This is a genomic window from Paenibacillus sp. CR_12 (assembly GCF_041953985.1).
In the GTDB taxonomy this organism is placed as follows: domain Bacteria; phylum Bacillota; class Bacilli; order Paenibacillales; family Paenibacillaceae; genus Paenibacillus_AQ; species Paenibacillus_AQ lautus_A.
On record NZ_JAVFHO010000005.1, the window covers coordinates 634,387 to 681,651 of the forward strand.

Annotated in this window: 49 protein-coding genes and 8 tRNA genes (1 of these 57 only partly in view); 6 read left to right on the forward strand and 51 right to left on the reverse strand. The window is 52.4% G+C overall.

Annotation, left to right across the window (positions count from 1 at the left end; all coding sequences use genetic code 11):
- The 8 genes from RB297_RS21450 to RB297_RS21485 form a co-directional block, all read right to left on the reverse strand.
- Positions 1-842: the 5' portion of a sensor histidine kinase gene (locus RB297_RS21450; RefSeq protein ID WP_375121387.1), read on the reverse strand. Its footprint begins 238 nt before the window's first position; the window shows 842 of its 1,080 coding nt (coding positions 1-842); it begins with the start codon at positions 840-842; its stop codon lies off the left edge, out of view.
- Complete coding sequence (locus tag RB297_RS21455) at positions 842-1,522, reverse strand: response regulator transcription factor (protein WP_213579910.1); 681 nt, start codon at positions 1,520-1,522, stop codon at positions 842-844. Before RB297_RS21455 ends, RB297_RS21450 begins: the two co-directional genes overlap by 1 nt.
- 39 nt (positions 1,523-1,561) lie before the next feature.
- The gene (locus RB297_RS21460; RefSeq protein ID WP_375121388.1) at positions 1,562-3,358 is read right to left on the reverse strand and encodes an ABC transporter ATP-binding protein; all 1,797 of its coding nucleotides are present in this window, start codon (positions 3,356-3,358) and stop codon (positions 1,562-1,564) included.
- Positions 3,359-3,681: 323 nt separating this feature from the next.
- Entirely contained in the window at positions 3,682-3,951 is a 270-nt protein-coding gene (locus tag RB297_RS21465; protein WP_006207570.1) for an HPr family phosphocarrier protein, read from the reverse strand.
- Between the two features lie 101 nt (positions 3,952-4,052).
- Positions 4,053-4,982: a DNA-binding protein WhiA gene (gene whiA / locus RB297_RS21470; RefSeq protein WP_375121389.1), complete on the reverse strand. Its 930-nt coding sequence runs from the start codon at positions 4,980-4,982 to the stop codon at positions 4,053-4,055.
- A gap of 5 nt (positions 4,983-4,987) precedes the next feature.
- Positions 4,988-5,929: a gluconeogenesis factor YvcK family protein gene (locus RB297_RS21475; protein ID WP_175320789.1), complete on the reverse strand. Its 942-nt coding sequence runs from the start codon at positions 5,927-5,929 to the stop codon at positions 4,988-4,990.
- 57 nt (positions 5,930-5,986) lie between these two features.
- A complete protein-coding gene (gene rapZ, locus RB297_RS21480; RefSeq protein ID WP_009593644.1) occupies positions 5,987-6,895 on the reverse strand; it encodes an RNase adapter RapZ in 909 nt (302 codons plus the stop codon).
- 51 nt (positions 6,896-6,946) lie between these two features.
- Entirely contained in the window at positions 6,947-7,897 is a 951-nt protein-coding gene (locus RB297_RS21485) for an ROK family glucokinase (protein WP_009593637.1), read from the reverse strand.
- 312 nt (positions 7,898-8,209) lie between these two features.
- Between RB297_RS21485 and RB297_RS21490 the strand changes: the two genes are divergently transcribed.
- The 4 genes from RB297_RS21490 to RB297_RS21505 are packed head-to-tail and all read left to right on the forward strand — an operon-like array spanning position 8,210 to position 11,673.
- A complete protein-coding gene (locus tag RB297_RS21490) occupies positions 8,210-9,133 on the forward strand; it encodes an ABC transporter ATP-binding protein (protein WP_192570100.1) in 924 nt (307 codons plus the stop codon).
- Between the two features lie 2 nt (positions 9,134-9,135).
- Positions 9,136-9,882, forward strand: coding sequence for an ABC transporter permease (locus RB297_RS21495; protein ID WP_012818425.1), 747 nt, complete (start codon positions 9,136-9,138; stop codon positions 9,880-9,882).
- Between the two features lie 20 nt (positions 9,883-9,902).
- Positions 9,903-11,129, forward strand: coding sequence for a sensor histidine kinase (locus RB297_RS21500; RefSeq protein WP_375121390.1), 1,227 nt, complete (start codon positions 9,903-9,905; stop codon positions 11,127-11,129).
- Entirely contained in the window at positions 11,062-11,673 is a 612-nt protein-coding gene (locus RB297_RS21505) for a response regulator transcription factor (protein WP_051425405.1), read from the forward strand. The genes RB297_RS21500 and RB297_RS21505 overlap by 68 nt, the downstream gene beginning before the upstream one ends.
- A gap of 125 nt (positions 11,674-11,798) precedes the next feature.
- On the opposite strand, the gene RB297_RS21510 is transcribed toward RB297_RS21505, so the two are convergent.
- The 16 genes from RB297_RS21510 to RB297_RS21585 all read right to left on the reverse strand — a co-directional run bounded on the left by RB297_RS21510 (position 11,799) and on the right by RB297_RS21585 (position 24,980).
- Positions 11,799-12,812 carry a serine hydrolase domain-containing protein gene (locus tag RB297_RS21510; protein WP_096777136.1) on the reverse strand — a complete coding sequence of 338 codons (1,014 nt, stop codon included), beginning with the start codon at positions 12,810-12,812 and terminating at the stop codon, positions 11,799-11,801.
- A 120-nt stretch (positions 12,813-12,932) separates the two neighbouring features.
- Positions 12,933-13,301, reverse strand: a complete 369-nt coding sequence (locus tag RB297_RS21515; protein ID WP_213579907.1) for a LytR/AlgR family response regulator transcription factor — start codon at positions 13,299-13,301, stop codon at positions 12,933-12,935.
- Positions 13,302-13,337: 36 nt separating this feature from the next.
- The gene (locus RB297_RS21520; protein WP_375121391.1) at positions 13,338-16,418 is read right to left on the reverse strand and encodes a hybrid sensor histidine kinase/response regulator; all 3,081 of its coding nucleotides are present in this window, start codon (positions 16,416-16,418) and stop codon (positions 13,338-13,340) included.
- A 218-nt stretch (positions 16,419-16,636) separates the two neighbouring features.
- Positions 16,637-16,834 carry a hypothetical protein gene (locus tag RB297_RS21525; protein WP_012818421.1) on the reverse strand — a complete coding sequence of 66 codons (198 nt, stop codon included), beginning with the start codon at positions 16,832-16,834 and terminating at the stop codon, positions 16,637-16,639.
- 318 nt (positions 16,835-17,152) lie between these two features.
- Complete coding sequence (locus RB297_RS21530) at positions 17,153-17,329, reverse strand: hypothetical protein (RefSeq protein WP_009595674.1); 177 nt, start codon at positions 17,327-17,329, stop codon at positions 17,153-17,155.
- 103 nt (positions 17,330-17,432) lie between these two features.
- Positions 17,433-18,182, reverse strand: coding sequence for a DUF3891 family protein (locus RB297_RS21535; RefSeq protein ID WP_332296830.1), 750 nt, complete (start codon positions 18,180-18,182; stop codon positions 17,433-17,435).
- A gap of 25 nt (positions 18,183-18,207) precedes the next feature.
- Positions 18,208-18,411, reverse strand: coding sequence for a DUF4177 domain-containing protein (locus tag RB297_RS21540; protein ID WP_009595662.1), 204 nt, complete (start codon positions 18,409-18,411; stop codon positions 18,208-18,210).
- A gap of 70 nt (positions 18,412-18,481) precedes the next feature.
- Positions 18,482-18,943 carry an NUDIX domain-containing protein gene (locus RB297_RS21545; protein ID WP_012818419.1) on the reverse strand — a complete coding sequence of 154 codons (462 nt, stop codon included), beginning with the start codon at positions 18,941-18,943 and terminating at the stop codon, positions 18,482-18,484.
- Between the two features lie 184 nt (positions 18,944-19,127).
- Complete coding sequence (locus tag RB297_RS21550) at positions 19,128-19,604, reverse strand: hypothetical protein (protein WP_277747484.1); 477 nt, start codon at positions 19,602-19,604, stop codon at positions 19,128-19,130.
- Between the two features lie 48 nt (positions 19,605-19,652).
- The gene (locus RB297_RS21555; RefSeq protein ID WP_375121392.1) at positions 19,653-20,339 is read right to left on the reverse strand and encodes a hypothetical protein; all 687 of its coding nucleotides are present in this window, start codon (positions 20,337-20,339) and stop codon (positions 19,653-19,655) included.
- Positions 20,340-20,384: 45 nt separating this feature from the next.
- The gene (locus tag RB297_RS21560) at positions 20,385-21,482 is read right to left on the reverse strand and encodes a VanZ family protein (RefSeq protein ID WP_375121393.1); all 1,098 of its coding nucleotides are present in this window, start codon (positions 21,480-21,482) and stop codon (positions 20,385-20,387) included.
- 294 nt (positions 21,483-21,776) lie between these two features.
- Positions 21,777-22,190 carry a hypothetical protein gene (locus RB297_RS21565; protein ID WP_192570107.1) on the reverse strand — a complete coding sequence of 138 codons (414 nt, stop codon included), beginning with the start codon at positions 22,188-22,190 and terminating at the stop codon, positions 21,777-21,779.
- A 120-nt stretch (positions 22,191-22,310) separates the two neighbouring features.
- Positions 22,311-22,880: a GNAT family N-acetyltransferase gene (locus RB297_RS21570; protein ID WP_192570108.1), complete on the reverse strand. Its 570-nt coding sequence runs from the start codon at positions 22,878-22,880 to the stop codon at positions 22,311-22,313.
- 44 nt (positions 22,881-22,924) lie between these two features.
- Positions 22,925-23,419: a GNAT family N-acetyltransferase gene (locus RB297_RS21575; RefSeq protein ID WP_036662817.1), complete on the reverse strand. Its 495-nt coding sequence runs from the start codon at positions 23,417-23,419 to the stop codon at positions 22,925-22,927.
- A 277-nt stretch (positions 23,420-23,696) separates the two neighbouring features.
- Positions 23,697-24,038: a DUF2642 domain-containing protein gene (locus RB297_RS21580; protein ID WP_375121394.1), complete on the reverse strand. Its 342-nt coding sequence runs from the start codon at positions 24,036-24,038 to the stop codon at positions 23,697-23,699.
- 123 nt (positions 24,039-24,161) lie between these two features.
- The gene (locus RB297_RS21585; RefSeq protein ID WP_375121395.1) at positions 24,162-24,980 is read right to left on the reverse strand and encodes a methyltransferase domain-containing protein; all 819 of its coding nucleotides are present in this window, start codon (positions 24,978-24,980) and stop codon (positions 24,162-24,164) included.
- A gap of 187 nt (positions 24,981-25,167) precedes the next feature.
- On the opposite strand from RB297_RS21585, the gene RB297_RS21590 reads away from it, so the two are divergent.
- Both RB297_RS21590 and RB297_RS21595 read left to right on the forward strand, forming a co-directional pair.
- Positions 25,168-25,623 carry a GNAT family N-acetyltransferase gene (locus RB297_RS21590; protein ID WP_012818408.1) on the forward strand — a complete coding sequence of 152 codons (456 nt, stop codon included), beginning with the start codon at positions 25,168-25,170 and terminating at the stop codon, positions 25,621-25,623.
- 86 nt (positions 25,624-25,709) lie between these two features.
- Positions 25,710-26,192: a spore coat protein gene (locus RB297_RS21595; RefSeq protein ID WP_375121397.1), complete on the forward strand. Its 483-nt coding sequence runs from the start codon at positions 25,710-25,712 to the stop codon at positions 26,190-26,192.
- A 121-nt stretch (positions 26,193-26,313) separates the two neighbouring features.
- Here the strand turns inward: RB297_RS21595 and trxB are convergent, their stop codons facing one another.
- The 27 genes from trxB to RB297_RS21730 form a co-directional block, all read right to left on the reverse strand.
- Positions 26,314-27,267 carry a thioredoxin-disulfide reductase gene (gene trxB / locus RB297_RS21600; protein ID WP_071219455.1) on the reverse strand — a complete coding sequence of 318 codons (954 nt, stop codon included), beginning with the start codon at positions 27,265-27,267 and terminating at the stop codon, positions 26,314-26,316.
- A gap of 123 nt (positions 27,268-27,390) precedes the next feature.
- Entirely contained in the window at positions 27,391-29,073 is a 1,683-nt protein-coding gene (locus RB297_RS21605; protein WP_251500858.1) for a tetratricopeptide repeat protein, read from the reverse strand.
- 143 nt (positions 29,074-29,216) lie between these two features.
- Positions 29,217-30,167, reverse strand: coding sequence for a ribose-phosphate diphosphokinase (locus RB297_RS21610; RefSeq protein ID WP_012818404.1), 951 nt, complete (start codon positions 30,165-30,167; stop codon positions 29,217-29,219).
- Positions 30,168-30,331: 164 nt separating this feature from the next.
- Positions 30,332-31,171, reverse strand: coding sequence for a histidinol-phosphatase HisJ (gene hisJ, locus RB297_RS21615; protein ID WP_375121398.1), 840 nt, complete (start codon positions 31,169-31,171; stop codon positions 30,332-30,334).
- 12 nt (positions 31,172-31,183) lie between these two features.
- The gene (gene hisIE / locus RB297_RS21620) at positions 31,184-31,885 is read right to left on the reverse strand and encodes a bifunctional phosphoribosyl-AMP cyclohydrolase/phosphoribosyl-ATP diphosphatase HisIE (RefSeq protein WP_375121399.1); all 702 of its coding nucleotides are present in this window, start codon (positions 31,883-31,885) and stop codon (positions 31,184-31,186) included.
- Positions 31,882-32,640 carry an imidazole glycerol phosphate synthase subunit HisF gene (hisF, locus tag RB297_RS21625; RefSeq protein ID WP_096777122.1) on the reverse strand — a complete coding sequence of 253 codons (759 nt, stop codon included), beginning with the start codon at positions 32,638-32,640 and terminating at the stop codon, positions 31,882-31,884. Before hisF ends, hisIE begins: the two co-directional genes overlap by 4 nt.
- Before the next feature lie 70 nt (positions 32,641-32,710).
- The gene (gene hisA / locus RB297_RS21630) at positions 32,711-33,442 is read right to left on the reverse strand and encodes a 1-(5-phosphoribosyl)-5-[(5-phosphoribosylamino)methylideneamino]imidazole-4-carboxamide isomerase (RefSeq protein WP_175320827.1); all 732 of its coding nucleotides are present in this window, start codon (positions 33,440-33,442) and stop codon (positions 32,711-32,713) included.
- A gap of 37 nt (positions 33,443-33,479) precedes the next feature.
- Entirely contained in the window at positions 33,480-34,088 is a 609-nt protein-coding gene (gene hisH, locus RB297_RS21635; protein WP_090910390.1) for an imidazole glycerol phosphate synthase subunit HisH, read from the reverse strand.
- Between the two features lie 3 nt (positions 34,089-34,091).
- Entirely contained in the window at positions 34,092-34,697 is a 606-nt protein-coding gene (gene hisB / locus RB297_RS21640; RefSeq protein WP_375121400.1) for an imidazoleglycerol-phosphate dehydratase HisB, read from the reverse strand.
- Between the two features lie 65 nt (positions 34,698-34,762).
- Positions 34,763-36,046, reverse strand: coding sequence for a histidinol dehydrogenase (gene hisD, locus RB297_RS21645; protein WP_192570115.1), 1,284 nt, complete (start codon positions 36,044-36,046; stop codon positions 34,763-34,765).
- Between the two features lie 113 nt (positions 36,047-36,159).
- Positions 36,160-36,801, reverse strand: a complete 642-nt coding sequence (gene hisG / locus RB297_RS21650; protein WP_012818397.1) for an ATP phosphoribosyltransferase — start codon at positions 36,799-36,801, stop codon at positions 36,160-36,162.
- A gap of 52 nt (positions 36,802-36,853) precedes the next feature.
- On the reverse strand, positions 36,854-38,047 hold the full coding sequence (locus RB297_RS21655; protein ID WP_277747475.1) for an ATP phosphoribosyltransferase regulatory subunit: 1,194 nt from the start codon (positions 38,045-38,047) through the stop codon (positions 36,854-36,856).
- A gap of 347 nt (positions 38,048-38,394) precedes the next feature.
- The gene (locus tag RB297_RS21660; RefSeq protein ID WP_012818395.1) at positions 38,395-39,621 is read right to left on the reverse strand and encodes an acyltransferase; all 1,227 of its coding nucleotides are present in this window, start codon (positions 39,619-39,621) and stop codon (positions 38,395-38,397) included.
- Between the two features lie 180 nt (positions 39,622-39,801).
- The gene (locus tag RB297_RS21665) at positions 39,802-40,308 is read right to left on the reverse strand and encodes an acyltransferase (RefSeq protein WP_096777118.1); all 507 of its coding nucleotides are present in this window, start codon (positions 40,306-40,308) and stop codon (positions 39,802-39,804) included.
- 13 nt (positions 40,309-40,321) lie between these two features.
- Positions 40,322-40,972 carry a pyrophosphatase PpaX gene (gene ppaX / locus RB297_RS21670; RefSeq protein WP_036663929.1) on the reverse strand — a complete coding sequence of 217 codons (651 nt, stop codon included), beginning with the start codon at positions 40,970-40,972 and terminating at the stop codon, positions 40,322-40,324.
- 7 nt (positions 40,973-40,979) lie between these two features.
- Positions 40,980-42,119, reverse strand: a complete 1,140-nt coding sequence (gene lgt / locus RB297_RS21675) for a prolipoprotein diacylglyceryl transferase (protein ID WP_192572724.1) — start codon at positions 42,117-42,119, stop codon at positions 40,980-40,982.
- A 21-nt stretch (positions 42,120-42,140) separates the two neighbouring features.
- Positions 42,141-43,079, reverse strand: a complete 939-nt coding sequence (gene hprK, locus RB297_RS21680; RefSeq protein ID WP_009595669.1) for an HPr(Ser) kinase/phosphatase — start codon at positions 43,077-43,079, stop codon at positions 42,141-42,143.
- Positions 43,080-43,605: 526 nt separating this feature from the next.
- Positions 43,606-44,730: an ABC transporter ATP-binding protein gene (locus tag RB297_RS21685; RefSeq protein ID WP_012818391.1), complete on the reverse strand. Its 1,125-nt coding sequence runs from the start codon at positions 44,728-44,730 to the stop codon at positions 43,606-43,608.
- Between the two features lie 108 nt (positions 44,731-44,838).
- Positions 44,839-46,053 (reverse strand): PucR family transcriptional regulator, encoded by a 1,215-nt coding sequence (locus tag RB297_RS21690; RefSeq protein ID WP_375121401.1) that lies wholly within the window; start codon positions 46,051-46,053, stop codon positions 44,839-44,841.
- Between the two features lie 152 nt (positions 46,054-46,205).
- Positions 46,206-46,278: transfer RNA gene (locus RB297_RS21695), tRNA-Lys, on the reverse strand.
- A gap of 7 nt (positions 46,279-46,285) precedes the next feature.
- Positions 46,286-46,371 (reverse strand) — tRNA-Tyr (locus tag RB297_RS21700).
- 12 nt (positions 46,372-46,383) lie between these two features.
- Positions 46,384-46,456: transfer RNA gene (locus RB297_RS21705), tRNA-Phe, on the reverse strand.
- 206 nt (positions 46,457-46,662) lie between these two features.
- Positions 46,663-46,739, reverse strand: a tRNA-Asp gene (locus tag RB297_RS21710).
- Between the two features lie 13 nt (positions 46,740-46,752).
- Positions 46,753-46,828: transfer RNA gene (locus RB297_RS21715), tRNA-Thr, on the reverse strand.
- 24 nt (positions 46,829-46,852) lie between these two features.
- Positions 46,853-46,928: transfer RNA gene (locus RB297_RS21720), tRNA-Val, on the reverse strand.
- Positions 46,929-46,937: 9 nt separating this feature from the next.
- Positions 46,938-47,014, reverse strand: a tRNA-Met gene (locus tag RB297_RS21725).
- Between the two features lie 32 nt (positions 47,015-47,046).
- Positions 47,047-47,138: transfer RNA gene (locus RB297_RS21730), tRNA-Ser, on the reverse strand.
- Positions 47,139-47,265: the final 127 nt, after the last annotated feature.

Consider the following 47,265-nt stretch of genomic DNA (forward strand, 5'->3'; position numbering starts at 1 on the left):
GTAACCTCGGCTCCGTCTTCCCCTGCTTTCAGCACAATGGTGATCATGCCGTCCTCGGGCGTGAACTTGATGCTGTTGTGCAGCAAGTTGGTCCACACTTGACTCAGCAGATCCTCCGTCGCCTCAATCTCGACCTCGGCGAGATCCAGATCCACCTGAATCCGTTTCGCCAGCCACTGCGGCTCATGCGCCAACACGACGGCGCGCAGCTGCCCGTCGAGCCGGTAACGGGCCCTTTCAAAGGCAGGCTGATCGCCTTCCAGAGACGACAGCTTCAACAGATTGTCACTCAGCTGCGACAAACGGCGGCCCTCTCCCTCGATGATCTCCAGGTAACGGGCTCTCTTCTCCTCGGTGAGACGCGGATTTCGGAGCGCCCTTGCGAACCCCCGAATCGAAGTGAGCGGGGATTGGATTTCATGGGACACGTTGGAGATGAAATCCTGCCGCATCGTCTCCATGCGCCCCAGCTCGCCGGCCATGTCGTTAATGCCGGAGGCAATCATCCTGAACTCCCCGCGCCATTGGTGTTCATCCATCTTCACACTGAAATCCCCCTGGGAGATCCGGCGCATAGCATCCGTAATGGAATTCAGCATGGCCATTTGCCGGTGCTTGAAGAACATCCCCACGACCAGCATGCACAGGAAGAAAATGATGACGCCGACAAACAAGTCGATCAGCTGGACGGCATAATCCCATGGCGGCGTTCCCGTCCAGTTGTAAAGAAACCGCGTCACGTAGGTCGCCGCCGTCCATGACGCTCCCAAGACCGCGAAGATTAGGATGGTCTGAATCGTCTCCCGAACGATTTTCCACAAGATTTTGAGCGGTCTCCTCATCAGCTCTCACCTGCCTCCAGGCGATACCCCAGGCCGCGAACCGTTCGAATCCTGAACCGGTACTTCTCCTCCGGGAACCGTTCCCGCAGGCGATTCACGTGAACGTCCAGCGTGCGTTCGTTCCCTTCAAAGTCATACCCCCATATATCCTCGATCAGCCGGTCGCGCGTCAGCGTGCTCCCCGGATAACTGGCCAGTTTGAAGAGCAGCTCAAACTCCTTTAACGGCAAGGTAAAAACCGCATCGCCGGCTTTGGCCTCATAAGTTTTACGGTTCATCTGCAGGTTACCGATCGTGACCGTCTGCGATGCGGCTACCTGATATCGCTTCAGCAGCGCTTTGACGCGTACGACAAGCTCCGCGGGCTCAAAAGGCTTCACGAGATAATCGTCCGTGCCCAGCTCAAAACCCTTCACGATCTGTCTCGTCTCCCCTTTTGCCGTCAGCATCAACACCGGAATGCCGGTATTCCTCCGAATCTCCCGACAGAGCTCCCATCCGTCCATATTGGGCATCATGATATCCATCACGACCAGATCGACCGAAACTTGCTCCATCACGGACAGGGCCTCGACGCCATCCGAGGCCTCCATCACCTCTTCCATCCCCGCCTCCTCCAGGAACACCTTGATAAGTTCGCGGATGTTCGGATCGTCGTCCACAACCAATATTTTTGCCATGATGGCCCCCCCTTCCTTCTATGGCTCTACAAGCTGCTTTTAAGCCTCGATTGCCTCATTCATCTGCAGCTGCTGAACGGCAAACTCCCTGTACATATCATGCTGCCCGATCAATTCATCATGCGTTCCCCGGCCGGTCACCGTTCCTTTTTCTATAAATATGATCTGATCGGCCCCCACCACCGTGGATAACCGGTGCGCGATAATGATCGTCGTCCGTCCAGCCATGAGGTTCTTGAGCGCCTTCTGCACCTCGATCTCGGAACGGCTGTCCAGACTGGAGGTGGCTTCGTCCAGCATCAGGATCTTGGGATCCCGCAGCAGAGCCCTGGCAATGGCAATCCGCTGCCGCTGTCCGCCCGAGAGCTTCACGCCCCGTTCGCCCACATCCGTATCAAAGCCGCTAGGCAGTTCATCAATGAATCCATCGGCATACGCCATTTCTGCCGCTCTTCGAAGCTCAGCGTCACTCACTTCGCGGTCCATTCCGTAACATAAGTTGTCGCGTATGGTTCCGGCAATCATCGGACTTTCCTGCGATACATAGCCGATCAACCCGCGCCAGGAGCGTAAGGAGAAGGTATCTATGGGCGTCTTGCCCAAGCGGATCCGTCCCTTCTGCGGCAGGTAGAAGCGCTCCAGCATGGAGAACAGCGTCGTTTTCCCTCCGCCGCTCGGCCCGACCACGGCCGTGACCGTCCCCGGCTCCATCTGAAAGCTGATATCATTCAGCACAAGCTCATCGGGCTTATACCCGAACGAAAGGTTCTCGATCGACAACCGCTGGTTGGCATCCGCCACCTCGTCACCGGCCGTAATGGATTCTTCGTCTGCATCCAGGGTTTCCAATATTCGCTCCGTCGCTCCCTTCGCCTTCTGCAGCTGGGTAAAAAACGTCGTTAACTGCGTCATCGGCATGACGATCTGAATCAGGTATAGGATGAACGCAACCAGCTCTCCCGCGGTCAGTGCTCCGGTGGATACCTGCAATCCGCCATACCCGATCACCACCACCAGCAGCATCATCAGCACAAAAGACATCAGCGGTGCGATCCAGGCAGAGACTACGCCTTCCTTGATACCGAAATTCAGCAGGTTGGTGATGCCTTTGTTCCCGTTCTCATACTCTCTATTCTCCGCATTAGAGGCTTTAACCAGCCGAATCTCCGACAGCACCTGGCTGATATTCGCCGTAAACGACGCCGTCTCGTCCTGCATGCCCAACGATATTTTGTACATCTTCCTGCCGAGCGGGACAAGGATCAGCGCCGCTATCGGAATGACGATAAACATCGTCAGCGTCATTTTCCAGTTTAGATAAAGGAGCACCCCAATGGAACCCACAATGGATATGATCCCGCTGAAGAATCCGGCCACATGGTCTGATATGAGGCTTTTGATCACTCCTGTATCATTCGTCATCCGGCTGACCGATTCCCCCGAACGGTTATGATCGAAATAGCGGATGGGCAGCACAAGCAGCTTTTTCCACAGCCGCTCCCTCAGGGCAGCCACCATCTTTTGTCCCGTATAGCTTAACAGAAAAATCGAGACCCCGGCAGCAATCGTCTGCACCACAAACGCGATGCCGAGCCCAATGATATGGGACCGATTCATATCCGTCAGCGAGAAGCCATCCACCAGGCTCTTCGTAAACATGGGTATGACAAGCCCGACCAAGGTTGAGATCACATTCAGCAGGATCGCCCCGATCAGCAGCAGCATCGGCGGTTTCGTTTCCTTCAATAACCGGAAGAACGCCTGAGAACCTGCCTTCTTGCTCCCGGCCCGTTCTTCGCGCTTGATTTCCTGTATAGCAGTACCCGTTGGACTCATTGTACTCCCTTCCCTTCCCATCCCTTTATATTGTCTGTAAGAAGAGAATATATCAGCAAGTTAAACTGAAGTTAAACGATGGCTTACGATTCGGAAAACAACGCAAAATAACCCCACCAAGTGGAGCTTATGCTTCGATGCTTATTCCCAATGCTTTGCGGCGACCCCAAAAACGGATTTAAAAAAGGACGGATGTCTCCGCCCCTTCTCTTCAATCATGTTCTTATGTACGCGACAAGCGAGCGAGAACCCCAAGGCAGCGCCTGATAGCAAAAAAAGCCTTGCTGTAACAAGACTTTTCTTAAACTTGAATCACGGTTACCCTATTGGTTCTCGAGTTCCTCTTTGCTCACCAAGTTCACGAGTGAAGTAACCGCTTGCTCAGCGTCAGCTCCCTCAGCACTAATGTAAACTTCCGTTCCTGAGCTGATCGCAAGGCTCATAATTCCCATGATACTTTTGGCATTTACTTTTTTATCATCTTTTTCAACAAAAATTTCAGATGAGTATTTATTCGCTTCCTGAACGAACAGCGCGGCCGGTCTGGCGTGAAGACCCGTCTTTAACCGAACGACTACCGGGTGCTTTGTCATGAAAATTACCCCCTATCTAATAAATCTGCTGCATTGAAAGCGCGATTGACATTTTATAATATTATACCATTTTACCATACAGGACACTAGAAGAAAAAATCTTAAGCATTCCGAATCTTTTCGGCCAATTCATCGATTTTGCGCAGACGGTGATTGACGCCTGATTTGCTGACGGTTCCTTTGAGCAATTCGCCGACTTCCTTCAGGTTCATATCCGGATGAGCCAGCCGAATCTCTGCCACTTCCCGCAGTTTATCGGGCAAATTCTCAAGACCCACTTCCTTTTGGAGCAGCTTGATGTTCTCAATCTGACGGACGGCCGCGCCGATCGTTTTGTTCAGGTTGGCGGTCTCGCAGTTTACGATCCGGTTCACCGAATTGCGCATGTCCCGCATAATCCGGACATCCTCAAACTTGAACAAGGCCTGATGGGCACCGATCAAATTGAGGAATTCGATGATTTTTTCGCCTTCCTTGATGTAGAAGATGAAGCCCTTCTTCCGCTCGATGCAGCGTGCGTTCAGATGAAATTCATTCGCCAGGTCCACCAGGGACTGGCAATGCTCCTCATACATCGAGGCAATTTCCAGATGGTACGAAGACCCCTCCGGGTTGTTCACGGATCCGCCTGCCATGAAGGCACCTCGCAGATAAGCCCGCTTACAGCAATTTTTGCGAACGATCTGCTCGTCGATGTGCGATTGAAACAGAAAGCCTTCGGAGACGATGCGAAGCTCTTTCAGGATCTCCTGAACTTGGGCGGGAATACGAACGATATATACGTTATTCTTCTTCAAACGCATTTTTTTACGCACCAAAAGTTCGGTATGCGCCTGGAAATGCTTCTTAATTAAGGAATAAATACGTCTTGCAATCGCGGCATTTTCCGTCGAAATATCCAGGATTACCTTTTTGTTCGAAAGCTGAACAGAGCCGTTCATCCGAATGAGCGCGGACAGTTCGGCTTTTTCACAGCAGCTCTGGCTTTCGATCATCGTCAGTTCTTTCTTCGTCTGTGCCGCAAAGGACAAGGTACTCACCCCTTTCGTGTAATCCAATCCTGTACCAGCTGAAAAATATGATTGCTCAGCTTGTCAGCATCATGCCTTAAGTATGTTCTAAATAGCACAAGCTTATCGGCAATAAGTTTATATCCTCGGCTGGTCACCTCATCGCGGTCCAGCAGCACGGGCTTCGCGCCCTTCTGTGCATACTTGTCCTGAACCTGAGGCGGAATCTCACCATCATTAACAATAACATAATCGAACAGATGAAGACCAATATGGTCGTAAACGGCCTGCAAATGATCGCTCACCGTATAATTATCGGTTTCTCCCGGCTGCGTCATCACGTTGCACACAAACATTTTGATCGCTTCGGACGAGACAATGGCTTCGGCAAGCTTGGGAACCAGCAAATTGGGCAAAATACTGGTGTACAGGCTGCCCGGACCGATCAGAATCGCATCGGCCTGTTGAATCGCTTCCAGCGCTTCCGGCAGCGGTTCCACATGTTCCGGCTCCAGGAAGATCCGCTTGATGCGGCGCCCGGCCTCCGGGATTTTGGATTCGCCGGTCACAATCGTGCCGTCCTCCATCTCCGCATGCAGAATGACAGCTTCGCCCGCTGCGGGCAGCACCTGTCCGCGAACAACAAAAACCCGGCTCATCTCCTTGACTGCCGTGACAAAATCACCGTGCAAATCCGTCATGGCAGCCAGGATCAAATTGCCGAGGCTGTGCCCGGCCAGTCCCGAGCCATTCTTGAAACGGTATTTCAATATATCGGATAACAGCGGCTCCACATCCGCGAGTGCTGTCAGTACATTACGAATATCTCCCGGAGGCGGCATCTGCAACTCGCTACGCAGTATGCCGGAGCTACCCCCGTCATCCGCAACGGTGACGATGGCCGTAATATCGAGAGGCTTTTCTTTGAGTCCCCGCAGCATGACGGACAGCCCGGTTCCTCCACCCATCACGACGATGCGGGGGCGCTTTCTAGCTTGCACAGCCACATTTATCACTTCCCTTAATTAATGCCGATCCCGCTCAGAATCGCGGTGGCTCACCGATACCGTCTCCGTTTCGCTGACGCCCAGCATTTTGCCGAGATACTCGGCAATCGCTACGGAACGATGCTTCCCGCCGGTACAGCCAATGCCGATGATCACCTGACTCTTGCCTTCCTTGCGGTACTGCGGGATCAAGAAATGCAGCATATCGAGCAGTTTGGTCAGAAAAGCTTGCGTCTCCGGCCATTTCATGACGTACTCGTATACATCGCTGTTTTGGCCGGTATTGGGCCGCAGATGCTCCACATAATGCGGATTGGGCAGAAAACGCACATCAAACACCAGATCGGCGTCAATCGGAATGCCGTACTTAAATCCAAAAGACGTAATGTTGACCGATAACGTGCTGCTCTCCAAATGCGTGAAGCGTGAGATGATCTTCTCCTTCAACCGCACAGGCTTCATGTTGCTGGTATCGATGACCTGGGTGGCCGAATTTTTCAGTTCATCCAGCATTTTGCGCTCCAATCGGATACCGTCGAGCGGCATGCCTTCCGGAGCGAGCGGATGGCGGCGACGGCTTTCCTTGTAACGCTGAACAAGCACGGAGTCCGTGGCATCCAGGAACAGAATCTCGCAGTGGATGGTGAAGTGGTCCTTGATGTAATTCAGCGACTCCGATAAAGCGGTGAAGAATTCGCGGCCACGCAGGTCGATGACCAATGCAACCTTGCCGATCTTACCCTTCGATTGATCGATCAGCTCCGCGAATTTCGGAATGAGCACCGGGGGCAGGTTATCGACGCAAAAGAATCCAAGATCCTCCAGACTTTGTACGGCCAAGGTCTTACCTGCTCCCGACATCCCGGTGATGATGATCAGGGTGGCCATGGATGATGTGTTGCTGCCGCGGTCGGCTGCTTCCAGCATCAGCTTTCCCTCCCTTATAAGTTTAGATCAGACGATGTATGGTGAATAATACTACGAACGCAAGTGCAAACCGGCTGCGCCAACAACGCCGGCGTCGTTGCCAAGCTCAGCTGGAACGATCCGTACGCCGCGCTGAAGCGGTTCCGGGGTCAGTTTAGCAAATACGGCACGAACTTCATTAAACAGAATGTCCCCGGCTTTGGAAACGCCGCCGCCGATGATAAACGCTTCGGGATTTAACACGGCAGCTACGGCTGCCATGGATTTGCCGAGGTAATAGGCTGCGCGATTCACGATGCGAATAGCGACTTCATCGCCCGCTTTCGCAGCATCAAACACTTCCTTCGCCGCAATGCTCTCCACATGCGCAAGGGAAGTCCGGTCTCCGCGCTCAACGGCATCCTTCGCCATGCGGATAATGCCGGTTGCCGATGAAACCGTCTCCAGACAGCCCATTTCGCCGCATCCGCATTGAATGGCTTCCAGATCAGGCACGACCGAGATGTGCCCAAGCTCGCCGGCCATGCCGCCAAAGCCTTGATAAATTTTGCCGTTTACGATAATGCCGCCGCCCACGCCGGTTCCGAGCGTGTAGCATACGCAGTTCTCCACGCCGCGTCCTGCGCCGCTCCAAGCCTCACCCAGGGCAGCCACATTGGCGTCGTTGTCTATTTTGACGGGCTTGCCGAGACGCTCTTCAAGCAGTGCGCGAATCGGTACATCTTTAAATCCTACATTCGGTGCCAGAATGATGATGCCTTCACGTATATTCGTAAACCCGGCGAAACCAGCTCCCACACCAGCAAGTTGATCCCAGCTGTATGGCGATTCTTCCACAATGTGACGCACATATTTCTCAATGTTGTCGATAACCGTGTCAACGCCTTTGGCTGTTTCCGTCGGCCCTTCGTACTTCTGCAGAAGATGCCCTTCTTCGTTACATATTCCAACTTTAATAGCTGTTCCGCCAAGATCGACACCGACGTAGATGTTCTCAGACATGTTTCAAGCCACCTTTTTCCTTCTATATTATAGATTGCTCCTACTGTACCCACTATAATTGAAGGCACTCCTGCGGTCAAGAGAAGACAACCGGACGTGAAACTCGAACCAGCCCTTTAAATTCGCATGTGTAAACGCATACACGCACATTCGAAATCGCCCCTGTTTGTTCATAATCTTGCTTCCCCAACTCCCCCCGATAAATCCAACATGACAAAAGTCACTCCGAAGTGATGACATCCTTTACTAACGGCAACTCCTTCGCTTTCGTATGATGAGAACAGATCATTTCGATTACGGAGGAGCGATTCCATGACAAACCCAATCCATGAACCTATTGCAGAGCTGCGGCAGGTAACCAAGATGTTCGGGAGCAAAAAAGCCGTCAACCAAGTGTCGTTTACGATAGAAAAAGGATCCATCACAGCCATTCTCGGTCCTAACGGGGCCGGCAAATCAACCGCCATCTCCATGATGCTGGGCCTTAAGGACGCCAGCGAAGGCAAGGTTCTCCTGTTCGGCCAAAGCCCGAAGGACTTGAAGGTCAGAGAGAAGATCGGCGCCATGCTTCAAGAAGTCAGCGTCATGGACGGGCTTCGCACACGCGAGATCATCAACCTCATTCGCGGCTATTATCCGAATCCGCTGTCGCTTGACGACATCGCCCTGCTAAGCGGGCTCACACCCGAAGAGCTTAACAAATGGGCCGTTAAAATGTCCGGCGGCCAGAAACGCAAACTCAGCTTTGCGCTGGCGATTGCAGGCAACCCCGAGCTGTTATTCTTCGACGAGCCGACGGTCGGCCTGGATACCTCGGCACGCCGGTTATTCTGGCAGACGGTGCGCAAGCTGGCCGATCAGGGAAAAACCATCCTGTTCACCACGCACTACCTGCAAGAGGCGGACGATATGGCAGACCGCATACTGCTGTTCCATCAGGGTCAGGTGGCTGCAGACGGCACGCCGGAAGCGATCAAAGCCAAGCTGACCCGAAGGTCGGTCTCCTTTATCGTGGATGCAGACCACCGGCAGGTCAAGGAGCTGCTGCGTGAAGTACCCGGCGTCACCGATGTGTTTGAGAACAATGGCCGTTTGAACGCCGTCACGGATGATACGGACACGGCGCTGGCTGCCTTGTTCCGGGCCGGGCTCGCCGTACGCGACGTTCGCATCGATCAAGGAAGTCTGGATGAAGCATTTGACCTATTAACGATGGATCAAGGGGAGGCCGTATAATCATGACAACCTGGAAACTGATTACCTTACAATGCAGAATGGAATTGCTTCGGATGGTACGCAATCCGTATTATATTTTCTGGTCGCTGGCGATGCCGATCCTGTTCTATTTCATTTTTACCCGCGTCGTGAATACGGGGGCGGACGATGCCGGACAATGGCAGGCGCATTATCTCATGTCGATGGCATCCTTCAGCGTCATGGGGACCGCCATCATGTCCCTCGGCATACGACTCGTTCAGGAACGAGTACAGGGCTGGGCCGTATACATGCGTGTAACGCCGCTTCCCGGCAGCGTGTACTTCTTCGGCAAAATGTTTGTGCAGACGGTTATGCATCTGCTCTGCATCATCGTGATTTTCGTAGCCGGCTACCTGATTAACGGCGTCTCCCTCACCTTCGGACAATGGCTGCTCAGCGGACTGTGGATTCTGATCGCATCCGTTCCGTTTCTTGCCATCGGCACCCTGATCGGCTCCATGAAACGGGTCGATACGGCAAGCGGCGTCAGCAACGGCATCTACTTGGGACTGGCCGTTACGGGCGGGATGTGGTTCCCGATCGAAGCGATGCCTTCCATCATGCAGGCCATCGGCAAGTGGATGCCTTCCTACCATTTCGGCGGAGGCGCCTGGTCGATCGTGCGCGGAGAAGCGCCGGGCCTGGACAATTTCATGGTTTTGGCAGGATATTTGGTCGTATTTATGTTACTATCCACCTATATTCGGAAAAAACAACAAGCCGATTAAGGAGATAGGATGATGGCTTCATGAAAAAATTGAAAGAGGCAAAATCCGCAGGGTTCGAGGTGTTTCCAACGCAGCTGGGGTTTTTCCCCTATTTATGGCTCATTTATATGTCCCTTCCCGTGATCAACATGCTGCGCGAGGAAGGCTGGAAGATGGGGATCGGCTTTGCGCTGATCGGCTTGTTTCTTGTCACCTACCGCCAGCTCTACTTCGCCGCGGGTACCCCTCGTTTCTTTGTGTGGCTGGGCATTCAGATGTCCATCATTTTCATTCTCTGCATGTGGTATCACCCGACCTACATGTACATGGGCTTTTTTACGGCCAATTTCATCGGCTGGTATACCGACCGGCGCAAATTCACGATATCCCTCGTGCTGTTTGGCATCATCGAGACGATTCCTTTAATCAAGAACGCGAGCATGCTGGGAAAGGATCTGCTCTTTATGATTCCTTTCTTTCTCATCATGCTGTTTTCGCCCTTCGGCATCCGCTCGCTGAACCGGCGACAGGAGTTGGAGAGGGAGCTCGCCGAGGCTAACGAGCAAATCCGCAATCTGATTAAAGGCGAAGAGCGGATGCGTATTGCCAGGGATCTTCACGACACCTTGGGTCATACCCTGTCTCTCATCACGTTGAAGAGCCAGCTTGTGGAGAAGCTGGCGGCTAAGGACCCCGTGAAGGCCCAACTGGAGGCCCGGGAGATCCAGAATACCTCGCGGGCCGCGCTTCGCCAAGTGCGTGAACTGGTATCCGACATGCGGACCGCCACCCTGCCCGAGGAATTATTGGAGGCCCAGATCATTCTGGAGAGCGCCGATATCCAGCTGGTCTCCACCGGTGATCCCAAGCTGGAGGGCATATCCGACTTGGCCCACAACATTCTGAGCCTCTGCTTGCGGGAAGCCGTGACCAACGTGGTGAAGCACAGCCAGGCAAGCCAGTGCCGAATCGACATCGAGTCGCTGGATAATGAATGGCGGCTGTTGGTGGCGGACAACGGAATCGGCCTTAAGGGCAAAGATGCTGGGGCATCCAGTACCGACAGCAATGGCTTGAAGGGGATGGCGGAACGACTGTCCCTCATCGGGGGCACCGTTGAGGCCGTCTCCGGGCTGCAAGGCACGAAATTGAGCATTCGCGTTCCGATCATCATCAAGAACCGGAAGGAGGACACCACCCATGAGCATCAAAGTGCTGATAGCCGAGGACCAGCGAATGCTGCGCGGCGCTCTGGCTTCCTTGCTTGATTTTGAAGACGATATCGATGTGATCGGTCAAGCCGGCGACGGCGAGGAAGCCCTATCGCAGATTGCCATCCATCAACCGGATGTTTGCTTGCTGGATATCGAAATGCCTGTGCGCAGCGGCCTCGAGGTGGCGGAGGAAGTAAAGCGGCGCGGGTATGCCAGCCGGGTTATCATCCTGACTACGTTCGCCAGGCCCGGTTATTTCGAGCGGGCCGTACAGGCCGGCGTCCAGGGCTACCTGCTCAAGGACGAGCCCAGCGAACGGCTGGCGGAAGCCATCCGGAGAGTGATGGATGGGCGCCGGGAAGTTTCCCCTGAACTCGTATTCGGGACGTTGTCCGGTGCGGGTGCCAACCCGCTTACCGAACGCGAACGGGAAGTGCTGCGGCTGGCCGCAGACGGAAACAGCTCCAATGATATCGCAGCGAAGCTGCACTTGTCCTACGGAACGGTCCGCAACTATATGTCCGAGATTCTAAGCAAGCTGAATGCCAAGAACCGGATCGAGGCCATCTCGTTGGCGGAAGAGAAGGGATGGATATAGGCCGGCAGCCCCTGGAGGCCTTTACGAGGCGCGGGCGGTATGGCTTAATACGTTTTGTAAACGACCGTCCCATAGAGAAACAGCCCCGGGCGTGTTCATTGCCCGGGCCTGTTTTTATCACGGTATCAATTGAATAAAGCTTCCTCTATGGTTTGCATCATTTCAAAAGCGCCGTCGCTGGCATTGGATGCCACGACCAACGTATGCCCGGTGTCCGGATAATACGCGGATCGGAAATTCACGCCAGGGTCGTAGCCCATGACATGATATTTGTACACATTTCCATTCTTCTCGGTGATCCAGACGCCAAGCCCATATTTCAGGTCACTGTCCGGGTCGTGCGAATGGGCAGCCAGCAGCTGCTCCGTCATCGATGCCGAGAGCAGCGTATTGGACAAGAGCCCTCTCCATAGCTTTGCCATGTCCGGCGCCGTCACATACGCCCCGCCATCGGCATAACCCTGAATCGGAATGGCATACTGATTCGTTCTCCACGTACCGTCCTCCTCATCGATATACCCGTAAGCCGTATTCGCAGGCAGGCGATCCAGCGGGAAATATCCCGAATCGTTCATGCCGCAAGGCTCAAAAACAAACTGCTGGACATAATCCCGAAACGACAGGCCGGCATGCTGTTCAACGATCAGGCCAAGCAACACAAATCCTGCATTGTTATAGTGGAATCTCTCGCCGGGTTGAAATTTCATGGGCTCATTCTGGAACAAAGGGAGAAAGTCCCTTCCACTCCGGAGCGTATACATCGGCACGGCCTTCCACAAATCCTCAAAGTCGTCCATGACCTCTTCATCAAAGTAATCCGGAACGCCTGAGGTGTGGCTTAGTAGATGAAACACCGTAATCTCCGGGCTAACATGCGGCAGGCGAATATCCAGACACTCGCTCAGCTTGCTGTCCAGCGACAGCTTGCCTTGTTCAATAAGCTGACAAACCGCAATCCCGGTGAACAGCTTGCAGCCTGAAGCGATGCCGAACCTGGTGTCCGCTTGATTCGGGATGCGGTCGGCCCGATTGGAATAGCCGAAGGCGGCATTCCATATGATGTTGCGATTTTGATCCGTTAAGAGCACCGTTCCCGAAAAATGGCTGTTGGCAGCCCATTCCTCCATTTTATGTATCATCTGTTGATCCCATCCTTTATCTAGGATAGGCATATTTTAACATGAATGAGTAAAGGGGATCCCGGTACAAGACCAGTTTAACGAAAAAATACCCCGAATTCCGGAATTGCGTTCCGCCCATCAGAGGGAACTCCGCTCATGTCTGCGCTGCTCCAACTGCGTAACCGTGAGGCTGAAACGTTCCGGATCCACCGGCTTCAATAAATAATGGCGGGCATCCCACTCCGGCGAATCCGCGGCTTCGGCCGTCACATAGACGATATGAACGTCAGGCTCAAGCAGTACCAGTCTTTCGCCTGCTTCCAGCCCGGTCATTCCAGGCATATCGATGTCCAAAAATACAACATCCGCCTTGCAGGATCGCCATTGCTCTATTGCATCCTGAGCCCGAGTGAACATGCCTGCCACCTGCAGGCGCCCATCACGTTCAATGAGCCGCTGCATATGCATCAGCGCCGGATTCTCATCATCAATCACGATGGCTTTCATGTCGTCAATCCCTCCCCCTATTCGTTGTTCGTCACATCACGGACGAGAAGAAGGCACCTCAAAGCTTACGGAAGTACCGTTCCCGGGCCGACTCTCGATTTGAAGGCCTTTGCCGTACAGCGTGAGCAATCGGGCGTGTATGTTTCGAAGCCCCACGCCACCACCCGAATCGGACGCGGCGGAGAGCAAGGCGTTAACCTTCTCCTCGCTCATGCCGACGCCGTTATCCGAAACGGAAATGGTAATCTGCCCTTCGCGTTCATGAATGGAAATATGGACCGTTCCCCCGGATATCCGCTTCGTAATCCCATGCCGCACCGCGTTTTCCACGATCGGCTGTATACTGAGCGGCGGTACCAAGGCATCTAATGGCGCATGAACATCATATTCAACGGTTAAACGATCCTCGAACCGCGCCTGTTCCAGGAACAAGTAAGACTGCAATAAGGCCATTTCCTTCTGCAGCGGGCCAAGCTGGTCGCGGTTCTGGAAGTCGAAGCTGCCACGCAGATAATGGCTCAGCTCGATCAGCAGCCGCGTCGCTTTGTCCGGATCCGTATACAGCACGGCCAGAATGGTATTCAACGCGTTCGACATGAAGTGCGGCTTGATCTGGGCTTGGAGGAAAGCCATCTCCGCCGAAATGGTCTGCCGAACGGACCGCCGGAGCTCCAGCAGATTCCGGACCCTCGCTCGCAGCTCATCGGCTTCCACCGGCTTTCTCAGGAAATCGTTCGCCCCCGCCTGCAGGCCTGTTCGAACATCGTCGGGCAAGCTTCGGGCTGTCAGCATGAGCATGGGCAGCTCGAAGAGCGTGAATTGCTGCCGGACCGTCATGCACAGCTGCAATCCGGACATCCCCGGCATCATCCAGTCCGTGATGACCAAATCGATCCCTTGCCCCGACCGGATGTGCTCAAGTGCCCGGGCTCCGTTGCCTGCGGTAATCAAATGGTAATTTTCCGCCGATAGCAGGCTGCGAAGCACCTGCAGATTAACCGGATCATCGTCAACCAGCAGCACGGTAGACCCCTTCGAATGCTGCCTAGGCTCATCCTGCTCGGGAACGCGTTCCTTTGCCGCGGCGACCAGGACTTCCCCCGTTCCTCCGAAGCCGGCCCATGTTGCCTGCGGGGGGATTTGCGTAGACGGCAGCGTAAAGTGAAAGGCTGAACCCGCACCGGGCATAGACTCGGCCCAAATTTCCCCTCCGCCCAGCTCTACCAGTTTCTTCGTAATGCTCAGTCCGATGCCCGTGCCGCTATATTCCCGATCGGATGCATATCCGATCTGATCGTAGGATTTGAACACATCGACCAGCCGCTCCGGTGAGATGCCGATCCCCGTATCCGTCACCGATATCCGCACATGGCCGTTCAGCGCATGCGCGGTGACCTGTACCGTTCCCGTCTCCGTGAATTTCACTGCATTCCCAAGCAGGTTATACAGAATTTGCCGCAATCGATCCTCATCGGTATCCAGCCATGGCAGATTGTCCGGCCATTCCTGCTTCAGGGAAAGCGGTTTGCCCGCGGCAAGGTGCGTCACCACTTCGAGCACGGATTGGGTGACGGCTTTCAGGTCGACCGGCTGCCGTTTAAGCACAATCTCCCCATTTTTCAATTTGCTAAAATCGAGAATATCATTCACGAGCGTGGATAACCGCTTGCCGGTGGACACAATCATGGACAGCTCCCTGGACTGTCGATCGCTCACGGAGCCTGAGCTTCCGTCCATCAGGGACTGGGCAATATTCACGATGCCATGCAGAGGGGTTCGAAGTTCATGCGATGTATTCGCCATAAATTCGTCCTTCAAACCATCCAAGGTCAGCAGTCTTCGGGAAAGCTGGTCTACGTCGGTAAACGCCCTGGAGAAGCGCTGAGCAAGCAGCATCGCCTGCGTTACCACAAACAGCAGCATCTCAAGCGGAACGATGGCCAGGCTGTTGTAAACTCCCATTAAGCTGAGTACATGGACGGCAATCACCACCATAATGCTCAGAATGCCGATCACCATAAATTCCGTATCCGCAGACCTTCGCCAAATTCCCCTTCCCATCACGAACGTGATATATCCAATGATAAATACCGAGAACATATAAATGACCGGCTCCATTTTCGAGAAGACAACCGTGGGCAATGCAAGCCCGATTCCAACGGCTATCATCGTTGCCGCATTGCTTAAACGCAGGGCCCATCGGTGAACAAGGCCCTGAACGGCTTCCGCTATATACCGCAGCAAAAAATAATACACGAAGGCGGAAAAAACCAGCTGAATCCGGATGAACCATTCATATGAAAGATCGGGCCATACCGAAGACAACAGCTTCTGGCCGTGCGTAGCCACGTAGATCATCGAGGACAGACAGAAGAGCCCCAGATACAGGAGCGCTTTCTCGTTCCGCTGCATTCGATACAGCAGCAAAAAGTACATAGCAGGAATCAGGAAGCCCGCGAGGGTCATCAGATCGACAAACACGGCGGTTTCACGGCTCTTCATCACCGCTTTCATATCCCCGAATATCAGCGGTGAATAGATGCCGCCTGAAGAATAGATAAAGTTGGTCACCTGGACCAGGATTTCAACTTCCTTCCCGCTTATCTGGGCATAACCGACGTAGGGAATATTGTTCGGTGTGCTCCCCGCTTCCGACATGCCGGGGGAGCCGCTGGCCCCGATCTCCTGACCGTTCATAAAGATCCGGTTAGCCGTCCGTATGTTGCCGGTATGAAGGCCGTAAATGCCTTCCTCCGCCTTTAATCGAACAACCATCCTAAACGTTCCGACACCCTCAGGCCCGGACTCGCCGTTCTCCGTAACATAGCGGTTCCACTTGCCGGGTATCGATACGACGCTTGTGGGAGACGGCCTCTTCTCATTCGGTGTTCCGGGTCCAAAGCTCTCCGGGGTTAACAGCTGTCCCCGATAGAACTCCCACTCCCCGTTGAGCGGGACCCCGCCTTCCTTCGAAAAGTCCCACGCTGTTAAATCAAGTCTTCCTTGGAAAGCTTCAGGACTTACATTCGGGGTCACGATAAACCGAACGATAAACCATATGGGCAAGAGTATAACCAGTGCCAACCCCGCAAACATCACGCGCCGTTTTTTGTTCATGACTGACCTACTTCTCTATATAAATGTTAGGATTCTGCCAACATAGAGCTGCAAAGCTACCCCAAATATCGGCATTTGGAATCAAGATTGAAGAATCCCCTATAAACTATTCTCTGCAAGCATGAAAAAAACCCTCCTGCCAACCGTGCGAATTCATCATTTATGAATCCGGATCACGGCTTGCTAGAAGGGCTGACTTATACAATTTACATATTGGACTAATATTTCGCCCACATGGTCAGCAGAATTACCGGGACCGCAAAAATAAGCAAACCGACCCCGATCATCGCGGCGACCTGCAGCATAAATGCTTGTTTGGATGGACCGGACGGCTGCGGTATTCCGCATTGAACGCAACGATTGGAGGCAGCATATACCTTACCGCCGCAGCTGACACAAATCCCATGATTCCTCATGATTAACGCTCCTTTGCTTGTTAAAACAACATCGACATCAAGACATTTCTATATCGGTTAACATGCTGTGATGAATCGAAGCCCGGCCGACCGCCATTAAAAAGCAATCATGGATGCCGGATTTTTATTTGTGAATATTATCACATAAATACGATCACAAGTAAAGACATGAATCGTTTATGATCCATGTTATCGGAACCTCCCCCTTCTCCGGAAAAAATCAAACCTGGAACCGGCACAAAACCAGGAAGCCTGCGGCTCCCTGGTGTATGCTACTTTCCTGAAATCTAATCCGGACCACCCTGGAGGGAGGGGGGGTTATTTGTTCTTGGCATGCAATACCAAGTTTCCTACTCCACCAATCGCAAACAACAAGGAAACGATTCCGAATCCCCATTGCCATGAGCTTCGATCCGTTATGAAAACAACCACCAAGAACGCTATCGCGGCCAAAAAATTAAGCAGTGCCACGATCAAAAATTCTTTTTTCTTCATTGTTCATCCTCTACATTCCTACAGAATCAAGTCTGTCCAGTCTACGTGCCGCTGTCGTGATCATATCATATTTTGGGCTGCGAAGTATGATTGCTTATTCAGGCTACCGTATAAAAGTTATCGTCTGCTCGGTCCACGGCGCACCATCAAAAGCCTTCGCCACTCCCTGAGCAACAATCTCCGCCTTCAGCACGTATTTCCACTTCACCGTAGCCGACCATGCTCCTTCGAACAGAAACGGACTCAATCTGATCTCATGTTCGCTGGCCCAGGCCGCCAAGACCCTTTCCCCATCGATCGTCATATCGAAGCCCTCTTTGAACCATGGATGCTCCTGATCCTTGGAAACACCCGGCGCGTTCATGTTCACATAGAGCGAGATGTCGTCGCACAGCTGCAGCAGGCCAAACTGCCTGTGAATCACGGCTTCGCCCGGAAACGAATAATGATCACGCAGCCGTTTTTGCCGATCCAGCTCGTCATGATAGAATTCCACCAGCGGCGCTTCGGTGGCGTTTTTCATAAATGACGCGAAATGAAGGCTGCAGAGATACCCTGCATACGGACTCATCGCTTCGATCTCATCTACGCCCCTGGTATACATCAGCATCTTCGGCATGACCGGATAATCGATAAAAGTGAACGGAGTCCGGCTTGCATCATTCCAGATCGGCGTATCATCCATCCGAAGCCAGGCGCGGTCATGCTCGGTTATAGCCAGCAGCACTTCTTCCCTAACCGTCTCATCCATAAACAGCTCTCTCCGAAAGCCCCGGGCCACATCGCCGGAGAAGCGGCCATGGTCGTCCTGGGTCGTCATAACAAAAGCATCTTCCGTCTCGCGAATGATCATCCGATCATCTCCCTTCGATTCGTCCTTACCCCAGATAAGCCTTTCGTTTCATCACGGCAATGATATCTCTGGACTGGCCTTGATGCACGCTCGTATCGAAACACGAGATCAATTCCCAGCCGTCAATCCCGTAGCTGTTCAGTAAATCTTCGAATTCTTCTTCGTTCACTTTCCCCCCAAGGAATCCTCCGGTTTTGTATTTCAGCGTTTTGTATTCCCATTGATCCATAGTCGGCATCCCCCGTTATCCCATTGATTTTGACAACAAACCTCGAGACCTTCCAACCTGCAGACATCCATCAGTTCGTATCCCCGACATAGCAAACCGCTGAGCGTCCCGCTTTATCCATCAGCGGCTTGACCAGCGAGCGGGGATATATTCGTATCCCATCCAATGAAGACAAATCGATCCATTCCACGCCCACCTGGTATTCATCCGGGTTATGTCCTTGAAACAGATCCCCCTCATCCGCCAAACGGCATTCAAAATAAAACTCCACTTGGTGCACGTCGGAATCCCATTCCGCGAACTCGTGGTTGGACCCTATGTATTCACGGACATGCAGCAGATCTTGAACTTCCACCCTGCGCCCGATTTCCTCCAGGCACTCCCTAACCACGGCTTGCACCAAGGTTTCGCCCTTCTCTTGCCCGCCGCCAGGGAACAGATAGAAGTCCCCCCATTGGTCTACATTCTTCGTTAAAAGGATTTGGTGATCTCGGACAATCATCGCTTTGGCCGAGTTTCGAATCGGTTTCATGGGCAATCTCCTTATCGTAACGTTTCTTTCTATTTTCTATTGTAGCAAAAATAAATCCTCTATAGGCGAACCCACTGTCTGCATATTGGTACAAACCGATAACAAGCCGGTATACCATGAGCATGCTCAAAGAATACCGGCTTGTTTTGCGCTGGAAGCATAACTCTCGGTCCGGCTCTTTTTGCTAGCGCCTGTATGAGCCATCCTTCCGCTTCTTTAATACGATGACCGCCACGCACCCAACGATCAACAGGATCAGCCCTGCGGCAATCCAATCCTTGATGACCATCCACGAAACACGGGCACCCCCATACTCGCCCTCATAATGAGCCATGAGATAGCCGGCCTGCGTCTCAACCGCTATGGCGGTTTCGGGGGCGATTCCCTGGACCGCATAGTATTTCGTACCCTTCGGGTACACATTGGAGAAGTTACCGCTGTAGGTCCCTTCCCGATCCGTATGGTAGGTGACCTTTCCCACCACGTCTCCAAGCGCAGACGCTTCCACGGGATTTTCCGACATGACATAGATCTTCCCGTCATTCACGACAAACGAATAAGCCCATGAGGCAAGCGCAGCGGGCGATGAACACATGACCAACAACAGAAGCGTAATCAGCGATATTTTCATATACCTTTCCGTGCGAAGAAAATTCGGCATGGTCCACCTCGGATATCAGAGTCATGTACCTTCGTTCGTAACGGGAGGCTATTTCACCTGCTTGCTCCTGCCATCGACGATCAGCTCGATGCCCGGCTCGTTCGTTCCGCCGGACATACTGTAGGAAGGGTCCGGCTGATCCAAGAAACCGTCAAAGGTTTCGCGAATCTCTATCCGGCCTCGCGGCCGAACCGTAACCACCTTAGGCTCGAAATCAATCGTCCTTCCGCCAATATCAAGGCTTAGCGGGCGTACCGTTACCTGCCGCTCGGTGCCGTAACTGTAAATTTGAATCTGGCAGTGTGCCAGAATAGCCTCGTTCTCTGTACGATAATCGCATTTGCTGTCTTTTTTGGTATAGGCGACGCTGGATATTCCGCTCGAATTGAAATTCGCCACAAACATGACGGACTCCGATACGAATGGAAAAACGACGAACCATGCGACACAGCCGATCATTACCCGGCTCAAAATCTTCGGATAAAAGGGGCGATAAATGCTCGTTACCCGCAGAATGCCGATCGTCAATAAGATAAGACCTGCAATAACGGGCAGATGAAGACCATAGTTGCCTTGCTTAGTCCATGGGGAGATCCCTGCCCAGCGGAACAGATCATCCCCGAACGAATAGCCCAGATGCTGATTGGAAATGAAGAGCAAACCCAGGATGATGGCAGAAATGGAGAGGATTTTGCCTTTCAGTTGTATCTCCTCCTCGACGAATCCATTTTCCACATTATAACAAATAGGAAGACCCGTGGTAACCTGCTTTAATCCGCTTTATCCACGGGTTTTATTCTCTACGATAGCGAGCCTTGTTCCACTCTTGGCCTCATGCAGCAGCTTCCGGTCGCGATGAATGAGACATAACAGCACGTGAAGGAACACAACTGCGTCCAGCAGCAATATCCCCAGCGCGTACATCGCAAGCAGGACATTAGAACCGGTAACATTAACCGTAATGAACAAGGCATGGAACCCGCCCCATACCACATAGAGCAGGCCGTTGCGGACAATCACTTCCTTCAGCTTCAGATGTTCGCCCGCTCCGCGGATCTGGACCCGGACGACCCATTTCCCCAGCGTCTGCCCCTGCATCATATAAGGCAGCACGATATAATATAAAATCACGGTAAAGAAGTATGCACCCCTCACGTTTATTACGGTCAGCACGCCAATGATCGGCAGTATGACCGCTGCATCAATGCCAAAAGCAATGGCCCGGCGCGTATAACTGACTCGCTTCTGCGACAGATCCACCTTCTCATCCAGACGATCCAGGCGGGGCAGGTGATTTTTCATCCAATCGGCCAGCACGAGGCCCATCATTCCGCCCAGGGTATTCATCAGCAGATCGTCCACGTCAAACAATCGGTACGGGTGATCATAGAAGCCGTAAATGCCGGTCACCTGGGTTACCTCAAAGAACAACGACAAGCCGAACGAGGCCGCCAGACACGCAACCCAGGACGCTCTCGCATAATAACGAAGGAACATGCCGAACGGCACCACGAGTAAGACGTTAAACACGACCTGCAAGAAGGCTCTCTCCTTCAACAAATGCGTGTAAGTCGATGGCACGCCCCATACCACCTTGGTCTCCTTTAAGATGTCCTGTATGAAATTCAGCGGCATCCACTGCATAACCGAGGCCACATCCATCGGAGCATTATGGCGCGAGGCAGGCAAAGGAAGGAGCACAAGATACACTGCGTTCATCATGTACAGCAGGAATAAATACAGCAGAAATCCCCGGAATTTATTAAAATAACCATATTTGCGATACTGCACGATCAGAAAGGGAACTGCGCACAGCAAAGCCGCTATGGGAAAGGTTAAAAATGCATAGGATATCGGAAATAGATAGGCTTCCAGCATGCTCTCGTTCACTCCCTCCGTGATGTTCTACTTCTTATAAAGTACAGGACCAAGTTTAAATGGCGGGGATCCCTTCGTTTAAAATGCGTTTAAAAAACGCATAACCGCATCAAGGCCGACATGCCTGTCAGCCTCGCGCGTCGCAAACCGAATAACCCACACCATCAGTGTGGGCAGGTCACCATATACAAAGACGCATGGATTCAATGTCATCGGAATAACATGGTCGTTATTCCCGCCTTACGCGTTTATGTTGGCGGGAGTCGGCCCCAGTCCTGCTTCCATGAAGTCCCGTTATTCCTTCCGTTTGCCGACGGCTTTTCCAAAGCTAATCTTTCGCGGAAGTCCCAGCTTGAATTCTTCACGGTGCCCATTCCACTCTATCTGGATCGTTAGATCCTTGTTCGGGTTCATCATATCGAGCAGATGCGCCAAATCCAGCCCACCCTTGGTCTCCTTCATGGCAGCATGGTCGGTCCCCACGACGATTCCGCCTTCCTGGAAGCGGCCCGTCATGTCCTCCAGCCGATAGTTAATCTGCCCATGTTCCAGAGGCTCCTTCCCCGAGTACTGAAGCTTCAGCTTTCCGCCAAGCGCATCCTGAAACACGGTAAGCTTCGCATTGACCCTATCCTGATGGGAAACGACATAAGTCGCTTTCCAAGACTCACCCTTACCTATCAAGGTCATGGTTTTATTTCGATTCACGGGACACCCCTCCTCACGCGGAACGACCAGCTATCTCGATTAGGCTTATATACATGATAACGAGCAAAAGAATGAAATGGTTTTTCAACTTTTCAAATAATGGAGGATTGTTGGTGGTCATCATCGACTCGGACCGGATCTGCCGCGCTCCGTCCGATACTCCATAATCCAGCAGTCCCGCAGTTCTCCTTCATGCCGTTCATGCTTCTCCAGCAGCCTGACCTTCCGAAAGCCGCACTTCTCGTAACAAGCGATGGCCCGTTCATTCCAAGCCTGCGGGTCCATCACGATTCGGTCGGCCTGCCTCTGAAACACGAGGTAATCCACCATGGAAGTCATAAGCTTCGTACCGATGCCTCGATTCCAATAATCCGGCTCCCCGATGAATTGATCCGTGGCGAATGTTCTGCCGACCGCATCGTTCCCGTCATACCCATACTCGCCTAACGTATCTTCATCGAGAAGATAGAACTGGATATACCCGATCGGTTTCCCCTCATATTCGATAATGCAGCGAGTCTCATCATCATCCACATAGAAATGCTCCCGCACCCGCTCCACGTCGTGAGGATTGTCCCGTCCCTCGTAATACTGCAGCACATCCGGATTGGACAGCCAAGAAGCTAAGGACGTTTCATCTTTCTCCTCCAGCTCGCGAACCGTAATCGGCCCTGCCTCATATACCAGCATCGTTATTCCTCCATCCTTCTCATGGGATCATCCCATTGTTCGTTTCAGATTACATCCGCAACCATCGTAATAGAGGTTCCGCACATGCCTGCCTCCTGGAATCCGAAACGCTCATACAATTTCATAGCTGCGGCATTGTCCGGAGCGACGCTTAACGATACCTTTTGAATCCCCCGCTCCTTCATCCCTCTGAACAATTCCTTCATCAGGGCGGTTCCTAGCCCTTGCCCGCGGGATTCGGGAATCAGCGCCATGCCCAGCTCCGGGATGTCATCGCTCACGTAACCGAACCCTTTGTTCCCTTCATCAAAATACCGGATGGTAATTGAGCCTGACGGCTTCCCTGCTGCATTCACGGCAATGTAGCCCAGATCGCCCGCGCGCCCCCAGTCCTCCACGTATTTTTTCATGAACGGCTCCTCAAGAATATCCCGGCTAAAAGGCTCCCCTCCCTCGGGCACATACAGGGACTCGTACAGCATCTCCCGCAAAAAGGGTGCGTCCTCCCGGCCTGCGACTCGAATATGATATGAATTCATGTACATCTCCCTTTCCGCCTAGATCATCTCTGTCAGCGCCGTCCGTAACGCGAGTCTTTCCGCAGCCAAATCGGACCGTCCCGAAATGATCTAGAATCATCTCCATCGTTCCTCCATACCGACCCATCCAATCGTTCGGCCTCAATTGCAATCGAATAAAAAGACGTCCCCATCGGAACGCCTTCGGATCTGTACTCTATGAATTGGCGATTCACCGGTCTAATCCTGCCCTATCAGCCGGTATTTTTTCGTTTAAACTATTTTGGATCCCTGTTTGTCAGAATGGAACTCCCTCGAAGTACACCACCTCGGCCAGCCGAATATGCAATGCTTTGTTGTCCCCGATCGTCAGTTGGACATGGTCGACCACCACCCCGGATAAAACCCCCTCTACTTTCCCCGCGGTGGTCATGATGACCACCTTGGCCCCTTTATGCCGGAGCAGATGGTCAGTAAATACCGGTTCAACCAACGCTGCGTAGTTCACCGGCTGCGGGATTGCCGGCGTCCGGGGCGCGTAATACGGCGGTATGGGCTGGGGCAGAGGATAGGCAGGGTACCCCGGTGCATAACCTGCAGACGGCGCCGGATAACCGGCTGTGTTGATATGGTTGTTCAATGTAAGACCTCCCTTGCGATTTGAACCCTACACCTTTATGTATGACCGGAAAGGGTCTGCTATGTTATCCCTCTCATATTTGTATAAAAAAGCAAGGATGGATTTGATCTCAATCGCCGCCCGTTACGCCTTCTGAGCCATCAACTTACTCATCGCATGCCGGTGCGGTATACCCGATGAGCTGCAATCAAAAATGACCTCCGGGCAGCTGTGAATCAGCCAATCGTGATAATGCATCATAAGCTCTCCGGACTTCCAGTCATAAGCATACGGCTCATCCTCGGGAGGAGGCGCAATGAACGGCTTCTGCACGAATACATTCAGGCAGTGGAATCCCTCTGCCGAGGTGAATTTTTTGTAATTGGCAAAAATCTCCTCGCGATACTCGGGTCGGATATAATGCAGCACGCCGCTGGAATACAGCACGTCAAACTCCGAATCCAGACGGTAATCCGATATGTCCGCCTTGAATACGTTCACGTGTACCCCGATGTGATCGGCCAATCGCTTCGTTTTCTCGATCCCCGCATCCGAAACGTCGAATGCCGTGACCTCATACCCGTTGCGGGCAAAAAACACGGCATCCTTCCCTTCCCCGCACCCGATATCCAGCAGCCTTACTCTTTTTGTCGGCGGGATCATTTCAAGCACCTGATAACAGGCTGCGTTCGGTTCCGTGCCCCAATAGTACTCCGGCGTTTTGTACTCTTCTTCATAGATGCTGATCGGCTTGCCCGTCGAAGAATAACCAAACAGCTTATCGATGCTGACGTCCAGCAGCCGGGACAGCTCCGGAAGCAGCGCGATATCGGGCATGGTCTGCCCGGTCTCCCATTTGGATACCGCCTGGAACGTAACGCCCAGCTTATGCGCCAATCCTTCCTGGGTAAGTCTTCGTTCTTTACGGTAACGATTAATATTTTTGGCCAACATGTCTCTCATATGGATCACGCTCCTATATAACCACATTGTAGGGACGTTGCGCGGGGCATACAATAACCTGGTCATTGAATCCCGGAAGAATTCAACCGCCCGTTGAAATCATCCAATTCCAGGAACTTGGCGATGCAGGCGTGGTACAATAAACCTGTTTGTAACACCACTATCGAAATCATAAGGGAGAACGCTCGTGAACATTAGAAAGCTGAATACTCATGAAGAAACGCCCCCTATGGACCTGCTCCTTCTTGCGGATCCATCGATAAGGCTTGTCAAAGAATACGTAAACCGCGGTCACTGCTATGTCGCTGAAGAAAGCTCACAACCCATCGGGGTCTATGTCCTGCTGCCCACCAGACCCGATACCATCGAGCTGGTGAACGTTGCCGTAAGCGAGAATCTGCACGGCAGGGGCTATGGCAAACAGCTCGTGAATCATGCCGTTGATCAGGCCCGGGAGCTCGGATATGCCACGATTGAAGTAGGAACAGGAAGTACCGGGGTGGCACAGCTGGCGCTGTACCAGAAATGCGGATTTCGAATGACAGGCATCGACCGGGACTTTTTTGTCCGTCATTATGATGAAGAAATTTACGAGAACGGCATGCGGCTCCGGGACATGGTGCGGATGTCCTTAGATTTGTAAGGGGATTCGGGTTGTGCTATGCACCGTTCCTCCATTCGGTGAATAGGCTATCGCATATTGATTTTTTGGAGGAGAACCTATTGAGCATGAGTCACAATCCGAGACATCTCGCTTGGCACGAAACACTGGAGATTCATGAATTAACTGCCTTTCAGGCGAATCACTTGATGGCGTTCAAGATGTCAGTGCATGATATCAAAGACCCGGAGCTACATGGACTGTATATGGAGGCGATTCAAGGGGTTGAACAGAACCTGAAGGAGCTTCTGCCTTATTATTCGGAAGCGCCCACGGGAACCCGCAGTCTCTCCGGTCCCGATCTGACGGCGTATTACGCAGGTCATCTGCTGGGGTTTGCCAAAACCTCGGTCCGAAGCTACGCCATTGCCATTACCGAGGCAGCAACTCCAAGCGTAAGAGAAACACTTCAGATGCAGTTGAACAAAGCCATTGAACTGCACGGAAAAATCTTCTACTTCATGTATGCGCGCGGCCTGTATCCGTCTTACAATTTGAAGCAGCTGCTGGAGAATGACATGAAAAATGCGAACAAAGCGCTGAGCTTATAACTCAGCAAAAAAAGCCCCTGGCTAAACAGGTACGGATTTTACGAGATGTTCTCTCGCAAACCCGTCCGCCGTATAGCTCTGGGGCTTCTTCTTTTCAATAGATAATCCCTTAGGCAAGGAATTACTTATTCAGCGTCTCGCTCCAATCATGGACCATGTGGCCCTCGAGATATTTCTCGCAATCCATAGCGGCCATACAGCCTGTTCCTGCAGCCGTGATGGCTTGGCGATAACGCGTATCCTGAACGTCGCCGCAGGCGAATACGCCCGGGATGTTCGTCTCGGTCGTTCCTGGTTTAACCAGGATGTAGCCGGTCGGATCGGTTGTGATCTGATTGCCGAGGAAGCCCGTGTTCGGCGTATGTCCGATGGCCACGAACACGCCTTCTGCTTCGATCAATTCTTCCTCGCCCGTTTCGTTGTTGCGGACCTTCAGCCCTTTAACTCCGGTTTCGCTGGTTACCACCTCAACCGGCGTGCGGTCCAAAGCCCACTGGATCTTCTCGTTCTCGCGCGCGCGATCCTGCATGATCTTAGATGCACGCAGCTCGGTGCGGCGGTTCACCACCGTTACGCTGGAAGCGAAACGCGTCAGGAAGCTGGCCTCCTCCATTGCGGAGTCGCCGCCGCCGATGACAATGATTTTTTTCCCGCGGAAGAAGAACCCGTCGCATGTGGCGCATGTACTTACGCCCCGTCCAACGTTCTCCTGCTCTCCCGGAATTCCGAGATACTTCGCGGAAGCTCCCGTCGAGATAATCACGGACTCGGCCAGAAGCTCGCCCATACCCTCGACATTCACCTTGAACGGACGCTCGGAGAAATCAACGGACTCGACCCAGGCACTCTTGAACTCTGCACCGAAGCGTTCCGCTTGTTGACGCATATTATCCATCAGCTCGGGACCCATGATGCCCTGCGGGAATCCAGGGAAGTTCTCGACCTCCGTCGTTGTCGTCAGCTGGCCTCCCGGTTGCATTCCTTCGATCACGAGCGGCTTCAGGTTTGCGCGTGCCAAGTAGATGGCTGCCGTCAATCCGGCAGGTCCTGTTCCGATTACGATTGATTTGTACATAGAATACGGCCTCCTTTAAGGTGTCGATTTCTGTTGCATGCTATTATCCTATTCAGGACTTACGGAATCTTCATGTACCATCATGTACCAAGGTCTCCTAAGTATCCGAATATGGGCTCTTACTTAAATGTTTTCCGTAAATGGCCGGAAACTATCATCCGGTTGTGCTTTCGTTTCACATACGCTATCCATTTGACGTGCATAACGGCTCACGGTGGATGGGGAAATCCCGTAACGGACAGCCACCTGTTCATAAGTCAGGGTACGTCCGCGCTTCTTGGCCGTCAGATATTCCAATGCCGCTGCCCAGCCCTCGACATTCCGAATGTTCGGAATATCCGGGTACAGCCGGCTCAGGAATTCGGACCAGAGATTCTCCATCTCTTTTTTCCAAAAGGCGTCAACCCGCATGTCCATGGTTTGCTCGGCCTTCTCCAGCACCGCCTTCCAGGAAGGCAGCCAATCCGGCAGCACCTCGCGGGTCTTGCCCCCGGATAAATCGCGATCGTCGCGACGCTCCTTCAACCGATTGCTTGCGGCCTCCATCTGCTGGAGCACCAGGCGGGCGGCATCCTTCAGCTCCGCGTCCTCTCCCGGTTCCTGCAGGAACGATTGCAGCGCATGCTGCACCTCTTCATCGGCGATCAATTCCAGTGTCCGGATCACCTGCAGCTTGGTCTGGGGATCGCCATGCCGGAGCGCCCAGAAGAACGATGAACGAATCAGCGGATTCTGCTTCGCTTCCTCCGTCAGTTTATCGCCGTCATGCTCCCAGCGTTTGAACTGCTCTTCGAACGGAAGGTGATAGTGGTAACTCACTTTCATCTGATCGGTACCGGTTTCTTTACGCTTTTGCAGCTGGGCCAAATAGAAATCCGGAATCACCGAATCTCCGTCCAGCTTCAGCGCCTGCCGCCAATATTTCTCGGCCTTGTCGTAATAACCGCTGTTGCAGGCCGCAACGGCCGTATAATGATACAGGCTTGGATCTCCGTTAAACTCATCCTCTTTCAGCAATCGGCGAAAATGACCGTAGGCAATTTCGTGCTGCCCCAATATGCCCATCGTCGTAGCAAGCTTAAACACATGCTCCAGATGAAACGGAACCGTTACCGTTAGCATGTCCATCAATCGGTCGCGCTGCTCCTGATTTCCCTCATGCTGAAAGAAGATGGCCAGATTGCATAAACCGTGCAGATTGCCCGGCTCCTGATCCAGCACCTCGCCAATGGTGCGCTTCGCGGTATCGAAACGTCCCATATAGTAGTAAGCCAGGGCCAAATTGTTGCGCGCAGCCAGAAAATCCGGATTATCCTTGACGATTTCCTCTAACAGCTTGACCGCTTGGGCGAATTTCCCTTCCTCCAGCAGTGCCCGGGCATGCTCATGTTCGACCACGCCTTCGCGGCTCTTGATCCGGTTCAGCTTGGCAGGACGATTCAACTCGTAATGGAGCAGCTCCATCATTTCCTCGGCCTCATCCAGAAATTGACCGTTAGGATCTTCCTCCAGATAGGTGACAAGCGCTTCTTCCGCCTTCTCAAACTGTTCCATATTGGCATAATTGTTCGCCATATAGAAATAGCATTCCGTCATCAACGGGTCAACCTGCTCCAGAATATGAGCCAGCACATCGTTGGAAGCTTTATAATCTCCCGTCTCTGATAATATACCCGCCATATTGCAATGATTCACCGGATTATCGGGTTCATATTCAACAGCTTTGCGAAAATATTTCAGAGCCTTGTCATATTGGTAACGATCTAGCGAACGAACCGCGCGATCGAAGAAGAAATTTGCATTCATTTCGATAGATATAACATTGTGGGGGTCACTGGACCCATATGGATGACCATTCACGAAAAGCAAGGCACCTCCTTTAACTTGCTCCTCTATCCACAACAGTATAACACAAGTTACGACGTCATTTGCAGAAAAAAGACACCAGTTTACACACCGGCGTCTTTGAATAAAGTGGCGATCGATCCGCCCTCGATGATAATGTGAGTGGCCTGGGCCAGCATAGGCGCAACAGACAGCACCTTTAACCGCATCTTGCAGTGATGGTCCGGGAGCACGATGGAGTCCGTGACCACGATCTCCTCGATATGAGCATGGTCGAGACGGTCAAGTGCTTCACCGGAGAACAGGCCATGGGTCGCGCACACAATGGCATCATTGGCCCCCCGTTCCTTTAAGCTTTCCACCACCTGCACGATGGTGGTTCCCGTGTCAATCAAGTCTTCGATAATAATCGGCGTGCGTCCCGCCACGTCCCCAATGACATGGGTTATAACCGCTTCGTTATGGGCAGGACGCTGCTTGACCATCATGGCAAACGGCGATCCTAGGCGGCTCGAAAGCTTCTCGGCCGTCTTCGCCCGTCCGGCATCGGGAGAAACGATAACCGGATTCTCGATATTCTTGGACTTCAGATACTCCGTAATCAAATCCAGCGCGGTCAGATGATCCACCGGTATATTGAAGAACCCCTGGATGGCAGGTGCATGCAGATCAATGGTTATCACGCGGTTGGCACCGGCTGTGGTCAGCACGTCGGCTACCATTTTGGCCGATATCGGCTCTCGCGGCGCGGCCTTTCGTTCCTGTCTGGCATAACCGTAATACGGAACAATGATGTTGATCGTTCTGGCGGAAGCACGCTTGGCGGCATCGATCATCACGAGCAGCTCTACGAACATTTCGTTGATAGGGTGAGAAAAGGACTGCAGCAGAAAAACGTCGCAATTGCGGATGCTTTCTTCATAGTGGACATAAACCTCGCCGCTTTGAAAGCGGGAAATCTTGATCTTTCCCAATTCAACGCCCAACTGCTGGCTGATGCTGGCGGCAAGCGCCGGATTGGAAGTTCCGGCGAACAATCGTAATGAACGATACATGAGGACCTCCTGACGAGAGTGGTTAGTAGTCGGCCGATGCAACGATGGATTGAAAGCGTTATCGTCAAATCAGGCCGTTCCCGCCTCCGCAACCCGTCGAGGGTAGTCTGGAGGGGAAAACAGCCGTCTGCAATGAACCTGTTTGCAATTAGTGCTTGTCTTTATTATACATCGTTTCCTTCCACATTCCAAAGCACCATCTCCCGCTTCCGGTTACGGAAGGTCGCAAGCTCCCGAACGCCAAGCTCCGACAACAGTGCCCGGGCCTGATCCAGATGCTCGCCAAGCTTCATGGGCTGATGAGCATCCGACCCTAAAGTCAACGGAATGCCCAGCTTGATCGCTTCCTCCAGCATTCGCCGGCTTGGAAACATCTCCTCGCAGGCCTTCGATAAACCGGATGCGTTCAGCTCCATCGCCTTCCCGCTCCGGGCCACGGCCGCAAGCGCTGCTTGCTCCAATGCGATCACGTCCGGCTTCTGTTCGGGGCCCGGCCCATAACCGAACCGCTTGATCACGTCCAGATGGCCCATGATATCGTAGAAGCCGGTTGCGGCAGCCTTCTGCACCGCATCATAATATTGTCGATAGACTTCAAGCGGATCCTTGCCCTCCCAGCCTTGAGTCTGACGGTAATCCGTAATATCCCATTCACCAAGAAAATGAACGGAGCCAATGACATAATCCCATGGATAGTCTTTCACGATCGGCTCGATCTGTTCTTCGTATCCCTCAATATAGTCGCCTTCAAGACCGATCCGAATGTCAATCTGCCCTCTGTAGCGTTCCTTCAGCTGCAGGCATTCTTCCACGTAACGCGGCAGCTCATCCATCGGCATGGCCATCTCCGGATAATACGTTTCCGGGTTGACGTGAATCAACGGCATATGATCCGACAAGCCCAATTGATCCATCCCGAGTTCAATGGCGCGTCGTACGTACTCCTCCAGCTGCCCCTCAGCATGCCCGCACCGGGAATGGTGGGTATGGTAATCAATATGCATCGAGCAGGCCTCCTAATCGCGGCGCGGCCGTTCATGGCGGCGGCTCAGCTCATCCATGATCTCATCCAGCGGGAGCTTTCGCTCCTGGAGAAGCACCAGCAGGTGATAGATCAGATCGCTGATTTCAAGCTTAAGCTCGGCATTGTCTTTATTTTTGGCGGCGATGATCGTTTCCGAAGCTTCTTCGCCCACCTTCTTAAGGATTTTGTCCACGCCTTTATCGAACAAGTAGGTCGTATAGGCCCCTTCCGGCCGTTCCACTTCACGCTGGGCAATGACCTCTTCCAGCTCGGCAAGTACCGCGAAGCGCTCGCCGGACGCAGCCGTCCCCTCGCTCGCAGGCTCGCTCTCCTGCCCTTGAACGGTAATCTCATTGTGGAAGCAGGTCGTTTGTCCGGTATGACAGGCAGGTCCATTCGGATTCACCTGCAGCAAGAGGGTGTCTCCGTCGCAATCGTATGTCATCGATACCACGCTCTGTACATTTCCGGAAGTTGCCCCCTTATGCCACAGCTCTTCGCGCGAACGGCTCCAGAACCAAGTCTCGCCGCTCTCCAGCGTCAATCGCAGCGATTCCCGGTTCATATAAGCCATCATCAGCACCTGCTTGCTCTCTGCATCCTGTACAATCGCCGGCACCAGGCCCGCGGCATCCCAACGGATATGCTCGCTGACCTGCTCCAGGGATAAATCTTTCAACATATCTTCGCTCACCGTATATCCACTCCTTTTTGGCTAAGCTGCAACTTGAGATGAGGGATCGAGATCTCTTTATAGTGGAAAATCGTGGCGGCAAGACCCGCATCCGCCTTGCCCTGAGTGAATACGTCATAGAAGTGATCCTCTTTGCCGGCGCCGCCGGACGCAATGACCGGGATCTGAACGGTCGAGGCGACGGCCGATGTCAGCGGCAGATCGAAGCCGTCCTTCGTTCCGTCCGCATCCATGCTGGTCAACAGAATCTCGCCCGCACCCAGGCTTTCCGCCTGCTTCACCCAATCAAGCGCTTTGATACCGGACGGCGTACGTCCGCCGTGCGTGTACACTTCCCATTCTCCCCACGCATCGTTGTACTTGGCGTCAATCGCCACGACGATGCATTGGGACCCGAATTTGCGCGCCCCGGCGGAGATGAGCTCCGGCTGCTTGACCGCCGCTGTATTCATTCCGATTTTATCCGCGCCCGCCCGCAGAATCCGCTTCATGTCCTCCACGGACGAAATGCCTCCGCCCACGGTAAAAGGAATGGCGATTTCCCCTGCCGTTCTCCGAACGACTTCTTCCATCGTCGCCCGGCCTTCGACCGAAGCCGATATATCCAAAAAGACAAGCTCATCTGCGCCTTCCCGGTCGTAGAGCGCCGCCAATTCCACGGGATCGCCCGCATCGCGGAGATTCACAAAGTTTACGCCCTTCACCACTCGGCCGTCCTTCACGTCCAGACAAGGTATGATCCGTTTTGCCAGCATGCCTTTCCCCTCTTCCCCTATGTGAACTCTATCGATCCATGATGATTCGAACAGACACTGGTTCAAATCCTCATTGGATTCGCGTAATAGCCTCTTTCAGATCAATATTGCCTGTATACAGCGCCTTGCCCACGATCGCTCCGCCTACACCGTCCCCGCTGTGCGCGCTGAGCGCCAGCAGATCGTCCAGCTTCGTCACGCCGCCCGAAGCGATGACCGAGCGGCCGCTGGCTTTGGCCAGCGAGACAATCGCCTCTACGTTTGGTCCTTGCATCATTCCGTCGCGGGAAATGTCGGTGAAGATGAAGGTTTCCGCTCCTTTGGCCGCTAATTCTTTTGCCAACACCTCGGCTTGAACCTCCGACGTTTCCAGCCAGCCTCTCGTTGCGACGTATCCGTTGCGCGCGTCGATGCCGATGGCCACCTTATCCCCGTATTTGCCCAGCACCTCTTCCGTAAAGACGCGGTCTTCGATCGCTGCCGTGCCGATGATAACCCGGCTGACGCCGAGCGACAGCAGCCGCTCCACATCCGCCAGCGTGCGCAGGCCTCCGCCTACTTGAACCGGAACCTGGACGCTGGATGCAATCTTCCCGATAATGTCGTCGTTCACCGGCTGACCTGCCTTCGCGCCGTCCAAATCCACGAGATGAATAAATGTGCCGCCCTGCTCTTCCCATGATTTGGCTACCTCGAGCGGATTGTCATTGTACACCGTTTCTTGATTATAATCGCCTTGGACCAGCCTGACGCATTTGCCGCCGCGAATATCGATTGCCGGATATATGATAAAAGAGGACATCCCCATTCCCACTTTCCAATTGGTCTATTCGTTCGCCTTACGTTAAAGCCAAAAAATTGCGAAGCAGGCTCATACCAAGCTCCCCGCTCTTCTCGGGATGGAACTGCATGCCGTAAACCGAACCGCGGCCCACGATGGCCGTTACTGGCTGACCGTAATCGGTAACCGCCAGCAAATCAGCCTGAACCTCAGGAAGAACATGATACGAGTGGACAAAATACACATGACCTTCCTCAAGTCCCGCAAACAGCGGGTGCTCCCGCTTCTCGAACTGCAATGAATTCCAGCCCATATGCGGCACCTTGTAGTCCCCACCCGCAAACCGTACAACCGATCCGGGCAGTATATCCAGCCCTTCATACTTGCCATGCTCCTCGCTCCGGCTGAACAAGAGCTGCATGCCGAGGCAGATCCCCAGCAGCGGTTTTCCCGACTCTGCAGCTTCCTTCATGACCGAGTCCAGCGAGGCTTCGCGGAGCTGCTCCATGGCATCTCCGAATGCGCCGACTCCGGGCAGAATGATGCCATCCGCCGCCAGAAGCTCCTCCCGCTCCCCCGTAACGAGCGGCTGATACCCAAGCCGCTCTACCGCTTTGCTCACGCTGTGCAGATTGCCCATGCCGTAATCCACGATTGCAATGGCCATCGTTTAGAGCACTCCCTTCGTGGACGGTACGCCGGTCACCCGCGGATCCACGGTGGTCGCCTCATCCAATGCACGGCCGAGCGCCTTAAACACCGCTTCAATCATATGATGGGTATTGTGTCCGTAATGAACGATGACATGCAGCGTGATCCGGGCTTCCAGCGCCAATTTCCACAGAAATTCATGGACAAGCTCGGTATGAAAAGAGCCCACCTGCTGCGAAGGATACTCCGCCCGGTACTCAAAATGCGGGCGGTTGCTGATATCCACAATAACTTGAGCAAGCGCCTCATCCATCGGCACAAACACGCTGGCATAACGTTTGATGCCTTTTTTATCGCCCAGCGCTTCGCGGAACGTCTGCCCTAAGCAGATCCCGATATCCTCCACCGTGTGGTGGTCATCGATCTCGATATCGCCCTTTGCATCGACGCGAAGATCAAACTGGCCATGCTTCGTGAACAAATCAAGCATATGATTCAGAAACGGTACATCGGTCTCCAATTCCGAAATTCCGGTCCCATCGACATTGAAATCCAGGACAATGTCGGTCTCATTGGTTTTGCGGCTCACGCCGGCTGATCTTGCTGCTGCATCCAAACTGCTCACGTGGATTGCCTCCTCTATACGGAATATTTATGATGAACAAATGATTCTTCCTCTGGTCTGATTTCTTATCGTTCTTGTTCAAGCCGGATTTCGATCGCCCGGGCATGGCCCTCAAGCCCTTCGCGCCGGGCCAGCTCCATGATCTGCTCGCCGTCGCGCAGCAGCGCTTCTTTACTGTAGTAGATCAAGCTCGATTTTTTAATGAAATCGTCCAGATCCACTGGCGATGCGAACCGTGCCGTCCCATTCGTCGGAATGATATGGTTCGGTCCTGCAAAATAATCGCCTACCGGCTCCGAGCTGTACGGTCCCAGGAAGATCGCGCCTGCGTTCTCGATCTGGCCCACGATCGCCATCGGCTCCTCCGTCACGATTTCCAGATGCTCCGGCGCTAAACGGTTAATGACTTCAATCCCTTCCTGAAGGGATTCCGTGACAATCACCGCGCCATAGCTGTCCACGGAAGCACGGGCGATGTCCCGCCGCGGCAGCAGCTCAAGCTGCCGCTCTACTTCGGCGGCAACGGCCTCGCCCAGCTTTCGGGAAGGCGTCACGAGAATGGCCGATGCCATCTCGTCATGCTCAGCTTGGGAAAGCAGATCCGCTGCAATATACGAAGCATCTGCATGTTCATCGGCCAATACCGCAATCTCGCTTGGACCGGCCAGGCTGTCAATATTGACTGCGCCGTACACTTCACGTTTGGCCAGGGCAACGTAAATATTGCCGGGCCCGCAAATCTTATCCACGGGGGAAATGGTATCCGTGCCGTAGGCCAATGCCGCAATGGCTTGTGCTCCTCCTACGCGGTAGATTTCCGTAACGCCTGCCTCCGCTGCAGCCACCAGAATATAGGGATTGATTCCGTCCTTCCCGCCGGTTGCCGGGGGAGTGACCATGACGATTTCGGGCACGCCTGCCACTTGGGCCGGGATCACGTTCATCAGCACGGATGAAGGATAGGCTGCCTTTCCACCGGGCACATAGACACCGACGCGTTTCAACGGACGAATGATTTGTCCCAAGATGCTGCCGTCCGGCTGTAGATCCATCCAGGAATTCCGCTTCTGCTTCACATGAAATGCGCGAATGTTGTCTGCCGCGGCTTGTATCGCCTTCACGAACGAAGGCTCCACATGATCATAAGCTGCCTTGAGCTCCTCATCCGTTACGCGAAGCTGACCTGCGGTCAGACGGACACGGTCCAATTGTTCGGTATGCCGCAGCAAGGCGGCATCTCCTTCGGACCGAATATCCCGCACAATCGCCTTCACGACTTCATTCTGCTCTGGTGTGCCGTAATCATTTTCCCGTTTCAGCTCAAAGTCCCGTGCTGACACTACCTTCATCTAATCTCCCCCAATCCCGCTCCATCATGTTACATGCATAGCGTTTCTTAATGAATGAAGGATGATCCGTTCGATCATCCATGCTCATCCAGTTGGTGCCTTATTTCTTAGCGCTAAATATTCGCTCCCTCAGACATAATGACCGTTTGCAGCCGATCGCACAATGCCTGAATTTCATCATTCTTCATCCGATAACTGACGCGATTGGCAATCAGGCGGCTTGTAATTTCAAAGATGCTGGTCATCTCTACAAGTCCGTTCTCTTTAAGCGTTTGGCCTGTTTCCACCATATCCACGATCCGGTCTGCCAAGCCGATGAGCGGTGCAAGCTCGATGGAACCGTTCAGTTTAACCACTTCAACCTGCTGGCCCTGCTCACGGAAATACTGTGAAGCCACGTTCGGATATTTGGTGGCAACCCGCTGCCTGATGCCCGGCTTCCAGTCCGGCAAGCCGATGACCGACATCCTGCACCGCGCAATGCCGAGATCAAGCAGCTCATAAACGTCCTTGTTCTCTTCCATCAGCACGTCCTTGCCGACGATACCGATATCCGCCACGCCGTATTCCACATAAGTCGGCACATCCACCGGCTTCGCCAGGATAAATTCCATTCCTGCCTCCGGCAAGGGAATGACCAGCTTGCGCGTCTCATCCACGTCGAGGGGTATCGGAAGTCCGGCTGAACGGAACAGCGCGGATGCTTTTTTATATATGCGCCCTTTGGGCATCGCTACTTTCAACGTTTCCGCCACGTTCGAATCCTCCTGACCTTAAACTTATATGATAATCGTATAGATCCGCTTCCTATCGAAGGGTAATGACCTCTCGGTATCCTCTATTGAGCAGACTGCCGGATACAACGGGTACCTCGGCATCTCGGGCATTAGCCGAATCCGGTATGATCGAAGTGATGACGGAATGTCCCTGCGCCCGAAGTTCTGAGGCTCTAGCCAGTCCTTCCTTTCGATGGGAAGCCGTGTACCGGATCAGAATGGGCAATTCCTCGACAATCTCCTCTCCTTGCACCCCATCGAGAATGCGATTGGTCTTGAGTGCAAATCCTGTTGCCGGAACGGCACGGCCAAACTGCCGAAGCAGCTTGTCGTAACGACCGCCGCTTGCGACGGGAGAGCCCAGCTCCGCAGCGTAACCCTCGAACGTCATTCCCGTGTAATAGGAGAAGTCTCCGAGCATCGTCAAGTCAAACAGAACATGTCTGGAGACGTCGTAAGCCTCAAGCACTTCCCATACCTTGCTCAGATGCTCGATAGAAGCTCTCGCGAGTTCATTGCTGCTAATCTCGAGAGCTTGCCCGGCAATCTCCCTGCCTCCACGCAGCTTCAGGATTCCCTCCAGCTGGTCCTGCTGTACCTCCGTCAGGCTCAGGCTGGCAATGGTGTTGCGGTATCCGACGTAGTCGCGGTTCAGCAAATCCTGCTTCAGGCTCTCCTGATCCTCCGTCCGATCCGGCAGCACTTCTTGAAGCAGGCCATTCAGATAACCCATATGACCCATCGCGATTTTGAATTTCTCCACGCCTGCCGCCTTCAGAGATTCGATGGCCAGCGCAATCACTTCGGCATCGGCTTCCGGCGTATCATCGCCCACAAGCTCGACGCCGGTCTGGAAGAATTCCGCTTCCCGCCCCGCTTCCTCCTCAATGGCGCGAAATACATTGGCATGGTAAGACAAACGCACCGGAAGCGGCTCATCCTTCAGCAGCGAGGACATGACCCGCGCTATGGGAGCGGTCAGATCGGAACGCAGCACCATCGTCGTTCCGCGTTTATTCAATAGTTTAAACAGCTTCTGGTCCGACGTAGAGCTTGCCACGCCTACCGTATCGTAATATTCCATCGTTGGTGTCATAATCTGCCGGTAACCCCAGCGGTCCATGCATGCAAGCACTTCGCGTTCAATCCGACGCAGCTTGGTGACCGCATGAGGAAGATAATCACGAACACCTGCCGGTTTCTCGAAGCCTTTCGGTTTAGACATGACGCTCCACCTCAAATTCAGTAAAAGTCTTTAATATGGTAAAGTGGTACCTTGCTAATAAATTAAAGGATATTGGCTATATTACCATGAATCCTGCCTGATCGTCAATGCATACGCATGCGTTCTGCTATGTATCGTTCTCTGTCGTTACCCGCCTTACGCATCAATAGATCCGTCTAACTTCTGGGTATAATTGTAACACAAGAACGGACCAGCGTGGCTTGCTTGTCTAATTGGCTGAACCCCTGCATGGATCCGGATGGCGCCAATAAAAAAACCGCCCGGCAGCCCGGACGGCTTTGCTTCATGATGAAGGATAAGAAGTTTTAACATTAGGCCTGATGTTCCTATAGATCGACCGATTTCTTGCTGTCGCCCGTAACGGTGTCTTTTCTCTGCGATGGTGTCGCAGGTGCTTTCGAGGATGGCTTCAATGATCGAGGAACGCTGCCCAGCAGCATCCACGACCCTGGAATCCACCGGAACACCGTCTGCACCACTAACGCACTGACGATCAATGCCGTTACCATCCCCCCGTATATCCAGATCAGATAATCATCGGTTACCGGATTCAGCTTCGGATCGAATTCCCGATACAGGAACAGCCAGAGCGGGTGCACGAGATAGATCGCGAAAGACAGCTCGCCAATCCGCGTCAGCACTTTCACGATGAGTTTCCAGCCGCTGCTATACAGCCAGCTCGCCAGCTGCATCAGCACTATCGCGGAGAACACGGTGTGCAGATTCCACAACAACTCGTACAATAGGGAATCATATTTGGCGCCATGCAATCTCTGATTGTACCAAATCTGCACATGCGTCAGCGCCATCGCGAGCCAGCCGGCCCATAACACGATCGTGCCTGCTCTTTGACCAGAGGTTTGCTTTTTCCATGATGACGTCAGCCAGCCCTTGAATTTATCGTAATTCATCGCCAGATAAGCGCCCAGCATATAGTAGGCTAAATACGAAATGGCCAAGCTGCCTTTAAACGTGTACTGCAGCTCGTATTTGTTCCAGATGATGAAACCCCATTGCAGCAGGAATCCGATCGGCACCGCCCACCTTACGAGAAACCGTGAGGATTTGAACAGCTTGAGGAAGATCGGAAACAGAATATAGAACTGCAAACTGATAAATACAAAGTATAAGTGCGTATAATTCTGCCCTCGAGCCAAGCGTTCAAAGAATAGCGGCATCTGTGCCCATAGATCAAACGAACTGTTCAGCATCCCGTTCTGATACATCCGCACAAAGAAGTAGATGATCGAGAACAACACGTACGGCAGCAAAATGTACAAGAGCCGCCGTTTGTAGAAGTTTTTGATCAAGTCCTTGGTCAGCGGCCGGTCCGCATAGTTATAGAACAGCACAAAGCTGCTTAGGAATATAAACGAGGGCGTACCGTATTTAAAGAAAATATTCAAAAAATTAATAATATAATAGAATCGCGAATCAATCGCATCCACCGTTGCAAATGAAGTCGCATGAACGTGAAGCACGCCCAGGATGGCCAGCGCACGATAGATATCGAGCTGCGGCAGCCTTTCCTTTTTGTTCAGCGTTGCACCCATGTCAGGCGTCGCCTCCTTGTTTTCGAGTTTGTTGATAGAGTCAATGTATGCGAATGGACGGGCAAAAAAGTCCCTCAAGGCCATCATACCCCGGGGACTATTGTTCGCTTTGTGTCAGGTTATCCTTTACTCATTCTACAACAATTCAGCAAGCTTGAGAACCTGACTTGTCACATTACCTCAAATTGACTCGCTTTCCGTCGATGTCCTCTTCAGCTCTCGCAATGGATTCCCGCCTACAAAAACACCTGGTGCCACATCCTTATGTACGACAGATCCGGCAGCAACGACCGCGCCGTCTCCGATCGTTACGCCAGGCAAAATCGTGGTATTCGCGCCGATGAGCACGTTCTCCCCGATCCGCACTTCACCCAAACGATATTCCTTTATTAAATACTCGTGAGCCAGAATGGTCGTGTTGTAGCCGATGACCGAATTCTCGCCGATGGTTATTTTCTCCGGAAAAAACACATCCACCATGACCATCAATCCAAACGCGGTATGCTTCCCCACTTTCATCCCGAGCATATGGCGATAGATCCAATTCTTCATAGGCAGGATAGGACAATACCGGGCGATCTGGATAAAAATGAAGTTCTTGACGCCCTTGAACGGGCTCACGGTGCGGTAGATTTGCCATAACGCGTTGGGGCCTTCTACAGGATAACGGGTAATCTTTCTGGCCATGCTGCCAAAACTCCTATTCCTCTTGAAGTCCTACGATTTCATACAGATCTCTCATATCCTTCAATATAAAATCCGGCCCGTACTCCATCAGCTTTTGCTCACCCTTGAGGGACCAAGCTACAGCGGCGGCCTTCACGCCCGCCGCCTTGGCAGACTGAATGTCCACCGGACTGTCTCCGATCATCAAAGTGGTGGCCGGATTGGCCCCCAGCTGCTCAATCGCCGTCAGAACGGGCTCCGGATGCGGTTTCGGATGCTCCACGTCGTTTACCGTAACAATCGCCGACATGAAGCGCTCCAGATCGTACTTCTCCAGCGTCATCATGGTGGAAGGACGGATCTTCGTGGTTACGATCCCGAGCGAAAGCCCGTGACGATGAAGACGTTCCACGACTTCGTTCACATGCGGGAATGGTTTGACCATGTCATCATGATGGATCGTGTTGAAAGAGCGATAGGCTTTGATAAGCGGACTGACATCCTCGACTCCCCCTGAGAAAGCCTGCAGCTGCTGTTCCAGCGTGGTTCCCATATGCGGAATGATCTGCTCTCTGGTCAACGGTCCCGGGGCCTGCGCCTCGAAAACATGCATAAACGATGAGATAATCAATTCATTCGTGTCGATAATGGTGCCGTCCAAATCAAACAGTACGGTTTCGATCATGCTGCAACTACTCCTTTTTGTCCTCCGTATCCGGTTTTATTGTCGGAGTGTCTTCTTCTGCCCGTGGTGAGGATTTGACTTCTGTCTCCTCTGCTTGGGTAACAACGTCTTTATCCGCCATTTCCTCCGGTTCTGCGGCCTGTTTATGCTGTTTAGCAGGAGCCGGCGCAGAAGACTTGACGGTTTTGTTCGTTTGAAGATCGGCTTCCGGCGTTGGACCTGCTCCGGTCTTCGTCGACACGATCGGGTCCAAATAACGCACATTGGCGCGGCCCGTCACACGGCGCACGATGATCAGCACGATGCCTCCAATGACGATCAACACGGAAAGCAGCTGGGAGATTCGAATGTTGCCATAAGCCGGATCCAGGTGGCCCAGTTCAAAGCCCATCCATGTCATCGGTGCCCATAACGTATTGTTAATGAAATCGGCAAGTCCTGTGGCCCCTTGAAAAGCCAAGCTGTCCGTCCGCACCGCTTCAATAAAGAACCGGCCGATGGAATACCAGATGAAGTACCCGATGAAGAGTTCGCCTGCCCGCAGAAATTTCTGTCTGCGAATGATAAGCAGTATGACGATACCCAACAGGTTCCACAGCGATTCATATAAGAAGGTAGGGTGATGGAATACGCCCTGTACGTTCATTTGATTCACGATAAAATCAGGCAAATGCAGCTCTCCGCGCAAGAAAGACTCGCTGACAGGACCGCCATAGGCTTCCTGGTTAACGAAGTTACCCCAGCGTCCAATGATCTGGCCGGCCAACAAGGACGGCGCACAGATATCGGCAATTCGCCAGAAGTTGTAGCCTTTTCGGCGAACATAGATCAACGCACAGATAATGGCGCCGATCAAGGCGCCGAATATCGCAATCCCGCCATTCCATATTTTGAACACATCCAGGAAGTTATCCTTATAGTCTTCCCATTTAAAAGCTACATAATAAATACGAGCACCGATAATAGCGGAAGGAACCCCAAGCAAGAGCAAATCCATGAAAAATTCCTGCGGAATGCCAAAACGCTTCCCTTCGCGAATGGCCAACAGCAGACCTGCCAAGGCACCCAGGCCCAAAATCAAGCCATACCAATGAACACGCAGCGATCCGATGGAGAACGCCACCGGATCGATGAGCAATGTTTGCATCACTTATAACCCTCCCTAGTCCTAGTCCAAATCGTCCATATCTTCAGCAATCGTTGCCGTCAGCTTGTTCGTAAACTGCAGTGCAGCATTCAGTCCCATTTGCTTCAATCTGTAGTTCATAGCTGCCACCTCAATAATAACCGCAAGGTTACGTCCTGGACGAACCGGAATGGTGACCAGAGGGATATCCGTCTCTATAATTCGTGTTGTCTCTTCATCTAATCCCAGACGATCATACTGTTTATCCTGCTGCCAGGCCTCCAATCGAACAACAAGCGTAATCCGTTTATTATTCCGAACGGCGCCTGCACCGAATAACGTCATAACGTTAATAATACCGACCCCGCGAATCTCCAGCAGATGGCGAATCAGCTCAGGCGCTGTTCCATGCAGCTGAAAATCCGACGTCTGGCGGATCTCCACCGCGTCGTCCGCGATTAAGCGGTGTCCGCGTTTGACGAGCTCCAGAGCCGTTTCGCTTTTCCCGATACCGCTCGAGCCCGTGATCAGCATCCCCACGCCATACACATCGCACAATACCCCGTGGATGGTCGTCGTTGGCGCAAGTCTGCGTTCCAGGAAACTCGTAAATCGGCTTGTCAGAATGGTCGTCGCCATGCTGCTGCGCAGCACGGGCAAACCTCTTTCATTGCCGAGCTCCACCAGCTCTTCCGGCACTTCCAGGGAACGCGTAACCACGATGCAAGGCGTTTCTTCCGTACACAGGCTGCGCATGCGTTCTTTCCGCTCTTCCGGCTTCAGCATTCCGAAGAAAGCCAGCTCCGTGCGCCCCATAAGCTGAACCCGTTCCCGCGGATGGTATTCAAAATAACCGGCCATTTCCAATCCCGGGCGATTCAGATCGTCCGTTGTAATCTGACGTTTCAAGCCTTCCTCACCTGCGATGACCTCCAGCTGAAACTGCTGGACCAGCTCGGATACCTTCACTTTCTTGGCCATGGTCTTACCCCTCTTCTTCCATTGTATGTTGACATCACAACGCAACCGGCATGCTGCACGGCTCGTTTTGGATGATATATTTCATGATCGGTTACTTTACTAATTAAATAGGACGTCACAAGCTTTGCCGGCAGTCGGTCATGCTTCATGGAATACGCCCCAACAACCCATACGTTCAATGCTTATGTATGCCTTGCTTTGTGCTTATCTTATCGAAAAAAGCCAATGAATGCAATTCTAACCGGCTATCCGATAGCAGGACATTGGACTTATCCAGGAGTGAAGCTACGCTGCTATGGCATACTGCGACTAAAAAACAGATGTTCTATTACTAAAGATAACTCTCTTTCTATATCGACAATTGGTTGTCTGCTTTACACACTTTTACCCTAGGACCACTTCTACCGTCTGCTAGAACTGCCTGAACCCTTCGGATAAGGGCAGAAACTGCCTAGTTTTATGTCTTTTTCTCCTAAAAAAACCGCCCCTTGAGGGGCGGTTTTCAAGAGATCTCGATTGCTGAAGATTAATCTTCGAGCAATACGTTCAATTCAGACTCTTTATCAAAGATATGAACTTTGTTCATGTCGAGTGCCAATTTCACATTGTCGCCTTCGCGAGTAGTCGAACGTCCGTCTACACGGCCGATAACTGTGTCGGTGCCCAAGCCGCTGAGGTACAAGAGCATTTCGTGACCAAGGTTCTCGGTTACGTCCACTTTCGCTGTGAAGATTGTGTTCGGGGAAGCTTCCAGGAATACTGGCTCTTCATGAATATCTTCCGGACGAACACCCATGATTACTTCTTTGCCAATCATGGATTTATTTTTGAGCAATTGTGCCTTACCGCCTGGAACTTGAACGTTCAAGCCCTGGGAAGTGAAGTATACGCCACCGTTTTGCTCGGACAATTTACCGTTGATGAAGTTCATGGTTGGGGAACCAATGAAACCAGCAACGAACAGGTTGTTCGGATTATTGTACAGCTGCTCTGGAGAATCCGCTTGTTGAATGATGCCATCCTGCATAACAACGATACGGTCACCCATCGTCATAGCTTCTGTTTGGTCATGCGTTACATAGATACAAGTGGTTTCAAGACGCTTCACCAGCTTAGTAATTTCAGCACGCATCTGACCGCGGAGTTTCGCATCCAAGTTGGAAAGCGGCTCATCCATCAAGAAGACTTGTGGATCACGGACAATCGCACGGCCCAAGGCAACACGCTGACGCTGACCACCGGAAAGAGCTTTCGGTTTACGCTCGAGCAAATGCTCGATATCCAGGATTTTCGCTGCTTCACGTACACGCTTATCGATTTCGTCTTTCTTCACTTTACGGAGTTTCAAACCGAATGCCATGTTCTGATATACGTTCATATGCGGATACAAGGCGTAGGATTGGAATACCATCGCGATGTCACGATCTTTAGGTGCTACATCGTTAACAACGCGGTCGCCAATGTAAAGTTTACCCTCGGAAATTTCCTCAAGACCTGCGATCATACGAAGTGTCGTAGACTTACCGCAACCGGAAGGACCTACCAATACCAAGAATTCTTTATCTTTAATATCCAAATTAACGTCAATTACAGTTGCTTTATCCGCACCTGCATACTTTTTGTAAATATGCTCTAAGCGTACACCAGCCATGTGCATTTGCCCCCTCATATGAATGTTATGAAATCGAATACAATTAATTTATAATCTTATATTACCCCATAGGCACCTGACTTGCTATACACAATCTGCACAAAAAACCTATTTCCTTTTCGTCACTTTATACAATAGAAGCGTTATTTTCACCAATACCGCGTCACTGAAGCTGCGAACGTCAAGCCCCGTCTCCTGTTTGATCTTATCCAGTCGGTACAGCAGCGTATTTCGGTGAATATACAGGTGTTTGGCCGTCTCGCTCACATTGCAGTCCAATTCAAAAAAAGACTCCAGCGTCGATAAAGTCTCACTGTCCTCGAATAAGTCGGTATGTCCGGCAGCGTACTCCCGCAGGAATTGATTCCGTTGATACTCAGGAATGCTGTAGACCAGACGTTCCAGATGAAGACCGGTCGACAGATGAATATGCTCCTTGACCTGAAAAGTACGCCCGATGGTCATGGTCTCTCGCAGCATGCCAACCGTCTGCGGCAAAGCATGAAGCGCATTGACTGCCGGGATCGCCGAAATATGAAAATCGCCCACCCATTCCGTTGAAATGAGCTCGTACAGCCCCATACAGAATAAGGACAGCAAATCCTGATCGGCTTCCGAGGATGCTTCCTCTTTATCATCCGTCGTTATGCCGCCCAACAGCTCTTGATTGGCAAGGATAATCCATTCCTTATCCAGCAGCGGCACAAGAACGATATCCCCGTCAAAATAACTGCGCAACAACCGCAGCAGCGCTTTATAACTTGGCGTGGGAGCATGCTCGCTCTCATGAATGAGTAGAAAGGGGACCATTTCCTCCGTCAAGCTTGTCCGAATCAGCATCTCATCCGGCAGTTCAGCAAGCAGCTCGCCGGCTTGAAGGCGCTCTTTCAACCAACCGCCCAACTGCTGGGCGCGCCGTTCTTCTTCAACCTTGGCTGCATTCTTTGACATCGCGCCTGAAGGCGCTTCCTGAAGGTTCGCCAATAAAAGAGCGACAAGCCCAATCTCCGACTCCGTCAAAGCATTGGAATCCGCCACGAGTACTCGGCTCAGATCCTGTTGATTAACGGGAAACCAAATCTCACCAAGCTCCTTATGCACATAAGCACCATCAACCATTCGTGTTGTGTTTGAGCTTGCTTTTTCCCCATGGCGATTTGAACTTGCAGCACTTTCTTCTCGACCTAATCGGTCACCGTATCGCGAAGTGATCGCCATCGATTCCGTGAGCCATAGCGATTCCTGCTCATTCAATGTTTTTAAGCCGAGTGAGGTACCCAAGGTCTGCTCCAGTTTCTGAACGATATGCTCCATCTCCACCATTGATGACTCCACCACTTTATCGTTTTTTCTTATTTTAGCATATCATCCTGCACAAACGACAATTCCTTCTCTTTAAGTCCGTGTGCTTTGGGAAATAGTTCAGTAAAAACAACACAAAAAGAGCCGTCAACAACGTTGACGACCCTTTCGGATGAGCCATGAAGGACTCGAACCTTCGACACCCTGATTAAAAGTCAGGTGCTCTACCAACTGAGCTAATGGCTCTTATTACTGGTGGAGGATGATGGATTCGAACCACCGAACTCGGACGAGAACAGATTTACAGTCTGCTGCGTTTGGCCACTTCGCTAATCCTCCAAAATATAAAGGTGGCTCGGGACGGAATCGAACCGCCGACACGAGGATTTTCAGTCCTCTGCTCTACCGACTGAGCTACCGAGCCAAACATGAATAACATTAAAATAAAGTGCGGAGTGCAACACTTCCCACTTTAATCTGTGGAAAACCGACCATTTTTATTCCTTAGGAGTAATAATGGCGGAACTGACGGAATACTCTCTCTTCGTTCGAGACTGCGAAGTCTGTGCTAACGAGGATATGCTCCGACGAACCCGGTTATGGATTCTCATCCCTGAAGCTTGTAAATAATGGCGGAACTGACGGGATTCGAACCCGCGATCTCCTGCGTGACAGGCAGGCATGTTAGGCCTCTACACCACAGTTCCGCATTATTAAAGATGGTGCCGGCGAGAGGACTTGAACCCCCAACCTACTGATTACAAGTCAGTTGCTCTACCAATTGAGCTACACCGGCATGGTAAGGTAATAAAAAAATACATGGTGGAGGCTGAGGGGATCGAACCCCCGACCCTCTGCTTGTAAGGCAGATGCTCTCCCAGCTGAGCTAAGCCTCCAGGTATGTATGGTAGCGGCGGAGGGGATCGAACCCCCGACCTCACGGGTATGAACCGTACGCTCTAGCCAGCTGAGCTACACCGCCATATAAACCTTATTGCATCCAAGTTATTCAAATGGCGGAGAGAGAGGGATTCGAACCCTCGCACCGCTTACGCAGTCTAACCCCTTAGCAGAGGGTCCCCTTATAGCCACTTGGGTATCTCTCCATCATAACTTGTATGCAGTTACAGAGATTGATTCCCTGAAAACTAGATACGAAACGAATTTGCAGCTCATTGAAATATATTTTGGATAAGCCCTCGACCGATTAGTATTGGTCAGCTCCATGCATTA

Bases quoted from the DNA above. Each gene is read 5' to 3' on its own strand.
- RB297_RS21455 (WP_213579910.1), bottom strand. From the start codon at position 1,522: ATGGCAAAAATATTGGTTGTGGACGACGATCCGAACATCCGCGAACTT.
- RB297_RS21460 (WP_375121388.1), bottom strand. From the start codon at position 3,358: ATGAGTCCAACGGGTACTGCTATACAGGAAATCAAGCGCGAAGAACGG.
- RB297_RS21465 (WP_006207570.1), bottom strand. From the start codon at position 3,951: ATGACAAAGCACCCGGTAGTCGTTCGGTTAAAGACGGGTCTTCACGCC.
- RB297_RS21475 (WP_175320789.1), bottom strand. From the start codon at position 5,929: ATGGGTGGAGGAACCGGGCTGTCCGTCATGCTGCGGGGACTCAAAGAA.
- rapZ (WP_009593644.1), bottom strand. From the start codon at position 6,895: ATGCTGGAAGCAGCCGACCGCGGCAGCAACACATCATCCATGGCCACC.
- RB297_RS21485 (WP_009593637.1), bottom strand. From the start codon at position 7,897: ATGTCTGAGAACATCTACGTCGGTGTCGATCTTGGCGGAACAGCTATT.
- RB297_RS21490 (WP_192570100.1), top strand. From the start codon at position 8,210: ATGACAAACCCAATCCATGAACCTATTGCAGAGCTGCGGCAGGTAACC.
- RB297_RS21495 (WP_012818425.1), top strand. From the start codon at position 9,136: ATGACAACCTGGAAACTGATTACCTTACAATGCAGAATGGAATTGCTT.
- RB297_RS21500 (WP_375121390.1), top strand. From the start codon at position 9,903: ATGAAAAAATTGAAAGAGGCAAAATCCGCAGGGTTCGAGGTGTTTCCA.
- RB297_RS21505 (WP_051425405.1), top strand. From the start codon at position 11,062: ATGAGCATCAAAGTGCTGATAGCCGAGGACCAGCGAATGCTGCGCGGC.
- RB297_RS21510 (WP_096777136.1), bottom strand. From the start codon at position 12,812: ATGATACATAAAATGGAGGAATGGGCTGCCAACAGCCATTTTTCGGGA.
- RB297_RS21515 (WP_213579907.1), bottom strand. From the start codon at position 13,301: ATGAAAGCCATCGTGATTGATGATGAGAATCCGGCGCTGATGCATATG.
- RB297_RS21520 (WP_375121391.1), bottom strand. From the start codon at position 16,418: ATGAACAAAAAACGGCGCGTGATGTTTGCGGGGTTGGCACTGGTTATA.
- RB297_RS21525 (WP_012818421.1), bottom strand. From the start codon at position 16,834: ATGAGGAATCATGGGATTTGTGTCAGCTGCGGCGGTAAGGTATATGCT.
- RB297_RS21530 (WP_009595674.1), bottom strand. From the start codon at position 17,329: ATGAAGAAAAAAGAATTTTTGATCGTGGCACTGCTTAATTTTTTGGCC.
- RB297_RS21535 (WP_332296830.1), bottom strand. From the start codon at position 18,182: ATGATCATTCGCGAGACGGAAGATGCTTTTGTTATGACGACCCAGGAC.
- RB297_RS21540 (WP_009595662.1), bottom strand. From the start codon at position 18,411: ATGGATCAATGGGAATACAAAACGCTGAAATACAAAACCGGAGGATTC.
- RB297_RS21545 (WP_012818419.1), bottom strand. From the start codon at position 18,943: ATGAAACCGATTCGAAACTCGGCCAAAGCGATGATTGTCCGAGATCAC.
- RB297_RS21550 (WP_277747484.1), bottom strand. From the start codon at position 19,604: ATGCCGAATTTTCTTCGCACGGAAAGGTATATGAAAATATCGCTGATT.
- RB297_RS21560 (WP_375121393.1), bottom strand. From the start codon at position 21,482: ATGCTGGAAGCCTATCTATTTCCGATATCCTATGCATTTTTAACCTTT.
- RB297_RS21570 (WP_192570108.1), bottom strand. From the start codon at position 22,880: ATGCTGGTATATGAGGCAGGGCCGATTACGGTTCGCGAGCTGGAGGAG.
- RB297_RS21575 (WP_036662817.1), bottom strand. From the start codon at position 23,419: ATGAATTCATATCATATTCGAGTCGCAGGCCGGGAGGACGCACCCTTT.
- RB297_RS21585 (WP_375121395.1), bottom strand. From the start codon at position 24,980: ATGAGAGACATGTTGGCCAAAAATATTAATCGTTACCGTAAAGAACGA.
- RB297_RS21595 (WP_375121397.1), top strand. From the start codon at position 25,710: ATGAGTCACAATCCGAGACATCTCGCTTGGCACGAAACACTGGAGATT.
- trxB (WP_071219455.1), bottom strand. From the start codon at position 27,267: ATGTACAAATCAATCGTAATCGGAACAGGACCTGCCGGATTGACGGCA.
- RB297_RS21605 (WP_251500858.1), bottom strand. From the start codon at position 29,073: ATGAATGCAAATTTCTTCTTCGATCGCGCGGTTCGTTCGCTAGATCGT.
- RB297_RS21610 (WP_012818404.1), bottom strand. From the start codon at position 30,167: ATGTATCGTTCATTACGATTGTTCGCCGGAACTTCCAATCCGGCGCTT.
- hisJ (WP_375121398.1), bottom strand. From the start codon at position 31,171: ATGCATATTGATTACCATACCCACCATTCCCGGTGCGGGCATGCTGAG.
- hisF (WP_096777122.1), bottom strand. From the start codon at position 32,640: ATGCTGGCAAAACGGATCATACCTTGTCTGGACGTGAAGGACGGCCGA.
- hisA (WP_175320827.1), bottom strand. From the start codon at position 33,442: ATGTCCTCTTTTATCATATATCCGGCAATCGATATTCGCGGCGGCAAA.
- hisH (WP_090910390.1), bottom strand. From the start codon at position 34,088: ATGGCCATTGCAATCGTGGATTACGGCATGGGCAATCTGCACAGCGTG.
- hisD (WP_192570115.1), bottom strand. From the start codon at position 36,046: ATGAAGGTAGTGTCAGCACGGGACTTTGAGCTGAAACGGGAAAATGAT.
- RB297_RS21655 (WP_277747475.1), bottom strand. From the start codon at position 38,047: ATGTCTAAACCGAAAGGCTTCGAGAAACCGGCAGGTGTTCGTGATTAT.
- RB297_RS21660 (WP_012818395.1), bottom strand. From the start codon at position 39,621: ATGGGTGCAACGCTGAACAAAAAGGAAAGGCTGCCGCAGCTCGATATC.
- RB297_RS21665 (WP_096777118.1), bottom strand. From the start codon at position 40,308: ATGGCCAGAAAGATTACCCGTTATCCTGTAGAAGGCCCCAACGCGTTA.
- ppaX (WP_036663929.1), bottom strand. From the start codon at position 40,972: ATGATCGAAACCGTACTGTTTGATTTGGACGGCACCATTATCGACACG.
- lgt (WP_192572724.1), bottom strand. From the start codon at position 42,119: ATGCAAACATTGCTCATCGATCCGGTGGCGTTCTCCATCGGATCGCTG.
- hprK (WP_009595669.1), bottom strand. From the start codon at position 43,079: ATGGCCAAGAAAGTGAAGGTATCCGAGCTGGTCCAGCAGTTTCAGCTG.
- RB297_RS21685 (WP_012818391.1), bottom strand. From the start codon at position 44,730: ATGGCTGGTGTACGCTTAGAGCATATTTACAAAAAGTATGCAGGTGCG.
- RB297_RS21690 (WP_375121401.1), bottom strand. From the start codon at position 46,053: ATGGTGGAGATGGAGCATATCGTTCAGAAACTGGAGCAGACCTTGGGT.